Here is a 56,795-nt window from a genome sequence, read left to right as displayed (position 1 = left end):
CCGCAGGGATGTATTCGCGAGGAACGGTACCGCCCTTGATCGCGTCAACGAATTCGAAGCCCTTGCCTGGTTCTTGCGGTTCGATCTTCAGAACCACGTGACCGTATTGACCACGACCACCCGACTGCTTGACGAACTTGCCTTCGGATTCTTCGCAGGTCTTGCGGATCGTTTCGCGGTATGCAACCTGTGGCTTGCCGACGGTCGCTTCCACGCCGAATTCGCGCTTCATACGGTCAACGATAATTTCCAGGTGCAGCTCGCCCATACCACCGATGATGGTCTGGCCCGACTCTTCGTCGGTTTTCACGCGGAACGAAGGATCTTCCTGAGCCAGACGGTTCAGTGCCAGACCCATTTTTTCCTGGTCAGCCTTGGTCTTTGGTTCCACAGCCTGTTGAATCACCGGCTCTGGGAAGACCATGCGCTCCAGCACGATGATCGAGGTCGGATCGCACAGGGTTTCGCCGGTGGTCACGTCTTTCAGACCAACCGCGGCGGCGATGTCGCCGGCGCGCACTTCTTTGATCTCTTCGCGCTGGTTAGCGTGCATCTGCAGAATACGACCCAGACGCTCTTTACGGCCTTTGACCGAGTTGTACACGGTGTCGCCCGAATTGATGGCGCCCGAGTACACGCGGAAGAAGGCCAGCTGGCCGACGAACGGGTCGGTCATGATCTTGAATGCCAGCGCCGAGAACTTCTCTTCGTCCGAAGCTTTACGGGTGGTCGGCTGTTCGTCCTCGTCGGTACCGCCGACGTCGTCGATGTCCAGTGGCGACGGCAGGTATTCGATGACCGCGTCCAGCATGGCCTGTACGCCCTTGTTCTTGAAGGCGGTACCGCACATCATCGGAACGATTTCGGAAGCGATGGTGCGTTCGCGCAGCGCTTTCTTGATCTCGGCTTCCGACAGGTCGCCTTCTTCCAGGTACTTGTTCATCAGTTCTTCGGACGCTTCAGCAGCGACTTCAACCATCTTCTCGCGCCACTCGGCTGCCGACTCGGCCAGCTCTGCAGGGATCTCGACGTAGTCGAACTTCATGCCCTGGGATGCTTCGTCCCACAGGATGGCTTTCATCTTGACCAGATCGATCACGCCCTTGAAGTTTTCTTCAGCGCCGATAGGGATCTGGATCAGGACCGGGTTCGCCTTCAGGCGAGCGCGCATCTGATCGTAGACCTTGAAGAAGTTGGCGCCGGTACGGTCCATCTTGTTGACGAAGGCCAGACGTGGCACTTTGTACTTGTTGGCCTGACGCCATACGGTTTCCGACTGTGGCTGTACACCGCCCACTGCGCAGTAAACCATGCAAGCACCATCCAGCACGCGCATCGAGCGTTCGACTTCAATGGTGAAGTCAACGTGGCCCGGGGTGTCGATGATGTTGATGTGGTGCTCAGGGAAGTTGTTAGCCATACCCTTCCAGAAGCAGGTCGTCGCTGCCGAGGTAATGGTAATGCCGCGCTCTTGTTCCTGTTCCATCCAGTCCATGGTGGCGGCGCCATCGTGAACTTCACCGATCTTGTGGTTCACGCCCGTGTAGAACAGAACGCGTTCGGTGGTGGTGGTCTTACCTGCATCGATGTGAGCGGAGATACCGATATTGCGGTAGCGCTCGATGGGGGTCTTGCGGGCCATAATTATTCCTAAATCTTTTAATGGACAAAACCGAGCGCCATTTTTGCTGACAAAAATGAGCCCGGCCTCGAACAACAGATAACAGCCAGACCACGAAGGGCCCGGCCGATTTGATTAGAAGCGGAAGTGCGAGAACGCCTTGTTCGCTTCTGCCATACGGTGCACTTCATCGCGCTTCTTCATCGCACCGCCGCGGCCTTCAGCCGCTTCCATCAGCTCACCGCCGAGGCGTTGTGGCATGGATTTTTCGCTGCGCTTGTTTGCAGCTTCACGCAGCCAACGCATGGACAGAGCCATACGACGCACTGGGCGCACTTCAACCGGCACCTGGTAGTTTGCACCACCGACGCGACGGGATTTTACTTCAACCAGTGGCTTGGCGTTGTTGATCGCGGTTGCGAACACTTCCAGCGGGTCTTTGCCCGACTTGGCGGCGATGTGCTCGAAGGCACCGTAGATGATGTTTTCTGCGACCGATTTTTTACCGGACAGCATCAGAACGTTCACGAACTTCGCGACATCCGTGTTGCCGAATTTTGGATCCGGCAGAATCTCGCGCTTGGGTACTTCACGACGACGTGGCATATCAATTCCTTTCAATCTTCAGTTGAGGTGCGCAGATATGGGATTCGCACTCTCGCGGAGGGCCATCATAGCCATCCACTTACTCGACCAATTGCGGTCGATTACATTCACTTAGTTAGCTGCCACTGAGCGAAAACTTTTAAAACTATTGCAAACTGCGATTACTTCTTGGCTTGCTTGGCACGCTTGGTACCGTATTTCGAGCGAGCTTGCTTACGGTCTTTAACGCCCTGGGTATCCAGTGCACCGCGAACCATGTGGTAACGCACACCTGGCAAGTCTTTTACACGACCGCCGCGCAGCAGAACAACGCTGTGCTCTTGCAGGTTGTGGCCTTCACCGCCGATGTACGAAATAACTTCGAAACCGTTGGTCAGACGCACTTTGGCCACTTTACGCAGAGCCGAGTTAGGCTTCTTAGGAGTGGTGGTGTACACACGGGTGCAAACACCGCGCTTTTGCGGGCTGTTTTCCAGCGCCGGCGATTTGCTTTTCACGGTCAGAGCGACGCGTGGATTGCGAATCAGTTGATTGATGGTTGGCATCGTTATAAACCCAACAAAATTACAACATTAATAACCCGGACCGGAGTCCGGCGACTAAAACCTAGTCCCGACTTACAGGCACAACGGAGGCGCGAATAGCCACTCGCGAGGAGCGGCCTGAAACAGCGTATACGATGTGCAGAATAAATTGAGAACTCGCGAGTATAGACGTGGTCTGAGCACCAGTCAATCTATTTCGCGGCGGAATGCGGCCCCGCGGGGCAAGCAAACACTAGCTGAAAGGTCAAGAAACACTTGATAATAGCAGACAATATCCAACGCCTCTTCTTTATGCGACCTTTGCTGCGCCCCGCCCCGCTGTTCGTCCTTGCAAGCTATCTGTTGCTGTCGCTGGTCCCCTGCGTGCCCCTGCTGCTGGGACGGCAAGTGCCTGAGCTCAGCCACATCCTGCTGGTCGAGCTGCTGGCCTGGGTGGCGGTCTGGAGCGTGCTGCAGCGGCCGGCCTGGTTCCACTGGCTGCTGATCCCGGCCTTCCTGGCGCTGCCGACCGAGCTCTACCTGTTCCTGTACTACGGCCAGGGCATCTCCACCCACCATCTGGGCATCATCGCCGAGACCAGCCCCAAGGAGGCGCTGGAATTCCTCGGCCGCAAAGTGTGGCTGATGGGCGCCGTGATGCTGCTGGTGCTATTCTGGTGGATCGCGGTGCAGGCCGCCGCCCGCCGCAGTCCGGGGCTGGCCTGGCGCGGCAAGTCGCGCTGGGCCGCGCTGCTGCTCCTGGCGGCTATTGCCGCGCTGTGGAGCTATGGCTGGGAATTCGGCGTGCGCGCCAAGCCGGCGCAAAAGACGGTGGCGGCCGCCAGCGGCGCCAAGCCGGCCGCATCGGCGCTGGGCTCGGCCATCGGCTCCGCGCTGAGTTCGGCGCTCAGCCATGTCGGCATCACCGCCCCGGCCGGCTCGGCCGACAGCGCGTCCGACGCGGCCGAGGAGGAAGAGGATGCCGAAGAGGACAGCTCGCCCGAACACGCCGCCATCGCCGGCGCCGGCCGCAGCGGCTGGCAGTGGTCGCAGCTGCCATGGTGGATGCGCTCGCCGCTGGGCTTCGACAACTTCGCCTCGTCGTGGCCGTTCGGCCTGACCGCGCGCGGCGTCGACTTCTATAAAGAGCGCCAATACCTGGCCGACCTGGGCGAGCGCAGCAGCAGCTTCAGCTTCAAGGCGCACCAGCCGGAACAGAACGACACGCCGGAGATCGTCATCATGGTGATCGGCGAATCGTCGCGCTACGACCGCTGGGGCATCAACGGCTACGCACGCGACACCACCCCGCTGCTCAGGCAGGAGGCCAACCTGGTGACGCTGCCGGACGTCATCACGGCGGTATCGGCGACGCGCTTGTCGGTGCCGGTGATCATCTCGCGCAAGCCGGCGATGCAGAGCCTGAAGGACGGCTTCTCGGAGAAATCCTTCCTCACCGCTTATAAAGAGGCGGGCTTCAAGACCTGGTGGCTGTCGAACCAGATCTCGTTCGGCCAGTTCGACACGCCGGTGTCGGTGTTCGCCAAGGAAGCGAACGTGATCCAGTTCATGAACCTGGGCGGCTTCACCAACAACTCCAACTTCGACCAGATCCTGCTGGAGCCGCTGCAGCACGCCATCGCCGATCCGGCGCCGAAAAAGCTGATCGTGCTGCACACGCTGGGCAACCACTGGAACTACAGCCAGCGCTATCCGAAGGAGTTCGACAAATGGCAGCCGTCGCTGCTGGGCGTCGACAAGCCGGTCTACACCGACACCAAGATCAAGCCGCAGCTCAACAACAGCTACGACAACTCCATCCTGTACACCGACTGGTTCCTGTCGCAGGTGATCCACCAGCTGAAGGATACGCAGCAGCTGACGTCGATGGTCTACGTGGCCGACCACGGCCAGACGCTGTACGACAACAGCTGCAACCTCGCCTTCCACGGCCACAACACGCAGTTTGAATTCCACGTGCCGGCGCTGGTGTGGTACTCGGACGAATACAAGACGCGCTATCCGGAGAAGGTGAAGCAGCTGGTCCGCCACCGCAAGGCGCGGCTGGCGACGGAAAATGTCTTCCACACGCTGCTGGACCTGGGCGATATCCAGTACGAGGACGAGCGGCTGGAATGGAGCTTCATCAGCAAGCAGTTCAAGCAGCACAAGCGCTACGTCGACAGCTACGGCTGGAGCAACTACGACAACGCCAGCTTCAAGGGCGACTGCCGCGAAGTGATCGACAAGGGCAAGCCGCTGAAGCAGGAGAAGTAAGCGGGCGGAGCGCGCGCCGTGGCTGCGATAAATACTCAGGCAGGTTTATGCACCATCAGCCAGTAGACCACCAACAGGCCGGCGAAGGCCGGGAAGCCGAGCGCGGTCCAGATTTTCTCGTAGCGCCAATAGCGCGCAGGCAGCGCTTCGCCGCTGTGCGCGGCAGCCACCGCCATGTCGCGCATCCGCAGTTGCAGCCAGACCACCGGCAGCCAGCAAGCGCCAGCCAAAACGTATAACGCTATCGACCAGACTATCCACGTCGACGTGAACGGGAAGCCGGCCAGGTGGATCATCCACATCCCCGACAGCGGCTGGATGATGACGGCCGGCGTGGTGAACCACCAGTCGGCCTTGGCGACCAGCCGCGTCACCACCGCCATCGCCTGCACATTGCCGCTGCGGTTGACGAAGAACATATAGAACGCCGTACCGAAACCGGTACCGAACATCAGGGTGGCCGACAGGATGTGCAGCCATTTGATCGCAAGGTAGTCCATTATCTACTCACTCTCCACATCAGGAACATCAACGCCAGCAAGGGCAGGTTCTTGCTCAACGGGCCAAACGGATGCAGCCAGAACGAGGGCAGGCAAACGCTCATGATGACGGTGTAGCCGCCCGCCAGCGCCAGCTGAGCCGCCCACAGCCAGCGGCGCGGCCGCAGCAACAGCAGCACGCCGATGCCGGCATCCATGACGCTGGCCGCCAGCAGCATCGGCTCCTGCAAGCCGGCCGGCACGCCGCAGGCCGCCAGCCAGGCCTCGCTGTCCGCATGCGGCCAGCCGAACCATGAGACCCACGCGGTGATCAACCACAGCATGGCGACCACCATCGTCACCAGCGGCTCGGCCCACGACCACGCGGCGGCGATGCGCAGCGCGGGCCGCGTGAACCGCGCCGGATCGCGCAGCGGACGCCCCAGCAGCGCGGCAACGGCAGCCGCGTCGGCGGTATTGCCACCGACGGCGCTTTGCTCCAGCATCCGCAGCGATTCCGGCGTCAGCGCGCTGGATGGGATCAGCGCCGCCACGCGCGCGACCAGCCGCGCTATCGGCATCGGCAAATCCAGCACCAGCGACGGCGCTGCCTGCATGCCGCTGCGCAGCGCGCCAAGATAGCCGGCCATCGTCATCGCCCGCGGACCGACCGCCGCCAGCACACGCGGCGCCTCGCCCTCCGTCGTCACCAGCTTGCGCACCACCGCCGCCAGGTCGTCGACGTGGATCGCCTGCACCTTGGCCTCATGTGCCTTCGGCAGCATCAGCACCGGCAAGGTCGCCAGCATGCGGAACATGACGCTGCTGGCGCCATCTTCGCCATACACCAGCGACGGCCGGACGATGGTGGCGCTGAGCCCGCGCGCCAGCAGATCGGCATCCGCCGCCCCCTTGCTGCGCCAGTAGCCTGTGGCCGCGTCCGGGTGGCTGCCCAGCGCCGATATCTGCACCACGCGCCGCACGCCGAGGCGCTCGCAAGCGGCGAACAGGGCCACCGGCGCCGCGCGGTGCAGGCGATCGAAATCGTCTGCACGCACTTCACGGATGATGCCGACGCAATTGACCACAGCATCCACACCGGCCAGCACTGGCAGCCAGTCGCCTTCATCGGCCATGCTGCCGAAGTCCATCTCGACCCAGTCTTCGGGGCGCTCATCGGCGGGACGGTGACGGCTGGCGCCAATCACGGTACAGCCGTCGGCGCGCAAGGCCCGCAGCACATGGGCGCCAATCAACCCTGTCGCCCCAAGTATCAGTACTCTCATGCCTTCTCCGTCAGTTATTCAAGGCTGCGCAGCGCGCCATCCAGATGCGGATAGCGGAACGCGTAGCCATCCCCCAGCAGGCGTGCCGGTGCAACACGCTGGCCTTCCAGCAGCAAATCGGACTGCTCGCCCAGCATCAGCCGCATCGGCCAGCCCGGCGTGGGGAAGCCATATGGACGACGCAGCACGCCGGCCGCCACGCGGCTGAACCGCGCCTGCGTCAGGCTTTCCGGCGCGGTGAAGTTGTAGGCGCCGGCCCCGCCCGTGCGGCACAGATGCGCGATGCCGCCGATCACGTCGTCAACGTGTATCCACGACAGCCATTGCACACCGCCGCCCAGCGGCCCACCCAGCCCCAGCCTGATGGGCAGCAGCATCATCGGCAGCGCGCCCTGCGTGCCCAGCACCAGTCCGAAACGCGTGCACGCCACACGCACGCCATGGGCTTGCGCGCCTTGCGCCGCCTGCTCCCATTCGCGACACAGGTCGGACATGAACATCGGCTGCGGCGCGTCGCCCTCGGCCAGTACGGCATCGTCGCCTCGCCGCTGTATGCCGTAGTAGCCGATGGCCGATGCCGATACCATCAAGGCCGGCTTGTGTTCGGCGGAAGCAATCCAGGCCACCAGCTTGTTCGTCAGTCCGACGCGGCTGGCGCGCAGCGCCGCCCGCCGTGCCGCCGTCCAGCGCCAGCCCAGGATGCGCGCCCCCGCCAGATTGATCACCACATCGAAACGGCGCGACGGCGGCAACTGCGCCATGCTCTCCACACAATCGACGCGGCCGTCGAACAGCCACGCGGCCTGGCGCGCTTGCCGGGTCAGCACGGTCACGCGCTGGCCGTCGCGCAGCAGCGCATGCACCAGGCGCTGGCCGATAAAACCGGTGGCGCCAGTGATCAGGAAGCTGCGATCCGCCACGCCGAAGCTGGCCACGGCCTGATCGCGCGCCGACAACCTGCCAATGGCCCGCGCGGCAAACGCATCCCGCACGCCGGACACGCCGACGCCGACGCCGCACAGCGCCAGGAACACGCTCAAGCCGCCATGCGGCTGCCACGTCAACGCCGTCGGCATCGCCATCCATTCAGGCGTGTTCAACGCCAGCAGCGCGATAAAGGCGCCGCCGTTCATCGCCAGCACGGTGTGGGTCACGCGCTCGGTCGCCGGCAGCAGGCGCGTGCGGTCCTCGACCACGAAGTCCCACAAGGTCAGCACAATCTCTATCGTGAACACGGCCAGCAGCACCAGCGCCCACGCGCCGTGGAACGCCCAGCCGGCCAGGCCGATGAACAAGGCGCTGTAGATCGTCGCCCGCACCGCGTGGATCGACAGCTCGCGGCGTGCGGTGGCGCGGCCGGGCAAGGCCTCGGTCAGCTCGTGGTGGTAGAGCGTGTCGAAGGCCCCCAGGCAACCCTGGAAAGCCATCAGTTGCAGCGCCAGCAAATGGGTATTCATGCGATCACCTCCCGGAACACGCCCGCCTGCGTGAAGGTCGTGCCGAACAGCGCATGGCGGATCTCGATGCGGATGTCGAATTGATTGGCGTTGTTATTGCGGTGGCAAAGATAGGTCTTGCCCGGCGTGAGCAAGCCCGGCAGCGGAATGCGCACGCCGAGCACCTGCCAAAAGTAACCGTCGCTTTCGAAATGCAGATTGCCGTCGCGGACGTCCAGCACCAGCTTCATGCCCAGGCCCATGCCGACATACTCCAGCACCTCGCCCTTGCGGCTCTCGGCCATGAAGGAAGTGAACATGACCGGCTTGCGGCCGTTGAGCCGGTAGATGCGCTGCTTGAAGATCGACGCGCAATCGGGCTTCGAATAGACCTGGATATCGACCGGGAAATCGGCATCGTTGTACGGCATCAGCGCGCCCTGAATCAGCGGCATGGTCAGGTAGCCCAGCACCCGTCCGATGCCGGAGCAGGTCAGCTCGGCCAGGCGGCCGGTGTAGTTCAGCGGCTTGCCCGGCGCCGGATTCTTGTCGAAGCGGGCCTGGATATCGGGATGCAGCCGGCGCCATTCCGGCCCCAGGATTTTCTTGAACAGCTCACCTTCGGAGGGGATCGTCATGCCATTGTCTTTCCATGTTTGAATGCCAGGTCGAGCTTGCAGAGCCACAGCAGCGGCGGCAGCATGGCCGCCAGCGCCAGCGCATCGATCCACAGATTGATCCAGCAATGCGCGCGCGCCGAGATCAGCATGTCCTGCGGCGCCCACACCAGCAGGCCGAGTATCAACATGAACCAGGCGAAGGCGTTGCGCTGCTTGTCGCCGATGACCGCAAGGCCGGCCATCCAGATCGCCGCCGCCTGCACCGTGGGACCGAACAGCGAGATCCACCACACATGCAGCGCCTTGCCGGCGGCCGGTGCATCGACGCCGAAAAAGAAGTCCTCGATGCCGCGACGGTAGCCAACCGTTATGGCCGCCCCGGCACACAGCGGCAGCAGCACGCCGGCCACCAGGTGCGCCGCCACCGTCATGTAGATCCACCGCACCAGCCAGGCTCTCGTCGTCATGATGTTGTCCGTAGTTTCTGTAAAAACAGAAATATCAAGTGAAAAAATTAGCGCAAAGAATACTTATAAGCGCACACGCCATCGGCACAAGCCGGACGGCCCAGCCAGCCCGAAATGCGGTAGCGGTTGCGGGCGAAGCCGCGATACAAAGCGGCAAGCAGCGGCCGCAACATGCGCACGCGCAGCGGCGCCATCATGCAAAAGCCGCAGTGGCCGTCGTAGTACAACGTCAGCGCGCTCATGTCAGTCCCCGCCCAGCAGCTTCGCCACCTTGCCGCCCATTTTCAGGAAGCGCTGCATGGTGGCTGGCGGCAGGTGTTTGTAGTCGCCGTAGGTGGCGGTCAGCATTTCGAGGAAGTCCAGCACCTGCTCCATCTTGACCTTGGTGGCCTGCTCCAGCGCGGGATCGTTGTCGGCCTCCAGCGCGCATTCGCGCAGCACGGTCAGCGTGGGGTCGATCTCGGCGCTTTTGCGCTTTCTTCGACAATTGACAGCGGAAAATTTGCCCAGATCCAACATCCTCGCAAGGCGACGAAATGGTCGCGGCGGTCGCCGGCGATATGGGTGATCCGCACCAGCCCCCAGCTTTGCAGTTCCTTCAGGCTGTTGCTGACGTTGGAGCGCGCCACGGCCAGCGCATCGGCAATCTCCTCGGCCGGCAGCGGCCGGTTGGACAGGAACAGCAGCGCATGAATCTGCGCCACCGTGCGGTTGACGCCCCAGCGCGCCCCCATCTCCCCCCAGTGCAGGATGTATTTTTGAATGGTCGGTGCGAGCGTCATGGCATTTCTCTTATTTCTGTCATTACAGAAATCATAGGCCAAATTTTTTAGGAAATCAACTCCGCAACCGGATTGCCTGGATCCGGTTGCGGATGGCGGCCCGCTTAGGCGATGGCTGCGTCGTACACTTCGTGCGTCTGCACGCCAACCAGTTGCACAGGCAGGGCGTTCGTGACTTTCTGCATCAGGTGCTGCAGGTCGGCGCCGGTGGCGGCATCGGCGATTTGCATGATGACGTCGGAGGTCGGGGTATGATTGACCAGGGCGTCCATGAATTTATAGCCCCACACGTTCAGCTCTTGCATGCTGGCATGGTGGTCGAACATATTCATGAAAGCATGGTCAACGCTGCTTTCCACCCCGGTGGACCACTGGGTCGTGAAGTTCGCCTTGTACTCGGCCGAGTTTTCCATGGCGTGGGCGACTTGGGTGATGGTCGCCCCGTTGTTGACTGCATTGACGTAAAACTGCAGGCCACCGGCATCGGCAGGGCGATTGAAGAATTCAATGTACAGCTTTTCGATTTCGAAAGTCGTGGACGACATGGGTATTGCCCTCAAAAGTATGGTTAAGTTTCAGGACATTGCATACGCTGGCATCTTTATAAGAAACCAATTTTTACTTATATGCAATTCAAATATACTAACCTTACTTTTTAAATAACTCAACCAAAAAAACCGCCCGCCCGGGCCACGGGACCATGCGCCTGCGTGCTCAGCCAATCGAACACGCGGCCGGCCTTGGCCGAGATCGCGTGATCGAAACCCCGCGCCGCCAACAGCGAGATGCCGTTGGTCTCCTGCAGCACGCCGGGCGCCACGCGCAGGCCCTGGCCTTCGCGGCTGACGCACCACGGCGCCAGGCGGTCCTCCAGCAAGGGCGCCAGCACCAGGTTGTGCGAGGAGACGATCACCGTGCCCTGCTGCGACAGCGTGTGCAGCACGGCCGCCGCCGCCGAGATCGACTCCAGGTGGTTGGTGCCGCGGAAGATCTCGTCGATGATGAACACCGCCGGCGCGCGTTCGGCCAGCGCCAGCAGCTCGCGCGCCCGCCGCAGTTCGGCGATGTACAGGCTCTCGCCGCCGTCCAGCGCATCCTCGCTCTGCATGCTGGAATACACCGGCAGCAGCGGCGTGGCGGCCCGCTCCGCATAGCAGAAGCCGAAGGCGCGGGCGACGATCAGGTTCAGCCCCACCGTGCGCAGCAAGGTGCTCTTGCCGATGCCGTTCTGCCCGGAGATGAAGGCGCCCTGCCCCGCCAGCGCGAACGTCAGCGGCTCGGCCTGCGCCAGCAGCGGATGCACCACCTGCTCCAGCGCCACCGCGCCGCCCTGCTCGGCCCAGCAGTAGCGCGGCGTCTGCGCCAGGTGCCGGGCCAGCGCCAGGTCGGCCTCCAGCGCCGCCACCCGCTCAAAGCTGGAGCGCAGCAGCGCCAGCTCGGCGCGCACCGCGTCGCGGCTGGCGAAGTAGTGGCGCACGTTCATCAGCCACAGCCAGTCGCGGTACTCGCGCACGCCCGGCAGGTTGCCGACCACCGACTGGGCGATGCGGCGATTGAGCTTGCCCGCCCGGGCCGCGTCCGCGCGCAGGCCGGCGGTCAGCGGATCGTCCAGCGCGGCCAGCAGGCTGTGGGCGCGCAGCATCTGCTGCAGCGTGGCCAGGACGCGCCCCCATTCCTCCACCGCCTCGTGGTAGCGCACCTGCACCGCCGACAACAGCAGCCACAGCCCCACCACCACACCCCACAGCGCCACCACGCCGGTGGCCAGCGCCAGCGCCACCGTCAGCAGCAGCGCCGGCGGCAGCCACGACAGCAGCCCGGCCCAGCGCGGCGCCGGCGCCGGCTCGGCGCCGAACAGCGCCACGCTGATCTCGCGGTCGGCGCGGCGCAGGCCGGCGCAGGCGGCGTGCAGCCGTTGCCGCTGTCCGGCGTCCTGCGCCAGTGTCCGCACGCGGACGGCGGCCGCCGCCACGCCGCCGCCATCGGCATACAGGCGACGGTGCAGTTCCTGCTGGCCGAAGATGCTGGTCTCCCGCGCCAGCTGCGCGCTGTACTGCGGCAGCAGCATGTCGTCCCAGGTTTGCTCGTCGAGCACGTCGGCGCCGGGGTGGGCGGTGCGCCGGTACAGCGCGACGTCGCTGGGCACGAAGGGATAGTCGATGACCGGCGCTTCGGCCGGCAACAGGAAACGGGTCAGGCTGGAAAGCAGGCTCATTCGGTACTCGGGTGGGGGCGACAGCGCCACAGATGGTCACGCTTGACACTTTATCAAGCGCGGGCGGACAGGCCGGACGCCCGGACAGGCGCGCGGACAATGGACGAAAATCACAATAATCAATCAAATCAATGCCTTACAAGCTGGCACAGTTTCTGCATAACGTTGCATATCTCTACACATCGATACGACCATGATACGCGACACCTCCAATCAAGATGCAGTCATCGCCACCCCGAAAGGGCATGCCGTCAAGCGCCGCCTCGTTTTCGCCGTCGGAGCCATCGCCCTGGTGGCGGTGGCCTACGCCGTGCTCCACTCGTGGCGCGGCAGCGGCCACTCGGTCAACATCTCGCGCCTGCGCATCGCCGAAGTGGGGCGCGGCACGCTGATACGCGACGCCGCCGTCAACGGCCGCATCGTCGCCGCCATCAGCCCGACGCTGTACTCGGCCTCGCCGGCGACGGTGACGCTGAAGGCCGCCGCCGGCGACACGGTCAAGAAAGGCGACGTGCTGGCGGTGCTGGAATCGCCCGACCTGACCGATGCGCTCAAGCGCGAGCAATCGAGCTATCTGCAGCTGGAGGCCGAAGTGGCGCGCCAGCAGATCCTGGCCCGCAAGCAGAAGCTGCTGGCCCGCCGCGACGCCGACACCGCCGAGATCGACCGCCTGTCCGCGCTGCGCACGCTGGAGCGCTACAACGCCGTCTCCAACGAAGGCATCATCGCCAAGATCGAATTCCAGAAAGCCAAGGATGCTTTGAACTCGGCCGAGATCCGCGCCAAGCACGCCGGCCAGGCGGCCGAGCTGGAAGGCGACAACGTCGCGCTGGAACTGAAGACCAAGATCAACGAGCTGGACCGCCAGCGCCTGTCGCTGGCCAACGCCCAGCGCCGCGTCGACGAGCTGACCGTGCGCGCGCCGGTGGACGGCTTCATCGGCACGCTGTCGGTGGCCAACCGCAGCGTGGTGCCGGCCAACGCGCCGCTGATGACGCTGGTCGACCTGTCGCGCCTGGAAGTCGAGCTGGAAGTGCCGGAGACCTATGTGTCCGACATCGGCCTGGGCATGAACGCCGAAGTCAACTACGGCACCGGCACCGCCGTCGCCAAGCTGTCGGCGCTGTCGCCGGAAGTGGTGAAGAACCAGGTGCTGGCGCGGGTGCGCTTCAGCAACGCCCAGCCGGCCGGCCTGCGCCAGAACCAGCGCGTCACCGCGCGCCTGCTGATCGACGAGAAACCCAACACGCTGATGATACAGCGCGGCCCGTTTGTGGAATCCGAAGGCGGCCGCTTCGCTTATGTAGTCCGGGACGGCATCGCCATCCGCACCCCGATCAAGATGGGCGCCACCAGCGTCTCCGCGGTGGAGATCCTCGGCGGTTTGAAACAGGGCGACAAGGTCGTCATCTCCGGCACCGAAACCTTCGAGAACGCCGAACGCGTCTCGATCAACCAATAACTTTTTTCCCAGAGGCCCTCCATGCTGCGCATGCAAAACCTGAGCAAAGTCTATCGTACCCACATGATCGAAACCCACGCGCTGCGCGGCTTCGAGATCAACGTCAAGCAGGGCGAGTTCGTCACCGTCACCGGCCCGTCCGGCTCCGGCAAGACCAGCTTCCTCAACATCGCCGGCCTGCTGGAAGAATTCACCGACGGCGAGTACATCCTCGACGGCATCAACGTCAAGGGCATGGACGACAACGCCCGCTCGCGCCTGCGCAACGAAAAGCTGGGCTTCATCTTCCAGGGTTTCAACCTGATCCCCGACCTGTCGCTGTTCGACAATGTCGACGTGCCGCTGCGCTACCGCGGCTTCAACGCCGCCGAGCGCAAGGAGCGCATCGAGGACGCGCTGGCCAAGGTCGGCCTGGCTTCGCGCATGAAGCACTACCCGGCCGAGCTGTCGGGCGGCCAGCAGCAGCGCGTGGCGATCGCGCGCGCGCTGGCCGGCTCGCCGAAACTGCTGCTGGCCGACGAACCGACCGGCAACCTGGACACCCAGATGGCGCGCGGCGTGATGGAGCTGCTGGAAGAGATCAACGCCCAGGGCACCACCATCCTGATGGTGACGCACGATCCGGAGCTGGCGGTGCGCTCGCAGCGCAACGTCCACATCATCGACGGCCAGGTGTCGGACCTGGTGCGCAAGGCGCCGTCGCTGTTTGATGCCAACGCCAACGCCAACGCCCATGCCCACGCCGACGGCAAAACCCATGTCGCATAAGGAGCGCCATATGTTCCAATACTATTTCGTCCTGGGCCTGCGCAGCCTGCGCCGCAACCCGGCCCTGACCGCGCTGATGGTGCTGACGCTGGCCGTCGGCGTGGCCGCCAGCGTGGCCACGCTGACCATCCTGCACGTGATGTCGGGCGACCCGATCCCGCACAAGAGCGACCGCCTGTTCGTGCCGCTGGTCGACAACGGCCCGCCGCAAAGCTACAAGCCCGGCGACGAGCCCAACGACAACCAGCTGAGCTACACCGACGCCAGGAACTTCCTCAACAGCAAAGCGGCCGAGCGCGCCACCGCGATCTACGGCGCCAGCGTGGCGGTCGAGCCCGAGCGCAAGGAGATCGGCCTGTTCATCGCGCGCGGCCTGGCCGTGGCCAGCGACTACTTCAATATGTTCGACGCCCCCTTCCGGCACGGCCAGGCCTGGAGCCCGGCCGACGACAAGGCCGCCGCCAACGTCGTGGTGCTGGGCCGCAAGCTGGCAGACAAGCTGTACGGCGATACCGACCCGGTCGGCAAGCGCATCACCCTGAGCGGCAAGCAGTACCAGATCGTCGGCGTGCTCGACAAATGGACCGTGGTGCCGCGCTTCCACCGCATCATCGGCAGCGCCGACGGCGCCTTCAGCGACGAGGACGACATGTTCGTGCCGTTCACCACATCGATCCGCAATGAAATGCAGCGCAACGGCAGCACCAGCTGCACCGACGACATCAGCCCCGGCTACCAGGCCTTCATCGATTCCGAATGCACCTGGATCCAGTTCTGGTTCGAGACCCGCAGCGCCAGCGACCGCGCCAGCCTGCAGAACTACCTCGACAGCTACGCCGCCGAGCAGCGCAAGCTGGGCCGCCTGAAACGCAGCGCCCCCAACCGGCTGTACGACGTGCGCGAATGGCTGGACTTCATGAAGGTGGTCGGCAACGACAACAAGCTGTCGGCCTGGCTGGCGTTCGGCTTCCTGGTGCTGTGCCTGGTGAACACGATAGGCCTGCTGCTGGCCAAGTTCTCGGTGCGCGCCGCCGAGGTCGGCATCCGCCGCGCGCTGGGCGCCTCGCGTCGCGAGATCTTCCAGCAATTCCTGATCGAGACCACGGTGGTCGGCCTGGTCGGCGGCGTGCTCGGCCTGGCGCTGGCCTTCGGCGCGCTGGCGCTGATCGCGATGCAGTCGACGGCGCTGACGGTGGTGGCCCATATGGACTGGATCATGCTGCTGACCACCTTCGCGATGGCGGTGCTGTCGGCCGTGCTGGCCGGCCTGCTGCCGACCTGGCGCGCCTGCCAGGTCACGCCCGCCATGCAACTCAAATCCCAATAAGGAATCATCATGGAAATCCGTCCCATCCTGTCCGCGCTGCTGCGCAACAAGACCGGCCCCATCCTGGTGGCGGTGCAGGTCGCGCTGAGCCTCGGCATCCTGGCCAACGCGCTGCACATCGTGCAGGTGCGCCAGGCCGTGTCGGCGCGCGCCAGCGGCCTCGCCAACGAAGCCGATGTCTTCACCATGCAAGTGCGCCGCCTGCAAAAAGGCAACCACCAGGAACAGCTGGCGGCGCAACACCGCGAAACCGACACCCTGCGCGCCGTGCCGGGCGTGCTCTCGGTGGCGTCCACCTCGCAGATGCCGCTGTCGCGCTCGGGCAACTACACCGGCGTGGCGACCGACCGCAAGCAGTTCAAGTCCACCCTCACCACCAGCACCTACGTCACCGCCGATTCGCTGGTCAAGACCTGGGGCCTGCAACTGGTCGACGGCCGCGACTTCCTGCCCGCCGAGGTGCTGGAGATCGACGAGAACACCAGCAACGAGTTTCCCAAGGTCGCCATCATCACCCGCCAGCAGGGCGAGAAACTGTGGCCGGGCGCGGCCAGCTTCGTCGGCAAGACCTTCTACTTCGGGGTCGGCGACGACGCCAGGAACGCGCGCGTGATCGGCGTGGTCGAGCGGCTGCAATCGCCGAACGCCCAGATCGGCGAGCGCGGCGACTTCTCCACCATCGTGCCGACCCGCCTGACCGGCGACGACGCCAGCGTCTATACGCTGCGCGCCGAGCCGGGCCAGCTGGACCGCGTGATCAAGGAGGCCGAGGCGGCGCTGCGCGCCTCGTCGCCGACGCCGGTCATCGTCAAGGTCAAGACCATGGTGGAACTGCGCCGCGACCGCTACCGCGCCGACAACGCGCTGGCGTGGATGCTGGTGACGGTCAGCGTGCTGCTGCTGCTGATCACCTCCAGCGGCATCGTCGGCATGGCCAGCCTGTGGGTCACGCAGCGCCGCAAGCAGATCGGCGTGCGGCGCGCGCTGGGCGCCCGCCGCCTCGACATCCTGCGCTACTTCATCACCGAGAACGTGATGATCACCAGCGTCGGCGTCGGCGCCGGCGTGCTGCTGGCGCTGGGCCTGAACCAGCTGCTGGTGAGCCAGCTGGAAATGGCGCGGCTGCCGGCCGGCTACCTGATCGCCGGCGCCGGCGTGTTCTGGGCGCTGGGCATCGCCGCCGTGTACGGCCCGGCCTGGCGCGCGGCGTCGATCTCGCCGGCCACCGCCACCCGCAGCGCCTAGCGTTGCACCGATGTTTGCCACACCGGGCATGCCGCGACAATGTTATGCTTACGGCATGCCTACCGTATTGATCATAGATGACAACGCCGCCGTCGCCATCGCGCTTGAAGTGCTGTTTTCGCTGCACGACATCGACGCGCTGCGCGCCGCCTCCCCCGAAGCCGGACTGGACATGCTGGAGCGCCACAGCGTCGACCTGGTGCTGCAGGACATGAACTTCACCGCCGACACCACCTCCGGCGAGGAAGGCACGGCGCTGTTCCGCGCCATCCGCGAGCGCCATCCCGAACTGCCGGTGATCCTGCTGACCGCATGGACCCACCTGGACGCGGCGGTCGACCTGGTCAAGGCCGGCGCCGCCGACTACCTGGCCAAGCCCTGGGACGACAACCGCCTGATCGCCACCGTCCACAATCTGATCGAGCTGGGCCAGACCAAGCGCGCGCTGCAGCAGCGCCTGCAGACCGAGCTGCGCCAGCGGCGCGAACTCGAACGCGGCTACGACCTGCGCGGCATGGTGTGGCAAGACCCGGCCACCGAGCGCGTGGTGCACCTGGCCTGCCAGGTGGCGCGCGCCGACGTGCCGGTGCTGATCAGCGGCCCCAACGGCACCGGCAAGGAACGCATCGCCGACATCATCCAGGCCAATTCCGCCGTCCGCGACGGTCCCTTCGTGGTGCTCAACTGCGGCGCCCTGCCGGCCGAGCTGATCGAGGCCGAACTGTTCGGCGCCGACGCCGGCGCCTACACCGGCGCCTCCAAGGCGCGCGAGGGCAAGTTCGAGGCGGCCGACGGCGGCACCCTGTTCCTCGACGAGATCGGCAACCTGCCGCTGGCCGGCCAGATGAAGCTGCTGCGCGTGCTGGAGACCGGCCGCTTCGAACGGCTCGGCTCCAACCGCGAGCGCCAGGTCAAGGTGCGCGTGGTCAGCGCCACCAACGCCGACCTGCAGGCCATGATACGGGCCGGCAGCTTCCGCGAAGACTTGTTCTACCGCCTCAACGTCATCGAGCTGCGCCTGCCGCCGCTGGCCGGACGCCCGGCCGACATCCTGCCGCTGGCCCAGCACTTCCTCGGCGCCGGCAAGCAGCTGCATCCGTCGGCGCAGGCGGCGCTGCTGGCCCACCCGTGGCCCGGCAATGTGCGCGAGCTGAAGAACGTCATGGCGCGCGCCGGCCTGCTGGCCGCGGGCGACCTCATCAAAGTGGGCGACCTCGGCCTGCCGGCCGCCGCCGGCGCCGTGCTGGAAGACGGCGCGCGCGAACCCGACCGCGACGCCATCGGCCTGGCGCTGAGCCGCGCCGGCGGCGTGGTGGCGCAGGCCGCCGCCGAACTGGGCCTGTCGCGCCAGGCGCTGTACCGCCGCATGGAGCGGCTGGGCATCGCCCGTCCCTGATGGGCGCCACGCCGCCGCCGCGGCCCCCGCGCCCGACAGGCATGCGCCTGTCGCTGCTGACGCGCTGGACGGCGCTGGTCGGCACGCTGCTGACGCTCGGCATCCTGATCGCATTGGCGCTGACCCATTTCTTCCCCGCCCATCCCGGCATGGTGCTGGCGGTCTGCCTGCTGTGCGTGCTGCCGATCTCCATCATCACCATCCGCGCCCAGCTCGAACACATGCTGTCGCTGTTCCGCGCGCTGACCGGCACCGTCACCAGCTACCAGGACGGCGACTTCTCGTTCAGCCTGCACTGGCCGCAGAACGACGAGCTCAGCGACCTGGTGGCGGCCCACAACACGCTGGGCGACGTGCTGCGCCAGCAGCGCCTGGACCTGGTGCAGCGCGAGCTGCTGCTCGACACCATGGTGCAGAACACGCCGGTGGCGATGCTGCTGGTGCGCGAGGCCGGCCCCGTGGTGTACGCCAACATCGCCGCGCGCCAGCTGCTGCACCAGGGCCGCCGGCTCGAAGGCCACCGCCTCGACGAGATCCTGGCGCAAGCCTCGCCGGCGCTGCGCGAAGCGATGGCGCGCGGCGGCGACGGCTTGTTCACCACCCGCGAGGCCGGCGCCGCCGAGGGCCAGGAAGCGCTCGACCAGGAAGAGGTCTACCACCTGGCCCGCCGCAGCTTCAACCTGAACGGCCGCAAGCACGAGCTGCTGCTGCTGCGCCAGCTGACCATGGAGCTGCGCCGGCAGGAAGTGCAGACGTGGAAAAAAGTCATCCGCGTCATCAGCCATGAGCTGAACAATTCGCTGGCGCCGCTGACCTCGCTGGCGCATTCCGGCGCCGAGCTGGTGCGGCGCGGCCAGACCGAGCGCCTGCCGCAAATCCTCGCCACCATCGAAGAGCGCACGCGCCACCTGGAAAGCTTCATCCTCGGCTATGCGCGCTTCGCCAAGCTGCCGGCGCCGCGGCTGGAGTTGCAATCGTGGCCGGCCTTCCTGGCCCAGCTGGCGGCCCAGGTCGACTTCACGATCGCCGGCGAGCCGCCCGCCGAAGCGTGCGCCTTCGATCCCTCGCAGCTGGAGCAGGCGCTGCTGAACCTGCTCAAGAACGCCCACGAATCGGGCTCGCCGGCCGACCAGGTCAGCCTGGAGGTGCGGCGCCTGCACGACGCCGTGCGCATCGACGTGCTCGACCGCGGCCCCGGCATGAGCGACACCGTGCTGACCAACGCGCTGGTGCCGTTCTACTCCACCAAGCGCAGCGGCACCGGCCTGGGCCTGGCGCTGGCGCGCGAAATCGCCGAAGCCCACGGCGGCCGCATCACGCTGGCCAACCGCGACGGCGGCGGCCTGACCGTCACGCTGGTATTGCCGGTGTCGGCAATCAGCAACTAATACGTCATTACTAAATTGAAATTAAGTTGATGTTTTGCACAACGGAAATTGACCATTTGCAATTTCCCATTGCTCAGCCCGGGAGTTAGCCCCGCCCTATGATTCTTGCCCACGCGATAAAAAAATAGCTGATTGACATCGAAAATCCCCAGGCGTAATTTGGTCCGGTAGTCCGGGGGTTTCATGAATCAAGTCTTACATTTCGCGGGGATAATATGAAATTAAAATCAATATTGGCAGCCGGTTTGATGGCGGCCGCGGCAGGGGGGGCGATGGCGAACAACTACGCGCCAGCGGTAGTCGCCATGGCCGGCGGTCCGTCCAACTGGACCGTTCCGTTCGGCACGTCGCATACTGACGGCCTGTCTTTCATCGATACCTACACCTTCTCGTATTCCGGCCTGCCGGGCACGGCGCAGGGCTTCTTCGCCAACTTCGCCAACTTCTCGCCGCCGTCGCCGACCATGCTGAACTTCAGCTGGGCCGACATCAACGGCGTGCCGCTGCCGATCTTCAACGGCTTCGTCTCGGGCAGCGTGTTCTTCGGCATCCCGGTGAACGGCCTGATCACGCTGACCATCATCGGCAACGATATCGGCCACGCCAGCTACGCCGGCACGCTGGACATCACCTCGGCCGTGCCGGAACCCGCCACCTACGGCATGCTGCTGGGCGGCCTGGCGCTGATGGGCCTGGTTGCGCGGCGCCGCAAGTCCTGAACGCCACGCCCCTTAAAAAGACGCTGCGGCGTCTTTTTTTACGCCGCACGCGCGGCCGGGCGGGCTGGTAAACTAGCGCCATGTCACTCGCCAACACCTCCCCCTCCCGCTTCGACGCCCCCGGCCATCCGCCCGCCACCATCACCGAATTCCAGGGCGTGCGCAGCCTGCACCTCGGCACCTCCTGGGTGCAGGGCGCGATGCGCCTGGCCAAGCCGGACCACATCGAGCTGGAATATGTGCAGATGATGATGATGTGGCTGCTGTTCAACGACCAGCCGCGCCACATCGTCCAGCTGGGCCTGGGCAGCGCCGCGCTGACCAAGTTCTGCTACCGCCGCCTGCCGGACGCGCGCGTGACGGCGGTCGAGCTCAACCCCAATGTGATCGCCATCTGCCACGCCAAGTTCGGCCTGCCGCCCAACGACGCGCGCCTGAACGTGCTGGAAATGAACGCCATGGATTTCGTGCTCGACCCGGCCAACCATGGCAGCGTCGACATCCTGCAGGTGGATTTGTACGACGAGGAGGCGCGCGGCCCGGTGCTGGACTCGCCCGAGTTCTACCAGGCCTGCTTCGACACCCTGCGCGACGGCGGCATCATGACCACCAATGTGTTCGGCGACTTCGCCAACTACGACAAGAACCTGCAGGCGATGGAACTGGTGTTCGACGCCGTGGTCTGGCTGCCGGAGGTGCACGACGCCAACATCGTGGTGATCGCCTTCAAGCAGTCGCCGGTGCTCGATTTCAGCGTGCTGTACGAGCGCGCCGGCGCCATCAAGAAGAGCTTGAACCTGCCGGCCAAGTCCTGGGTCAACGGTTTGAAGGGCTGGATGCTGGACCAGCAATAGGGCCGCGCACGGACCGGCCCGCGCGCCGGTTTGATGCGTGCGCACCACAATATCGCACCGTTTTGCAGCAGCCCGTCGGCCAGATTACGCCAAGTCGTCGTATAACGCACGCAATATTGTCAAATGTGCATATTTCGCAACAATGTGGTGCATGCCGCGTTGCAGCGCACTCCGCCGCCAAGCTAGTATTTTTCTCGACGCCGCTATCCGCGTGTGCGTCCACTAAAACGAGAGAGATACATGACAAGAGCACCTCACTTCAAACGCACGCTGGTAGCCAGCGCCATTCTGCTGCTGGCCGCCGGCCAGGCCAGCGCCCAGACCGCCGCCGCAGACGCGCCGGCCCCCGAACAGACCGTGGTCGTGCTGGGCTCGCGCTCGGTGGCCAAGACCGCGCTCGACACCTCGTCCCCGGTCGGCCTGATCAGCCTGAAAGACATGCAGACCGCCGGCCCGCTGGAACTGGGCAAGCTGCTGCAGACGCTGGACCCGTCGTTCAACTTCTCCAGCACCTTCATCAGCGACGGCACCGACTCGATCCGCCCCGCCACGCTGCGCTCGCTGGGACCCGACCAGGTCCTGGTGCTGGTCAACGGCAAGCGCCGCCACCAGCAGGCGCTGGTCAACGTGCAGCAAACCATCGGCCGCGGCTCGGCCGGCACCGACATCAACGCCATCCCGCTGGGCGCCATCCACCACATCGAAGTGCTGCGCGACGGCGCCGCCGCCCAGTACGGCTCGGACGCGATCGCCGGCGTGATCAACATCGTGCTGAAATCGCAGGTCAACGAGACCCAGTTGAGCGGCAGCTACGGCACCACCTCCGAAGGCGACGGCGACCTGTACTCCGGCACCGCCAACACCGGCTTCGCGCTGGGCCAGGACGGCGGCTTCATCAACCTGACCGCCGAAGCGCGCAAGCGCGGCGAGACCAACCGCGCCGGCCCGGATTCGCTGCGCACCCAGCCGGGTCCGCCGCGCGTGACCCAGCACATCGGCGACAGCAACACCAAGGACGGCTACCTGTGGTGGAACGCCGCGCTGCCGATCGACAAGGCCAGCGAGTTCTACGCCTTCGGCGGCATCTCCAAGCGCAAGAGCGACTCGTACGGCTTCTTCCGCTCGGCCGGCGACGACCGCACCATCCCGTCGCTGGCGCCGAACGGCTACCTGCCCTCCATCCACACCGACATCAAGGACGCCTCGTTCGCCTTCGGCTACCGCCGCGACCTGCCGAACGACTGGAAGGCCGACGTCAGCATCAACTACGGCGCCAGCGAGCTGGGCTTCCATGAAGCGGACAGCGTCAACGTCAGCTACTGGTACGAGAAAAAGGCCGACGGCAGCATCTACGGCGAATCGCCGCGCGACGCCAACACCGGCACGCTCAAGTTCAACCAGCTGACCTTCAACGCCGACGTCAAGGGCCCGGTCAAGTTCGGCGACAGCAGCGTGTTCCTGGCCACCGGCTTCGAATACCGCGCCGACCACTACCAGATCGTCGCCGGCGACCCGGTCTCCTACCAGTACGGCCGCACCAACAACCCGGCGATCGCCATCACCACGCCGAGCGGCGCCACCGCCGCCGCCGGCATCCAGGGCTTCCCGGGCTACACGCCGGCCACCGCCGTCGATTCGGGCCGCCACAACATCGCGCTGTTCCTCGACGCCGAAACCAAGCCGGTCGACACCCTGACGCTGGCCGGCGCCGTGCGCTATGAAAAATACTCGGACTTCGGCAGCACCGTCACCGGCAAGCTGAGCGCCCGTTTCGATCCGACCAAGCAGATCGGCTTCCGCGGCAGCCTGTCGACCGGCTTCCGCGCGCCGAGCGTGCAGCAAGAGTTCTACAGCTCGGTCTCGACCAACCTGAACAACGGCGTGCTGACCGAAACCCTGACCGCGCGCCAGGGCAGCGCCGTCACCAAGGCCTTCGGCATCGCGCCGCTGAAAGAGGAAACCTCGACCAGCGGCAGCGTCGGCATGGTGCTGCGTCCGGCGAAGAATATGTCGCTGACCGCCGACCTGTACGAGATCAAGATCAAGGACCGCATCGTGTTCTCCAGCGAGATCGCGCCGGAGGCCGGCGGCGGCCCGATCGCCAACATCCTCAAGCCGTTTGCCGTGGGCCAGGCGCAGTTCTTCACCAACGCGGTCGACACCCGCACGCGCGGCCTGGACATCGTGGCCGAGCATACGTCGAAGTTCGCGGCGTCGACCTTGGTGCTGTCGGGCCAGCTGGGCTTCAATAAAACCGAAGTCACCAAGCGCCACTCGACCTCCTCGGTGCTGACCGGCGAGCAGCTGTTCGACAAGTCGCAGGTGACGCTGATCGAACACGGCCAGCCGCGCAAGCACCACGTGATCGCCGCCGACTACACCGCCGGCCAGTGGAACGTCAACACCCGCGCCAACTACTACGGCGAAGTCGAAGCGGAAAACTTCAGCCCGCTGCAGAAGTGGGACGCCAAGTGGCTGGTCGACGCCTCGGTACGCTATGCCTACACCAAGCGCACCTTCTTCAGCATCGGCGTGAACAATATGTTCAACCAGCTGCCGTCGGAGTGGACCAATGGCGGCAACTTCCCGAAACTGGGCTTCACCCGCTGCTGGGAAACCTGCCCGATCGGCGTCAACGGCCGCTCGATGTACGTGCGCGCCGACACCGCGTTTTAATTTGACGTAGCCTCAATGTCGTCTTGAACGGTTGGCGGCGAAGGCCGCCAGGTGCACCACCGCCGCCAACTGTTTGACCAGTCCCTCCATCCGCTCGGCCGGCACTTGTGCGTAGCCGAGCATCAGCCCCTTCCAGCCCGACACGCCCTGGGTATCCTTGCCGCTCAGCGGCTCGGCGACGATGCCGTGCTCCAGCGCCTGCGCGCTGATCGCGTGGTCGTCCAGTTCCGGCAGCGTGAAGCGCAGCGCCAGGTGCATGCCGGCCGAGCCGCCGTGCACCGTCGCCACCGACCCCAGATGCCTATCCAGCGCCGCCACCAGCGCGTCGCGCCGCTGCCGGTACAGCCGCCGCATGCGGCGCAGGTGCAGCGCGAACTGGCCGCTGCGCAGGAACTCCGCCAGCGCCAGCTGCTCGGCCACGCGCCCGCGCGCCGACGATTGCGCGCGCATCTGCGCGAAGGACTCGGCCAGCCACGGCGGCACCACCACGAAGCCGATCCGCAGCGACGGGAACATGGTCTTGCTGAAGGTGCCCAGGTAGACCACCGGCGCGTCCGGCGCCAGGCCCTGCATGGCCCGGCAACGGCGCGCCGTCGTGGCGGAATTCGCTGTCGTAGTCGTCCTCGATGACCAGCGCGCCGGCCTCGCGCGCGGCGGCGATCAGCGCCAGCCGGCGGCGGCAGGCTGAGCACGCCGCCCACCGGATACTGGTGCGACGGCGTGGTGTAGACCAGGCGCGGCGGGCGCAGCAGCCAGTCGTCGGCGCTGGCGCCATGCCGTCGTCGTCGATGTCGATGCCGGCCGCAGCGTTCATGGCGTGGCCGGCGCGCGCCGCCGCCAGCGCGCCGCCGTCAGCAGGGCTGGTCTCGATCCAGATGGTGTCGCCGACGTCGGCCAGCGCGCGCACGCACAGGTCCAGGCTGCTCTGGGTGCCGTCGGTGATGAACACCTGGGCGGCGTCGCACACCACGCCGCGCGCGGCGCGCAGGTGGTCGGCGATGGCTTCGCGCAGCAGCGGCTCGCCGGCCGGGTCGCCGTAGTTGAGCTGCTCCACCGTCATCGCGCGCCAGGCCCGTTCCAGCATGCGGCGCCACAGCGTCAGCGGAAAATGGTCGAGCGCCGGCACGCCGGGCACGAAGGCGCCCATCATCTCGGCCGGCCCGGGTTGCGGCCGCAGCGCCAGCGCGCGCTGCGACAGGCCGGCCTGCGGCGTGGCCGCGTGCCGCCGTGGCGCCGGCTGGCGGTCCGGCGCCACGGCGGCCACCACGGTGCCGCGGCGGTCGGTGGTGACATAGCCTTCGCTGGCCAGCTGCTCGTAGGCGTACAGCACGGTGTTGCGGGCCAGGCCCAGCTCCTCGGCCAGCGTGCGCGAGGCGGCCAGCCGCGTGCCCGCCGCCAGCGTGCCGCTGCGGATCGCCGCGCGCAGGCATTCGTGCAGCAGGCGCTGGCGCGGCCAGCCGCGATGGCGGTTCTGGTCGGCATAGCCGTCGATCAGCAGGGCGATATCCATTCCTGGTTCCATGAAAAGCTGTTGTTCCGGACCTGTTTCCGGAGCCAGCCCCGCATTATATGGCCATCCCGGTTTTCGACGCCCTGTCCCCCCGAATCGGCATTCCGTCGGAAGCCTCCCGGCTCGCCGCCCGGACTTTTGTAGACTTCTTTGCATCATTTAATTTTGGAGGGAAGACATGCGCAAAGGGACACACTGGATCTTGGGACTGATCGCCACGCTGCCTTTCGCCGCGCAGGCGCAAGGGATGTTGACGGGACTGGACCGCGACATGGCCGGACCGCGCGCGCAAGTGCTGGTGCTGGGCACCGTCCACCTGCGCGAGATGCCGGCCGATTTCAACCCGGCCGCGCTGGACGGCGTGCTCAATCGGCTGGCGGCGTTCAAGCCGGACATCATCACGATTGAAAAGGAGTCCGGCGAAGAATGCGATATGGCGGCGCGCCATCCCGTCAAGTACGGCGCCGGCTACTGCCCCTCGACCGAGGCCGCGAAGGCCGCCACGGGCATGGACATGCCGGCGGCCATCGCCGAAGCCACCAGGACGCTCAAGGCCTGGCCCGCGCAACCGACGCCGGCGCAGCGGCGGCGCCTGGCCGCGCTGTTCATGGCGTCGAACGACACCGCCTCGGCCTACGTGCAGTGGCTGCAGCTGCCCGAGGCCGAACGCCACGCAGGCGACAGCTTGAGCGCAGCGCTGGTGGAGACGCTCGAAAAAGCCGGACGCCGCAACGGCGAAGACTATCAACTGGCCGGCCGCCTGGCCGCGCGCCTCGGCCTGCCGCGCGTCCATGCGGTGGACAACCACACCGGCGACAATCTCGACGTGCAGGACGTCAAGGCCTTCGTCCGCTCGATCGAAGCCGCATGGGCCGCAGGCGGGGCCACGCTGAAAGCAAACGAGAAACGCGAGGATGCGCTGTCGCGCGAGGCCGACCTGCTGCCGCTGTACCGCGTCATCAACGACAGCCAGAACCTGCGCGTGCGCGCCGAAGGCAACGTCGGCCCGGCCATGCGCGCCAAATCGCCCGAAAACTACCCGCAGATCTGGGTCGGCGGCTGGGAAGTCCGCAACCTGCGCATGGTCGCCAACATCCGCGAAACCTTCCGCGAACGTCCGGGCGCCCGCGTCCTGACGATCGTCGGCGCCACCCACAAGCCGTGGTTCGACGCCTGGCTCGGCCAGCTGCAGGGGGTGGACATCGTGGATACGGCGGCGGTGCTGAAATAGCGACGCCGGCTACTTGGCCAGCAACGGCGCCATCGCGGCCTTGACCGCGTCGCGCAGCAGAGAGTTGATCAAGTCGACTTTCTCGGCGCTGTCCATGGTGTCCCAGATCTCCATGCCGCTGGCCTCGCTCGACGGGCGGACCACGATCGACGACTGGTTCGATTTGACCTCGCCCACCGGCGCCAGCGTGCGGGCGTCCAGCAGCCGCGCCTTGACGTAGGCAAAGGGCCCCAGCATGCCGCGCGATGAGATCGACGATTCGGTGCCGCGCAACAGCGTGGTGTCGTCGATGTAGAACCCGAGTCCCTCCAGCTGGCCGGTGCCGGTCGAGCCGTTGGTCAGTTTGAAGTAGGCATTGTCGCGCTGCTTCGTCACCAGCACCAGGTGGCTCACACCGCGATCCTTGAGCAGATCGATCAGGTAATCGCGATTGGCCTGGTTGGCCTCGGGCTTCTCGAACATTGCGCCCCGGCCGGCGCAACATGGAACAGCATGCTGGCGAATGCGGCGACGAGTATCCTGGCATTGAGATTCATATGGCTTCCACGGCGTTGGTGATCGAGTCGCCGCGAACATGCGGCGCGCCCAGTCTACAGGGTTGCCTGCGGCAGAAATGCACAGATAATCACATCGGCGGCTCGCTGGCCCTATAAAAATGGATATTTCTGGACCTGTCGCAGGAGCCATGCAAGCCGTATATTTCGGCCTCAACCTTTTTGGATGGAGATCATGACCGAACCAGCAACCCACGCCGCACCGAGCGAACGCACCCGCGTCCGCCGCATTCCGACCAACGCGCACTACGACACCGCGACGCTGCACGCGATCATCGACGACGCCTACCTGTGCCACATCGCCTTCGCCGACGAGAAGGGCGCGCACTGCATCCCGACCGCCTGCTGGCGCGAGGGTAATCACTTGTACATCCACGGCTCCAACGGCAGCCGCATGCTCAAGCGTTTGACGGAGAGCGAGACCTGCGTGACCATCACGCACCTCGACGGCCTGGTGATGGCGCGTTCCGCGTTCAATCATTCGATGAACTACCGTTCGGCGATGATCTACGGACGCTTCGAAGTGGTGGCGGACGAAGCCGAGCGGCGCAGCACGATGGCGGTCTTCATGGAGAAGCTGGTGCCGGGCCGCCAGGCCGAGATCCGTCCGGGCTCGGACAAGGAGTTCGCGGCCACCACCGTGATGCGCATCGCGCTCGACGAAGCGGCGTGCAAGGTGCGCTCCGGCCCGCCGGAGGACGACGAGGAAGACATGAGCTGGCCGGTGTGGACGGGCGTGCTGCCGTTCGAGCGCGTGCAGATGAAGCCGGTGGTCGACCCGCAATGCACCCAGCCAGCGCCAGCTTATGTGGTGGGCTGGCAGAAGTGGTAGCGGGAGGCTAGCAGCTACCCGGCCGTATTGAACCCCGCGACAGCGTCCACCAGCTGCTGCCTGACCCAGACATGGGCAGGGTCGCGGTGGACGCGTTCGTGCCAGATCATGGCTGGCGACAACGGCGCAAGCTGTAGCGGCACATCCAGCAGCGCGAGCGGCAGCCTTTGCGCCAGCAAGCGCGCCAGACGGCCGGGCAGCGTAAGTATCATATCGCTGTCCGCCACCAGCATCGCACCGGCAAGAAAATGGGGCACCCGCAACGCGACGTGGCGGGTGTGTCCCAGCGCCGACAGCGCAACGTCAACCGCACTCTCCCCCACACCGGAAATGGTCACGGCAATGTGGCGCAAGCTCACATAACGCTCCAGACTGAGTCCGTCCGCCACAACGGGATGGCCGGACCTCAGCACGCACACCAGGCTGTCGGTATAAAGACCGCGCCGATGCAAACTGCCGGGCAGCGCCTCGAAAATTCCCAACGCCAGATCCGCGCCGCCCTGCTCGATCAGCCGCACGTTGTCCCCGGCGGGTTGCGCGATATGGAGGCTGAGCGCAGGCGCATGGCGCTCGAAGCGGGCCATCAGCCCGGCCAGGACCGTCAGGCTCAGGTGGTCGTGCGCGGCGATCGTGACGCGCCCCGTTGCCGAGGCGGGATCGAAGACGGCCGGCGAAACGATGCCTCGCGCATCGTCCAGCAGCTTGGCCACCGGCCCCGCCAGCGCCTCGCCGCGCGGCGTCAGCTCCAGACCAAGCTTGCCGCGCACCACCAGGCGATCGCCCAGCATCGTGCGCAACCGCCCCAATGCGCGACTGGCGGCCGGCTGGCTCAAGCCCAGCCGCAGGCCCGCCTGGGTGACGCTACGCTCCCGAACGAGCGCCTCGAACAGCTTCAACAGATTGAGATCGACTGTAGATAAATCCACTTGGTGCATGTTGACTATGACTTTCATGCCATTTATGTATGTCGAGTAATCATCCACCATTCAGGTTCATCTGAATAGGAGATTTTTGCATGACTACTTCCGCTTCCCTTCCTTACGCAGTATTCGGTGTCACCGGCCGCACCGGCGCCGCCACCGCCGATGCGCTGCTGCGCGCAGGACTAGCCGTGCGCGTCGTGGTGCGCGATCCGGCCCAAGGCCGGCCGTGGGCCGAACGCGGCGCAGAGGTCGCCGTGGCCGACCTGACCGACCTGGCTTCGATGACCAAGGCGCTCAGCCGGGTGCGGGGCGCCTATGTCGTCAGCCCGCAGCAGTACCACCGCGAAGACCTGTTCGGGATCGCAGCGTTGATCGCCGATACCACGGCACGCGCTGCGGTGGCGGCCGGGGCGCCCAGGCTGGTGGCGCTGTCCTCGGTGGGCGCCGACCGCGAAAGCGCAACAGGATGGATAGGAATGAACCGCATCTTCGAACAGCGCCTGGGCGCAACCGGTATCCCCGCTACCTTCCTGCGCGCCGCCTACTTCATGGAGAACTGGTTGCCGATGGTCGGACATGCGATGCGCAGCGGCACGCTGCCGTCCTTCCTGGCGCCGGCGCGGCGTGCGATCCCGATGGTGGCGACGGCCGATGTCGGCAGTGCCGCAGCCGCCTTGCTGCAGGAAGAGAGAACGGGGCCCCGCATCGTCACGCTCTCGGGGCCGAGAGATTACGCCCCGAACGATGTCGCCGCCGCCATCTCCGCCGCGCTTCGGAAGCCTGTCGACGTGGCGGTGCTACCGGAGACAGAATGGCCCAACGCGCTGGCGGATGCCCATTTTTCAAAAGCCGCCCTTGCTGGCTTCACCGAAATGACGCGCAGCCTCAATGACTCGCATATCGACATCAAGAGCGATCCCAGCGCGGTCGAATGGACAGGCACGACGACACTCGAACAAGTCTTTCAACGCTTGACTCTGACGTAACGTGATACCCGAAACTTGGTGCACTCATCACCAAGGAAAGGGACATCATGCGTAAGCTTCAACAGATAGCCAAGGCCGCTGCGGCGGCCGGCGCACTCAGCCTGTCGATCATCGCGCCGGCCGCCGGCGCCGCTCCGCTGCGCGAACAGGATGACACCGTCACCGTCGCCGGCGTGGAGATCGCCTGCCGCCTCACCTTCCCGTCCGGGCCGGCGCAGGGCGCGGTGCTTTTGCTGCCGGGCTCACTCTTCAGCGACGTCGACGGCAACTACCCGACCATGAACATCAAGCCCCACCTGTACGCCGATCTGGCGGCGCAGCTGGGCGAGCGCGGCTTCGCCGTGCTGCGGATGGCGAAGATCGGCCCGGGCACCGGCTCGCGCACGGTGGACGCCCAAGCCGGTGCCCGCCACGCCGTCTTTGCGACCCGCGCCGAAGTGGCGTCCGCCGGCCTGGCATTGCTGCGCAAGGCCGCGCCGGCCCGTCCCCTGATCGTGGCCGGACACAGCGAAGGCGCGCTGGTCGCCTCGCTGCTGGCCAGCGGCCCCGATGCGACGGCCATCGACGGCGTGGTCATGCTGTCCGGCCCGGCCCTGCCCATACTCAGCCTGCTGCGCGAGCAGGTGGCCGCCATGGCGCCGCCGGGCGCCAGCCCCGATCTGACGATGCTCGACCGCGCCATCGCCGCCATCCGCGCCGGCGAGCCTTTGCCTGCGGGCGCGCAAGCCGATCCGCAAACGGCGATGCTGGCAACCATGCCCGCCTTCAGCCTGGCCTACCTGCGCAGCACCGACCTTCACGCCCCCGTGGCCGAACTGGCGCGCGTGCGCCAACCGGTGCTGATCGTTCAAGGCGGACGCGATGGATCGGTGCCGCCGGCGCACGCGGCCCGTCTCCACGAAGGACGGAACAAGCTGCCGACCGAACTGGCACGCTTCCCCGAACTGAACCACTTCTACAAGGTCACGCCGCCCGACATGCCGCCGATGCAATCGATGGCGCTCGACACCACCAGCGATCCGGCGGTCGCCGAGCGCATCGCCCGCTGGGCGCAAGCACTGCTGTGACGCCGGGCCGCTACACCTGGTCCGGGCCGATCTGGCAGGCCGCGCCGCCGGCCGGGCCGCGGAACGGGTCGTCAAGCAGCGCGAACCGCGCGGCCAGGAAGTCCACCAGCAGCCGCGTGGCCGGCAGCATGCCGCGCCGGGTCGGCATCACCGCGTAGATCACTTCGGTCTTCGGCGCCCAGCCGGGCAAGACCTCGATCAGCTGCCGCAGCGCCAGGTCGTCGTGCACCTGCGCGCTCGGCAGCTGCACGATGCCGACCCCGCGCAGCGCGGCCAGGCGCAGCATGCCCATATCGTTGACCGCCAGGCGCGGGCGGTGCCGCACCGTGCTGCTGGCGCCGCCGTGGTGATGCAGCGTCCAGCTGTAGTCGCGCTGCACCTTGCCGTGGTGCGCGCTGGGAAAGCGCTCCAGATCCTCCGGCGACGACGGCATCCCCAGCCGCTGCAACAGGTCCGGACTGGCCACCAGCCGCTGCACGCGCTGCGACAGCTCGCGCGAAATCAGGTCCGAATCCTCGAATGGCGGCACGCGCACCCGCAACGCGATGTCCACGCCTTCCGCCACCACGTCCACGCTGCGGTTGCTGGCCTCCAGCTGCACCTCCACGCGCGGGTACTGCAGCATGAACTGCGTGATCATCAGGCCGACGCACTCCGCCAGCAAGGCGATCGGACAGGTCAGGCGCAGCAGGCCGGCCGGCTCGTTGCTGCTCATCGCCACCGACTCCTCGGCTGCTGCGGCGGCGGACAACATGGCGCGGCAATGCGTGTAGTAGTTCTGGCCCACCTCGGTCGCCTTGAAGCTGCGCGTGTTGCGCACGATCAGGCGCACGCCGAGCCGCTCTTCCAGCAAGGCGATGCGCCGGCTGAGGCTGGATTTGGGGATGCCCAGCGCCCGCGCGGTGGGGTTGAACCCGCCGTGGTCGATCACCATCACAAAATACTGCAGGTCGTTGAGGTCAAGCATAGGCGGGCGGAGTTGTCAGAAACAGTTATCAAAAAACGGGCGGGACTATAGCACGCAGGCAGGGGCGCCACTGTCCCATGCACGGGAAGGTGCTGACAGTTTCCACGGACTACCGGGACTTGTCTATACAAATCTAGAATGAGCTCGCTTTTCCCTACCACCCACCGCAAGGAGCTTCACCATGACCGCCCCACTGTCGACCATCGACCGCTTCGAAATCTTCGAACAGCTCCATCTGCACCAGCGCTACATCGACAACGACGCCAGCCGCGCCTCCGCCGAACTGTACGCGTCGCTGTACTGGCCGGAAGCGCGCTTCACCGTGAACGACATCCGCCAGAACGTGTTCGACGGCCCGGCCGGCATGAAGCAGCTCTACGACTACGCCCACAGCGTGTTCCCGATGCAGCGCATGCGCCACTCGCTGGGCACCTTCGTGATCCAGGGCGCGGGCGACGCCGCCACCGTCGAATGGAACTGGGTCGTCACCTGGCGCGAAGGCGGCGAAGGCTTCCTGTCGACCGGCACCTACTTCGACAAGTTCGAAAAACGCGGCGGTATCTGGAAGTGCGTGGACCGCATCTCCCACGTCGATCCGAACTGGCCGGCCGAGAAGTTCCAGCCCTGGGTGGACCGCCAGGACCAGACCTTCAAGGCATCCTGAGGCAGCGCCATGAGCGACCCACACGCAAGCGGCGACGCCTTGCTGGAAGGCCTGCTGGCGGCGCTGCAGGCCACCTTCGGCCGCCATCCCGGCCAGCGCGCCACGCATGCGAAGGGCATCGTGGCGAGCGGCTCCTTCACCGCCACGGCCGCCGCCGGGCGCTTGAGCCGCGCGGCGCGCTTCCAGGGACAGGCGGTGCCGCTCACGTTGAGGTTCAGTAATTTCAGCGGCGTGCCGCAGACGCCGGACGGCGCCCCCATGGCCAGCCCGCGCGGCCTCGGCATCCGCTTCCATCTGGAGGACGGCGCGGAGACGGACATCGTGGCCCACTCCTTCGACGGCTTCCCGGTGGGGACGCCGCAGCAGTTCCTCGAATTCCTGCAAGCCATCGCGGCCTCGCTCTCCGAATCCGCGCCCGATGCCGCGCCGCTGGAGCGCTTCCTCGCGGCCCACGACAGTGCGCGCCATTACCTGGAAACGCCGAAGCCTGCGCCGTGCAGCTACGCATCGCTGCCCTATTTCGGCGTCAACGCCTTCCTGCTGGCCGCCGCCGACGGCGCGCTGAGCATGGGCCGCTACCGCATCGATCCAACGCTGGCCCACGCCTTCGTGCCGGACCACGAATTGCCGGCGCTGGCCGACGGCTATCTGGCCGACGAACTGGCGGCGCGGCTGGCGCAGGGGCCGGTCTCCATGCGGCTGAAGTTCCAGCTGGCCGGCCCCGGCGACGACAGCGCCGACGGCTCCATCGCCTGGCCGCACAGCGGGCCGGAAGCCCGCGCCGAGATCGACCTCGGCGAACTGCGGATCACGGCGCTGGCCGACGACCAGGTCCAGGCCGCGCGCGATCTGGCGCTGGACCCGGGCCGATTGATCGACGGACTGATGCTGTCCGACGACCCCATGGTCCCGGTGCGCAGCGCGGTCTACCGCCTGGCCGCAAGCCGCAGACGTTAAGCACTACCCACAACAACCACCATCGCATCAGGAGAACAAACATGCTACGCAAAGCAATCGCCACGGCCGTACTGGCCACTTCCGCACTGGGCGCGCAAGCCCAGACCTCCGCTGCACCTACCTCGGTCGTACTGGTGCACGGCGCCTTCGCCGACGGCTCCGACTGGGCGCAAGTCATCCCGCTGCTGCAAGCCAAAGGCCTGCACGTACAGGCGGTACAGAACAGCCTCGATTCGCTGGCCGGCGACGCCGCCGCAACCCGCCGCTCCATCGACGCCGCGCCGGGCAAAGTGATCCTGGTTGGCCACTCGTGGGGCGGCAGCGTCATCACCGAAGCCGGCACTCACGCCAAAGTAGCGGCGCTGGTGTACGTCGCCGCATTCGCGCCGGCCAGCGGCCAGACCACCGGCGAGTTGGGCAAGGACTACCCGCCATCGCCAGGCCAGCGCGAATTCGTCAAGGACGCGCAAGACTACCTGTCGCTGTCCGCCAAGGGCATGAGCACCGCCTTCGCGCAAGACCTGCCGGCCGACGTGACCAAAGTGATGGCCGCCACCCAGGGCGCGATCCAGGCCAGGGCTTTCGAAGACCGCATCAGCACCGCCGCCTGGACCACCAAGCCGTCCTACTACATCGTCAGTGAGCAGGACCGCATGATCCCGCCCGAGCTGCAACGCGTGCTGGCCAGCCGCATCAAGGCCAAGACCACCAGCCTGCAATCGAGCCACGTCCCACACCGCTCGCATCCGGCCGAAGTGGCGCAGGTGATCCTGCAAGCGGCCGGCATCTCCCAATAACGTCACACAGGAATTTTCATGGCCAAGGTTTTAGTCCTTTACTACTCGTCCTACGGGCATCTCGAACAGATGGCGCACGCCATCGCCGAAGGCGCCAGCGCGGCCGGCGCCACGGTCGATGTCAAGCGCGTGCCGGAAACGGTGCCGGTGGAAGTGGCGCAGCGCGGCCACTTCAAACTGGACCAGATCGCACCGGTGGCCACCGCCGCCGAGCTGGAACACTACGACGCCATCATCATCGGCACGCCGACCCGCTACGGCCGCATGGCCTCGCAGATGGCGGCCTTCCTCGACCAGACCGGCGGCATGTGGGCGCGCGGCGCCTTCACCGGCAAGGTCGGCGCGGCCTTCACCTCCACCGGCACCCAGCACGGCGGCCATGAGCAGACGCTGTTCTCCGTCATCACCAACCTGCTGCACTTCGGCATGGTCATCGTCGGCATGCCGTACACGCATGCGGGCCAGTCCACGTCGGCGGAAATCGTCGGTGGCTCGCCATACGGCGCCGGCACCATCGCCGGCAACGACGGCTCGCGCCAACCCACCGCCATCGACCTGGCCGGCGCCCGCCACCAGGGCGAAGTCGTCGCCCAGACCGCCGCCAAACTGTTCGGCTAACCACAGACCACCACCACAGCCATGACTTCCCTCTCTTCCCTGAAAATTTTGAACGACATCGTCGACATCCTGGTGGTCGGCGGCGGCTCGGCCGGCGCCGTGCTGGCCTCGCGCCTGAGCGAGCGCGCAGACCGCAGCGTGCTGCTGCTGGAAGCCGGCCCCGCCCACGCGGCCTGGGACTACCCCGCAGTCATCAGCAGCAGCGACCGGCTCGGCGGCGACCAGGATCACGAATGGGGCTACAAGACCGAGCCAGGCTACATCGGCCATCCGGTCGGCGCCCTGCGCGGCAAGGTACTGGGCGGCAGCTCCGGCATCAACGGCGCAGTCGCCATTCGCGCACGCGCCAGCGACTTCCAGAACTGGAACCTGCCCGGCTGGTCCTACGACGAACTGCTGCCATCCTTCAAACGGCTGGAAGACAGCGACGGCGGCGCCACCGACCTGCACGGCCAGGGCGGCCCGCTGCCGGTGCGCCAGCTGACGCGTGCGGACACCACGCCGATGCAGCAAGCCTTCACCGACGCGGCCCTCGCCGCCGGGTACGCGGCCGTCTCCGATTTCGACGGCGCGGACCCGCACGGCGTTGGTCCGTACCGCATGAACGTCGTCAACGGCGTGCGCGTCAACACCGGCATGGCCTACCTTGGCAACAGCGTGCGCGCCCGCGCCAATCTGCGCGTGCAGGGCGGCGTGACGGTCGACCGCGTACTGTTCGAAGGCACGCAAGCGGTCGGCGTGCGCCTGGCCGACGGCCAGGTGATCAAGGCGAAGCAAGTGGTGCTCAGCGCCGGCACCTACGGCAGCGCGGCCATCCTGCTGCGCTCCGGCGTCGGTCCCGCGAAAGAGCTGGAGGCTCTGGACATTCCGTCGGTGGCCGACCTGCCGGTGGGCCAGCGCCTGAAGGACCATCCGTTCTACTACAACGCCTACGCCGCCAAGCCGGAAGCCATCGGCGCACAGTCGCCCGCCATCGGCGCCAAGCTGTGGACCCGCAGCAGCCTGGCCAAGCCTGGCGAACTGGATCTGCACATCACCGCCACCCACCTGTTCCCGCATGAATTCAGCCCGACCAAGGTCGGCTTCGTACTGGCGGTGGCGCTGACGCTGCCGCAATCGGTGGGCAAGTTCCGCATCACCACACGCGATCCGCTGGCCGCACCGTCCATCGACCTGAACTTCCTGGCCGACGCGGGCGACCGCGCTCGCCTGCTGGAAGGCGTGAAGCTGGCGCGCAAGCTGGGCCAGACCGCTCCTCTGTCCGCGCTGGTGCACAGCGAGCTGGCGCCGGGCGCGGACGCCCAGGACGACAGCGCCATCGAGCGCTCCATGCTCGACACGCTGGACACCTACCACCATCCGACATCCACCGTGCCGATGGGCCGCGACGGCGATCCGCACGCGGTGCTGGACCTCGAATGCCGCGTGCGCGGCCTGACGGGCCTGCGCGTGGTGGACGCCTCGATCTTCCCGGACACCGTGTCGGTCGCCACCAACATCACCACCATCGCGATCGCCGAACACGCGGCCGCGCGTTTCTTCTGACCTTACCGAGAACGATCATGAACAAACCCGAACACAACACGCTGGCCCGCCACTGGATCAACGGCGAATGGCTAAGCTCCGACGACATCCGCGAGTCGTACAACCCCGCCACCGGCGGCGTGATCGGCAGCTACGCCGACGGCGGCGCGCACGAGGCGGCGCTGGCCATCGCCGCGGCCCGCCAGGCTTTCGAACAGGGCGACTGGGCGGAGGACGCTATCCTGCGCGCCCGCGTGCTGGAAGAACTGGCGGCATCCTTCGAACGCCACCGCGACACGCTGATCGAGTTGCTGGCAACGGAGAACGGCAAGATCAAGCCGGAAGCCGGTTTTGAAGTCGACATGGTTCCATCCAAGCTGCGCTTCGCGGGCGCGCTGGCGCGTACCGAATTGGGCCGCAGCGGTTCGCCGCGCCGCAACGCGGTCTCCGTGCTGCTGCGCGAGCCGGTCGGCGTGGCCGGCATCATGGTGCCTTGGAATTCGCCGGTGATCCTGATGGTCCGCTCGCTGGCGCCTGCACTGGCAGCCGGCACCACGGTCGTCATCAAAATGCCGAGCCAGACCGCGCAAGTCAACGCACTCGTGGCGCGCATCATGTCGGAAGCGCCATCGCTGCCGCGTGGCGTAATCAATATGTTCACCGAGTCCGGCGCAGAAGGCGCCAAGCTGATGGTGGCGTCGTCCGACGTGCCGGTCATCAGCTTCACCGGTTCCACCCGCACCGGCCAGGCCATATCCGCCGTGGGCGCGCAGCAGCTCAAGCGCTTCGGCCTGGAGCTGGGCGGCAAGACGCCGCACCTGCTGTTCGACGACGCCGACCTGGACGCTGCGCTGCCGGTGATCGAGAAATCGCTGACCGTGTTCGCCGGCCAGTTCTGCATGACCGGCTCCCGCCTGCTGGTGCACCGCGACATCGCGCAACAGGTGCGCGAGCGTCTCGCGGCGCGGCTGGAGGCGGTGCGGGTCGGCCCTGCCGCCGACGCGGACAGCGACATGGGTCCGCTGATCGACAAGGCCAACGTGGCGCGCGTGGATGCGGTGGTGAACCGTGCCATCGCATCCGGCGCCAAGGTGCTGCTGCGCGGTGGTCCGGTCAGCGAAGGTCCGCTGGCCGCAGGCGCCTTCTACCGCCCTACATTGCTGGAAGTGAGCGACGCCAAGCTGCCTATCGTGCAGGAAGAGACCTTCGGCCCGGTGATGACGCTGCAGGTATTCGACAGCGAACAGGAGGCCCTTGCACTGGCCAACGACAGCGAGTACGGCCTGGCCGCAGCCATCTGGACGCGCGACACCAAACGCTCGTTGCGCTTGGCCCGCAAGATCAAGGCCGGCACGATCTGGATCAACGACTGGGCGCAGGTGTTCGATGAGTTCGAGGAAGGCGGCTACAAGCAGTCGGGCCAGGGGCGGCTGAACGGCATGACGTCGATCGACGACTTCCTGGAGTCCAAGCACATCGCCTTCACCAACCTATGAGCCAGGGCGCGGCAGACCAGGCCGCGCTGCTGGTGCAGCACGCGGTGGCGCCGGCGGCCAGGACGCAGTACGAGGCCTGGGTCGCCAACGTCACTTTGGAGTGCCAGCGTTACGCGGGCTTCCAGGGCGTTGCGGTGATGCGGCCGAAGGGCCGCGATACGACCTACACTTTGCTGGTGCATTTCGACACCCACGCGCAGTTGCAGGACTGGGTGGGTTCGGAACGGCGCCGCCAGCTGGTGGAGGAGCTTCGGCCGCTGCTGCTGCGCGAGGAGCGCGTGCGGGCGGGCATGGGCTTGTGGTTCTCGCCGGCCTACACCGGCCCGCAGGCAAAACCGTATAAACAGTTTCTCTTGACGCTATCGGCCATCTACCCACTGACCCAAATGGTTCCGGCCGTCTTGCGCATGCTGACCGGCAGCTGGGGGCTGCCATCGGCCCTGGTGCAGCTGTCCGCGTCCGCGCTGACCGTGTGGCTGATGGTGTATGTGATCATGCCGCGCTACGTCAAGGCGGTCTCCGGCTGGCTCACGCGCTAGACAGTTCAGCGACGCTGCTCGCGCCACCACAGGCCCAGCATGGACAGCGCGAACAATACGGCGAATGGCGCAACCGGCAGCGGGCGGCTTGGCGGCTGGGCGGCTTCGACTTCGGCGTTGGTCGCACGCGCCGCGTAGAGCGTGGTCGCGTCGCGGCGCAGCGCCTTCTGCCAGGCCGGCCAATCGGTGCGGGCGTACACATACTCCATGCCCTGCTCCGCCACGCCGGCCGCTTTGAACGTCATCCATCCGGCCTTCTGCGGCCACAACGCGGCGCATGCCGCCTCCGCCTTGTCCGCACGCGGCTGCAACTGAAGCGGCGCGGCGCCTGCAACGTCCAGCACCGTTCCGGTCTTCACGCCCTGCGCGCAAATCTCGCTGCGCAAGCCGGGTAGCGGCATCGGATCGGCCATCTGCCAGCCGGTCTTCTGCACGCTGGCCAGCGCGATACTGTCCATCGCCCCCTGCCACCACAAGGCCAGTGCCTGCGGTGAGCTGATCGCATAACGGTGCCAGTCCGACACGCCCACCCACACCACGCGTCCCTGCTGCAAATCGCGCTGCCACAGCCACGGCAGCTTCTTGCCATCGCGCGCCACCACGGACCACGGCGCGGCGGCGTTATCGTCCGGATTCAGCCCCGCAGGCGGCATCGCCAGCGCAGCACCGGCGACGGTGAACTGGCGCGTATCTTCCTTCTCCGTGGTCACCGATTGCGGACGCAGTCGCAAACCAAACTCGCGCTGCCACATCCCCGCATCGGCGGCGTTGGAACCCAGTACCACCAATGGCACGCCCTGCCGCGTCTGCGCCAGCAAGGCGCTGCGCGCCGACGGATTCATATGCTCGACATAGGCAGCATCGACAAACATCGCATTCGGCGCAGTCAACGGTGCGCGCGCGGTCTCGCTGCGGGCCACGGCCTTGCCAAGCGTGACGTTCCAGTCCAGTATCGCGCTGCCGTCGGCCAGCAGCTGGTTCAAGGCACGGGCATCGAACGACGGCGCGTCGAAGCGGCCCTGTATCTGCAAGGGCAAAGCATCCTTGACTTGCAATGGCACCGGACCTTGCGCAATCACCTTGCCGGCGCCATCGAGCAAGCGCGCCTGCAACACCATGGCCTCCGCTACAGGCGGCAGCCACTGCACGCTCAGTTGCGACGTGGCCGTGGCGGCGATCTGCGAATCGGCCAGCACCTGCTTGTTCTCGGCCAGCAGCTGCAAGCGCCAGCCGGATTGCGCCTGCCCGCGCCGCACCGTCAGCGTGAAAATGCGGCCGAGCGACATCGAGCGCGGGAAGTCCAGCCACAGCAGATCGGCGGCGGCTGGCTTCCATTGCACGCGGCGTGCCGGAAGATCGCGCCACTCCGCTTCGCGCAGGCCGTCGCCGCTCAAGGCGATCGACTGCGCACGCGAAATCGCCAGCAAGGATGCCTCGCCGATACCGCCGGATGCATCGGTCGCCACGGCCACGATGTTGTCGCCAGCCTGAGGCAAACGGATGTCCGCCAGCGCGACGGCCAGCGATGCCGATGCCGCGACGATCAATGCGGCGTCGATCCATTTGCGCTTGCGGCCATACAGCACGGCGCCGGCCGCGCCGGCTGCCAGCGCGGCGAGTGGCACGACCGCCGGCGCGGTGACGATAGCGGCCGTAAAATCCATGTCCATCATTTCTGTTGCTCCTTGCCGCTCCAGGCCTGACGGAACGGCGTATCCGTCGAAGGCCGCGCCTGCAGCAGCACCGGTGCATCCGTCAGCGTGCCGCGCAACCAGGCCCGCAGTTCGCCACGGCAGGCGGCGCAGCCATCCTGCACATCCTGCACCGCGCGCTGGGCGCTCAGTTTCTGTTCCTGGTCGACGATGCGAGCGACGATGGTGTCGCGCGCCGCCTTGCTCCACAGCGCCGGCAGCGCGCCGTCCTGCGACAGCGCCTGCACCAGTTCGCGCACCTCGGCCGGCACCGTGTTGTCCGCCGCCCCCTGCGCGCGCTTGTAGCTCAACACGCCGACGATGTCGCCGCTCATGCGTTTCTCTTCTTTCAAAGCGGGGGGAACGAAGGCCGTGCGGTGCAGGTAGATGCGCTCCGCCGCCTGCAGTTCCTTGATCGCTTCGAGCGCCTTGTACTCGGGCGGCAGCGCCGGTTTGGGGCTTATCGCACGCAGCGATTTTTCGGCATCCCACATGGCCGACAAGGCGCGCTTCAGCACCGCCTTGGTCTTGGGATCGAAGATGGTGGCGTTGTCTTCCTGGTCGTGCGCGTGGCCGAACTCCTTCAGCACCGACATCTGACTGCCGAAGGCCGCAGGAGCATCGCGGTGTTCCTCGCCCTCGTGGTCGTGCTCGTCGCCGAACAGGCTGGATTCCTCGCCGAGGAACTGGCCGTAGCGCAGCCGCAGCTTGGCCTGGTCCGAGGCAATGGCTTCGCTGCGGGCGCGCACCGTGGCGACGGGCATGTTGGGGTGGGCCTGCATATCGGCCACCAGCTGCTCGGTGTCGATGATGATCTGGCGCTGGCTGCGCAGGTTCTCGGGCTTGGCCATGGACGGCAAGGCGGTCGATTCCAGGCTCTCCGCTTCCGGCGCGGGCAGGCGCAGCGTGTAGGTGGGCGATTGGGTGGTGTGCGGATTGTCCGGCGAGTTGTCGGTGGCGCGCACGAAGAAGTACAACTCGTCGCCGGGTTCCATGCCCAGTTCCGTCAGCGTCCACTGCTTTTTCCAGTTGCGGACTTTGGGGTCCGGCGATTGCGGCAGCGGTACTTCGCGGTCGCTGAAGCGGATGTTCTCACCGCTGCCGCGCGCCAGCGTCATGTGCAGGCTGGCGCGGACGATGGCGTAGTCGTCGCGGGCGGTGACGGCGATCTGCACGGTTTTGGCATCCTTGGACAGGATGTGTATCAACTCGGTCGGCTCGATGATGGTGACTTGCGGCGCCTGGTCGGGCGTGACGCGGATGTTGTAGCGCGTGCCGTTCTTGCCACGCGCGCGCCAGAACAGCGATTCTTCGACGCGCTTCACGGCGCAGGCTTCGGTGACGGGCAGGGTCTGGCCGTCGCCCAGCTCCACCGCCGGCTGCGCGCCGCTCGGATTGCGCACGCACCAGCGCACTTCGGAGAATTGCGGCACCTGAAGGTCGCGGGCGGCGGTTTCGAATGGTTTGACGCCGGTGTAGGCCGGCGGCGTGACGCTCAGGTAGATTTCACCGTCGACGATGGCTTTTGCTGTCTGGGCGTCAGCGATGGATGCAACGGCGGCGGTCTGCTTGCCGTGGTAGCCCCATGCGGCGCCTGCTGCGGCAAGGCTGAGCAGCACAGGCAAAACGCCGACGCGCACGCGGGTGCGGGCGATGCTGCGGTAGTCGTCGTCGGCCAGCACGGAGGCCAGGCGGGCGCGCAGGCGCTCCTGCTGGAGCCTGGCGATGGGCGTGGTGGCGTCGGCGGCCAGCAGCGTGCTGCTGTCTTCCAGTGCGGGGATGGCGGCGTCCAGCCAGGAGGTCCATTCACGCTTGAGGCGTCGGCGCCAGCGGTAGATGTCTGCGGCCACCCAGATGGTCCATGGCAGTATCGCCGCGATGACCAGGGGGCGGGCGGCGTGCAGCAGGATCAGGGCGATGACCAGCGGAGCCAGTGCGGCCAGCCATTGCGGTACGCGCCGGCGCAGCACGGCGGCCCACAGGCGACGGCGCAGGGTGTTAGTTTCGCCGTACATGGGTCAGTATCCGTTCGAGTAAAAACAGCGCGAGCAGGGCTAGCGCGAGCCAGGTGGCGGGCTTGGCGTCGGTGATGGCGGGCAGCGCGCTGCGGGCGGCGGCCAGGGTTTGCGATGGCATCGGGTAGGCAGGCGCGGGAGCGGCTTTGAGCTGCTGCCAGGCTTCGTAGATGGCGCGCGCGGTGTCGGCGTCGCGGGCCGGCCAGGCGTCGGTGAGCCACAGGCGGCCGCGCGGGGAGTCGGCGTATTTCAGCGTGAGGCCGTTGACGGTCAGCGTGGAGCCGTTGGCCAGTTCGGGGAAGGCGGTTTGCGAGGTAAGCCACCAGTGCGGGGCGTGCCAGCCGGCGGGCGGCGTGGCGGCGGAGTCCCATACGATCAATTCGGTCTTGGCGCTTGGCTCGGCAGCGAGTGTGTAGCGGATCGCGCCGTCGCCGGCGCGGTCGAAGGCGGCGAACAGCGAGCGCCATGCAGCCCCCTGCTCCTGTGCGCCCGCCAGCACAACGTGGCGTCCGGCCGGTGTCGGCGCCGACGCTGCGGCGGACGGCGTGGCGGCGGCCGGCAGCCTGGTACGCACTTCCACTTGATGGCTGAATTGCGGCATGCGGGCCGGCATTGCCAGCTGGCCGGCGCGGGCGACGATCAGCAGGCGCGCGCTGGGGCGCCAGTCGCGCTCGTGCTGGCGCAGCCATTGCATGCCCTGCGGCGGCAGCTCGATACGCTGCGCCGCGCCCATGCCGGCGGCGGCGATCTGCTGCTCCGCCCATGCCTTGTCCGCACCGGCGTCCAGCAGCACGGTATCGCCGCGCCACGGGAAGATGGTCGCGGCCAGCCAGGCGATCAACGCCACCAGCATCAGACAGCGCACCAGCAACAGCAAGCGGTCCCGCCACTGCCACACGCGCAACTGCTCCGGCGCGGCCGACGGCAGGAAGCGCGCCGTCGCCAGCGGCTCGGCCTTCAAGCGTTGACGCTTCTGGCGATGCCACCACACCGGCAGCAGCAACACCGGCAACGCAAGCCACCAGAATGGATAAGAACTCAGCATCGACAACCCATCATCATTTTGCGCGCGCTCCCGCCAGCTGCAACCAGCTGCGCAGCACGCCGCCCAAAGGCTGCTCGATACGCGCCTCGTAGTGGACGATATTGTTTTGACGGCAGCTGGTGGCCACCGCATCGAAGTGCGCCCGGCTCTGCTGCCTGTAGCCGTCGCGGTCCGCATTGGTCAAACGATGCAGGCCATCGCTCGACTCCGGATCACGGTACGCGGCGCCGGCGCGGAAGCTGGCATCCACCTCCGCCTGCGTGCGCAAGGTCAGCAGGCGCACGTCATGCCGCAGGCTGCGCAAGCGCAGCAGCGCCTCGCTCAGCGGCGACGGCCAGTCAAGGAAATCGCTGGCAGCAAAAATCAGACTCGGCGACCGCGCGAAATGCAGATTCGCCTTCAGCACCTCAGCGCTTGGCAAAACGCCTTCCGGCTTGGCCTTGGCCAGCTGCGCCAGCACGCGCTGCAACTGGCGCGGCCCGCGCGAAGCCTGCGTGAACTCGACCTTGCCGCCGCTGCACACCACCAGCCCGAACGCGTCGCCCTGCCGCTGCGCGATGGCCGCCACGCAGGCCAGCACGGTGCGCGCGAACCACAGCTTGTCCACGCCGTTGATATCGCGGCTGGGCTCCGCCATCGACGCGCTGGCGTCCAGCCATAGCCAGGTAGCGACATGACTATCGCGCTCCGCCTCGCGGACGAAGTAGCGGTCCGCGCGCGCCAACAGCTTCCAGTCCACGCGGCGCCACTCGTCGCCCGGCGCGTAGGCCCGGTACTCGGAGAACTCCACGCCGGCGCCACGCTCGCGGCCCGCATGCAGGCCGTGGCCCAGCCCCGCCAGCACGTGGCGGATCACCAGCTCCAGGTCCTTGGTCTGCGCCATCATCGCCGTCATGGTGGCGGCGGACGGTTTAAAGGTCGATTGCATCGCGGCCTGTTATTCCGGGCGAATATGCTCGCGCAGCGCCAGCAGGATGTCAGCAATCGCCACACCGTCCGCCTCCGCCTCGAAGTTGCGGATCACACGATGCGCCAGCACCGGCAGCAGCATCTCGGCGATATCCTCGCGCGTGACGGCCAGGCGGTTGTGCATCAGCGCCCGCGCCTTGGAAGCCAGCACCAGCGCCTGTCCCGCGCGCGGACCAGCACCCCAGCCCACGTGCTTCTTCACCGCCGGCACCGTCGTCAGCGCCGGACGCGTGGCGCGCACCAGGCGCGTCGCATAGGCCAGCAGATGATCGCCGATCTCGATGTCGCGCACCAGCTGCTGCAAACGCAGCAGCGTCGCCACGTCCATCACCGGGTCCGCATCCTTCAGGCCCGCGTGGGTGGTGGCGGAGACCATCGCGATCTCCTCTTCCTCGGTCGGGTACACCACGTCGATACGCAGCAGGAAGCGGTCCAGCTGCGCTTCCGGCAGCGGATAGGTGCCCGCCTGCTCGATCGGGTTCTGCGTCGCCAGCACGAAGAAAGGCTTGGGCAGCTTGTGCGTCTGCCCGGCGAAGGTCACGCTGCGTTCCTGCATCGCCTCCAGCAGCGCCGATTGCGTCTTCGGCGGCGCGCGGTTTATCTCGTCCGCCAGCAGCACCTGCGTGAACACCGGCCCTTGCTGGAAGCGGAACTCGCGCTTGCGCGTCGCATGGTCTTCTTCCAGGATCTCGGTGCCGACGATATCCGACGGCATCAGGTCCGGCGTGAACTGCACACGGTGGAAGTCCATATCCGTCGCCTGCGACAGCGATTTGACCAGCAGCGTCTTGCCCAGTCCCGGCACGCCCTCCACCAATGCATGGCCGCCGGCCAGCAAACAGATGATCAGCGAATCGATCACGTTTTCCTGGCCGATGATCACACGGGACATGCTCGCCTTCAGCGCCGCCACCTTGGCGCTCAGCGCGCCGATTTCATTTTCGCTCCAGGCGATTGCACTATCCAAGATCAAGCTCCCAACGCATATTGAATGATATTGACCGCGAAGCGGGTGTTGTCGACCACCAGCCACCGCTTGTTGCGGAAGTCGTAGTCCCACTCGCAGCCGTAGTCCTTGTTGCTGTACAAAAGCCGCACGCGGCCGCCGACTTCCACCGCCTTCAGGTAGTCGTGCACCAGATCGTCGCCCCAGCCGTTGAGCTCCACGCTGGTGTTGGGCGGACCGTCGAAATGGAAGAAGCTCGAATACACCGGATGCGTATTCGGTATCTTGTGCAGCGCCTTCGGCCCGAAGATACGGGCGATTTCGGCCTCGAACGATTTGGCGAACAGGCCGTCGATATCGTGGTTGCAGTCGTCCACGAACAGGAAGCCGCCGCCCTTGATGTAGCGCTCCAGGTTCTTGCGCTCGGCCGGCGTGAACTGCACCAGCTTGTGGCCGGCGAAGTAGCAGAACGGCGCCTCCAGCATCTTCGGATCGGACAGCGCGACGATGCGCTCGACGGGATCAACACGCAAGGTCGTATATTCGACCAGCGAGTTGAGCACGTTGCTCGGCATGCGGATATCGACATCCCAGTCGCCCGACTCGTAAGTCAGGCGGGTGAAGTAAAAATCGTAGTTGGCCACAACCTCGCCTTTAAACCGCGTCCGACAAGGAGGTGAAGTTAAAGTCGCGCACCTTCATCGGCGGGATCAGCATCTGGAAGCGCACCTCGTCGCCGCCGATCACCACCGGCTTGCCCAGCTCCTCGATATTGTTCAGCATCGACACAGGGCTTTCGTTGAAGCGGAAGTTCTTGATCGGATGCTTGATCTTGCCGTTCTCGATGTAGAAGGTGCCGTCGCGCGTCAAGCCGGTCAGCAGCACCGACTGCGGATCGACCATGCGGATGTACCAGGTGCGTGTGACCAGCACGCCCTTCTTGGTCGACGCGATCAGCTCCTCGGTCGACTTGCCGCCGCCCGCCATGATCATATTGCCGTGACGGCCGGCGGCGCGCTTGCCCTGCTTCTCCGCCCAGTAACGGGTGTAGTCCAGCGATTCGATCTTGCCGTTCTTGATGACGTCCGTGCGCTCGCGCGCCAGCATCGACGAACCGTCCCACGCCAGCACCGGCACGTCCTTGTCCCACGGATCGGCCCAGACGTTGACCTGCTCGTCGAACAGCTTCTCGCCCAGGCGGTTGCCGCCGCCCTTCTTCGACAGGAAGCTGCGGCCTTCGTCGGCCTGGCGCGCATCGAAGGCGCCGAACATGCGGCCGATGATTTCCGACGTCGCCGCCGGCTCCAGGATCACCGTGTAGCGGCCCGGCTCCAGCGCCTTGGCCTCCACCGATTTCAGCGCCTTCTCGATCGCGATCTCGGACGCTTCGCGGGCGTCGAACTTCTTCGCATCGTTGGCCGAGCGCGTGGCCCAGCCGGAACCGCGGCCATCCTCGGTGCGGGTGGTGACGGTGAAGCCCAGGTTGCTCAAGGTCTGGTAGCCGAACACGCCGTTCGAGTTGGCCACCGTTTCGAAGCCGGTGGTGTCGCTGAAGAAGCCGGCAGCCACCAAACCCTGCTTGCGGCAGGCGTTGATGCTGGCGGCCGCCACTTCGGCGCGGTATTCGGGATCGATGGCGGCCGTGGCCTCGCTGTAGGTGGCCGAGGTTTTGTATTCCTGCTTCTTGATCGCCGGCTGGAACTCCGGATTCTCCGGCGCCAGGCGCGCCACGTCTTCGGCGCGGCGCACGGCTTTTTCCAGCGACTTGTCGTCGAACTCATTGATCGACGCCGTGCCCTGGCGCTTGCCGAAGGCGACGCTGATGCTCAGCTGCGTATTCTCGGTCAGGCCGGCGGTCGACACCGCGTTGCGCGCGTAGCGGATATTGCCGTTGCGGGCGCCGCTGATCTGCACGCGGCATTCGTCGGCCTTGGACAGCGACATCACCTTGTCGCAAATGCGTTTTGCTTCTTCCTGATTCAGCATCTTCATTGTTTATCCTATCTTGCGAGCGGTGTTGATGACGTTGATGCCGTTGAAGCGCGTGGTCGGCGAACCGTGCGACACGGCGCTGACCTGCGAAGGCTGGCCCTTGCCATCGAAGAAGGAGCCGCCCATGCGCCAGTCGCGTTCATCGCACAGCGCCGAGCAGGCGTTCCAGAATTCCTGCGTGTTGGACTGGTAGGCCACGTCCTCCAGCTGGTTGGTGATCTTGCCGTTCTTGATCTCGAAGTACAGCTGGCCGCCGAACTGGAAGTTGTAGCGCTGCTGGTCGATCGAGTACGAGCCGCGGCCCAGGATGTAGATGCCCTTCTTGACGTCCTTGACCATGTCGTCCGGCGTCAGCGGCTTCTTGCCCGCTTCCAGCGACACGTTGGGCATGCGCTGGAACTGCACGCTGCTCCAGCTGTCCGCGTAGGAGCAGCCGTGCGATTCCTTCTCGCCGATGATGGCCGCCTGGTCGCGCGTGGCCTGGTAGTTGACCAGGATGCCGTTGCGGATCAGGTCCCAGCGCTTGGAGGCCACGCCTTCGTCGTCGTAGCCCACGCAGCCGAGCGAGCCCGGGGTGGTCTTGTCGGCGACGATGTTGACCAGATCCGAACCGTATTTGAAGCTCTTGCTCTTCCACTTGTCCAGCGTGGCGAAGCTGGTGCCGGCGTAGTTGGCCTCGTAGCCCAGCACGCGATCCAGTTCGGTGGCGTGGCCTACCGATTCGTGGATGGTCAGGAACAGGTGTTCCGGCGACAGCACCAGATCGTACTTGCCCGGTTCGACGGTTTTCGCGGTCAGCTTTTCGCGGGCCTGGCGGCCGGCGGCGCGCGCATCCTCGATCAAGTCGTAGGCGCCCTTGTACAGCGTGGTGACGTTGCCGGCGGCCCTGACCTTGTTGGACTCTTTCGCGTCGAAGAATTCATAGCCCATGCTGGCCGGCGACGACAAGCCGTCGCGCGTGCGAAAGCGGTTGGTGGCCTTGTCGACGGCGGTGGCGGTCAGCGGCGACCACAGGCGGTGGATGTCCTGGTCGATGTAGGAGCCGTCGGTGGAGGCGAAGTACTTCTGCTGGTTCACCTGGAACAGGTTGGACGACATGAAGCTGGCGCCCGCGTCCAGGCCGGCCTTGTTGGCGGCGATCAGCATCTCGGCCTTTTCCTTGATGGGCACCGTGCGCCAGTCCTTCTTGAACGGCGTGGCCCACGCCACTTCGCCCACGCCCTTGACGGGGGCCAGCACCACAGGCTCGGTTTGCAGCTTGGCGTTGGCGCGCGCGATGGCGACGGCCTGGCGCGCGGCGGCGGCCACCGAATCCAGCGTCATGACGTTGGTCGAGCAGAAGCCGTAGGCGCCGTTGGCGATCACGCGCACGCCGACGCCGGAGGATTCGGTGTTGACGATGTTTTCCACGTTCAGGTCGCGCGTGGTGAGGAACTGGTTCAGGTAGCGGCCGATGCGCACGTCGCAGTAGCTGGCGCCGGCCTTGGTGGCGGCGTTCATCGCGGCGTCGGCCAGCGACTTCTTGAACTGCACGGCCACGGGGTTGAGCAGCTCTTCGGCCGCGATGGCGTTGCCGAAGACCGGTATCAGCAGGCTGCCGCCGGCGGCGGCACTAACTTTTAGAAATGAACGTCGTTCCACATTAACTCCCTGAAAAATGTAACAGGGCCGGAACTAGTCCGGCCCCTTGATGCTTTAAACCGCGTCGGAAAGCGAGGTAAAGTTGAAGTCGCGCACCCGCATCGCCGGTATCAGCAGCTGGTACTGCGACTCGTCACCCGACAGGATCTCCGGCCGGCCCAGTTCCTCGATGTTGTTCAACATCGTCACCGGGCTTTCATTGAAGCGGAAGTTCTTGATCGGATGCTTGATCTTGCCGTTCTCGATGTAGAAGGTGCCGTCGCGCGTCAGGCCGGTCAGCAGCACCGACTGCGGATCGACCATGCGGATGTACCAGGTGCGCGTGACCAGCACGCCCTTCTTGGTATTGGCGATCAGCTCCTCGGTCGACTTGTTGGTGCCGGCCATGATGATGTTGCCCGGCGAGCCGACGGCGCGCTTGCCCTGCTTCTGCGCCCAGAAGCGCGAGTAGTCCAGGTTGGCGATCTTGCCGCCCTTGATGATGTCCATGCGCTCGCGGGCCAGCATGTTCTGGCCGTCCCACGGCATCACCGCCACGTCCTTGTCCCAAGGGTCGGTCCAGACGTTGACCTGCTCGTCGAACAGCTTCTCGCCCAGGCGGTTGCCGCCGCCCTTCTTCGACAGGAAGCTGCGGCCCTCGTCGGCCTGGCGCGCGTCGAAGCCGTTGAACATATAGCCCAGCAGGTCCGAGGTGGCGGCCGGTTCCAGGATCACCGTGTAGCGGCCCGGCTCCAGCGCCTTGGCGTCCACCGAGCGCAGCGCCTTTTCAATCGCCACGTTGGACGCTTCGCGCGCGTCGAACTTGCTGACATCGCCGACGCTGCGCTTGGCCCAGCCCGAACCGCGGCCGTCTTCCGTGCGCACCGTGACGGTGAAGTCCAGGCCCGTGTCCTGCTGGTAGCCGAACACGCCGTTGGAGTTGGCGATGGCGGTGAAGGACGAGGTGTCGCTGAAGAAGCCCGCTGCCACCAGCTTGTTCTTCTTGCTGTTCTCGATGCTGTAGGCCGCGACCTGGGCGCGGAATTCAGGATCGATGTCGGCGGTCTTCTGCGAGAAGGTGTCGCTGGCCTTGTATTGCTGCTTGCCCGGCGTGGCCACGAACTCCGGATTTTCCGGCGCCAGGCGGGCCAGGTCTTCCGCGCGGCGCACGGCTTTTTCCAGCGACTTGTCGTCAAACTCGTTGATGGTGGCGATGCCCTGCTTCTTGCCGAAGGCGACCGACACGATCAGCTGCGTGTCCTCGATCAAACCGGCGGTGGACACGGCGTTGCGCGCGTAGCGGATATTGCCCTTGCGGCTGCCGGTGATGTTCACCTCGCACTGGTCGCCCTTCGACAGCGACAGCACCTTGTCGCAAATACGTTTTGCTTCGTCTTGACTCAAATTCTTCATCTCGTGGTCTCCAGGGCTTAGCCGATTTTGCGTGCGGTGTTGATGACGTTGATGCCGTTGAAGCGCGCCGTGCTGGAGCCATGCGACACCACCGACACCTGCGAAGGCTGGCCTTTGCCGTCAAAGAAGGAACCGCCCATGCGCCAATCGCGCTCGTCGCACAGACCGGCGCAGGCATTCCAGAACTCCTGGGTGTTCGACTGGTACGCCACGTCTTCCAGCATCTCGCCGATCTTGCCGTTCTTGATTTCGTAGAACAGCTGGCCGCCGAACTGGAAGTTGTAGCGCTGCTGGTCGATCGAGAAGGAACCGTCGCCGACGATGTAGATGCCCTTCTTGACGTCCTTGACCATCTCGTCCGGGGTCATCTTCTTCTTGCCCGCTTGCAGCGAGACATTGGGCATGCGCTGGAACTGCACGCTGCTCCAGTTGTCCGCATACGAGCAGCCGTGCGACTCCTTCTCGCCGATGATGTGGGCCTGGTCGCGGGTGGCCTGGTAGTTGACCAGGATGCCGTCCTTGATGATGTCCCAGCGCTTGCACTTGACGCCTTCGTCGTCGTAGCCGACGTTGGCCAGCGAGCCCGGGGTGGTCTTGTCGGCGACGATGTTGACCATGTCCGAACCGTACTTGAATTTCTTCGACTGCCATTTGTCCAGCGTGGCGAAGCTGGTGCCGGCGTAGTTGGCCTCGTAGCCCAGCACGCGATCGAGCTCGGTCGGGTGGCCGACCGATTCGTGGATGGTCAGCCACATGTGCTCGGGCGACAGCACCAGGTCGTACTTGCCCGGCTCGACCGACTTGGCGGTCAGCTTCTGCTTGGCCTGCTTGCCGGCCGCGCGCGCATCTTCGATCAGGTCGTAGGACTTGGTGTACAGCGTGGTCACGCCGCCGGCCGCCTTGATCTTGTGCTCCGGACGCGCATCCAGGTATTCGTAGCCCATGCCGACCGGCGACGACAGGCCCTGGCGCGAGCGGAACTTGTTGGTCTTCTGGTCGACGGCGGTGGCGAACACCGGCATCCACAGGCGGTGCAGGTCCTGGTCGATGTAGGAGCCGTCGGTGGAGGCGAAGTACTTCTGCTGGTTCACCTGGAACAGCAGCGACTGCATGAAGCTGGCGCCGCCTTCCATGCCGGCCTTGTTGGCGGCGATCAGCAGGTCGGCCTTCTCCTTGATGGCGACGGTGCGCCAGTCCTTGACGATGGGGGTGGCCCACGCCACTTCGCCCACGCCCTTGACCGGGGCCAGGATGACGGGCTCGGTCTGCAGCTTGGCGTTGGCCTTGGCGATGGCGACGGCCTGGCGGGCGGCGGCGGCAACGCCGTCCGGCGTCATGTCGTTGGTGGCGGCAAAGCCGTAGGCGCCGCCGGCGATCACGCGCACGCCGACACCGGCCGATTCCGTGTTGACCACGTTCTCGACGTTCAGGTCGCGGGTGGTGATGAACTGGTTCAGGTAGCGGCCCACGCGGACGTCGCAGTAGGAGGCGCCGGCCTGGGTCGCCGCGGTCAGCGCGGTGTCGGCCAGCATTTTCTTGAATTGCAGGGCGACTGGCTTGAGCAGTTCTTCCGCCGCGATTGCGCGACCGAAGGCGGGCAGCAGCATCGTGCCCAGGGCCAGACTACTAACATTGAGGAATGCACGTCGTTCCATCGTATCTCCAAAAACGTAACAGCAAGGATTAGATTGCGGGCCGGTCGCCCGGGGTTCTGCTTTTTATTTGCTCTTCTAGCTGGAACTACTTCTTTACCGCTCGTTGCTTTGCACTACACCTGAATATCCGCCGCCGTTTCCGCCGGTTTAGCAATATTAGCGCCGGATCAAGGAACGAGATAGGCAAATTTTGTGCCACGAGTAATCATGTTGAAAGCCGCTGCTTTTGCGGCGAACGGCATGGTTGGAGTGTCCGTTTAAGTGTCCGCCGGACTGTCCGCGAGTGTCCGCGAGTGTCCGCTTGCGCAGGGCGATGGAAATGCTGCGCCGCAGCGGTGCGCGATGCTCCGTCACGGTGCGGCGGAGCGCCATCCCAATTCGCTTGACCTGCCCGCCGCCCTGGACCATGATCGCGCAGGGCGAGCAAGCGCGCATCGTCCAACCATACGAACCCTCAGGAGACTCTGCATGAAACGAACCGTCCTTGCCGCCCTGGCCACCACCGCCATGCTGTTCAGCGCCGCCGGCGCCATCGCCGCCGAAGACGCTGCGCTGAAGGCCGCCATCGCCGCGCCATCGCGCACCCCGGCCAACGTCGAGCGCGACGTCTACCGCCATCCGTACGAGACGCTGAGCTTCTTCGGCATCAAGCCGACGATGACGGTGGTGGAGCTGGCGCCGGGCGGCGGCTGGTACACCGAGATCCTGGCGCCCTACCTGCGCGACCACGGCAAGCTGATCGCCGCCGGCAACGACCTGGCCTCGCCGGACGCCAACGAGCGCAAGGCCGCGGAGCGCTACATGGCGCGCCTGAACGCCAAGCCGGAGGTGTACAACAAGGTGGCGCTGGGCGTGTTCTCGCCGCCGCGCAAGTATGAGTTCGCGCCGGCCGGCAGCGTCGACATGGTGCTCACCTTCCGCAACATCCACAACTGGACGGAGAGCGGCCCGGACAACATGAAGGCGCTGTTCGGCAGCGTCTACACCAGCCTGAAGAAAGGCGGCGTGTTCGGCGTGGTCGAGCACCGCCTGCCGGCCTCCAAGCTGGAGGGCAAAGGCGCCAGCGAAGGTTATGTGCACGAGAAGTATGTGATCGGCCTGGCCGAAGCGGCCGGCTTCAAGCTGGCGGACAAGTCGGAGGTCAACGCCAATCCGAAGGACAAAGCCGAACATAAAGGCGGCGTCTGGGCGCTGCCGCCGACCTACGCCAACAAGGACGCCGACCGCGAGATGTACAAGGCCATCGGCGAGAGCGACCGCATGACGCTGAAGTTCGTCAAGCCTTAACCCGAACCGGCGAGTCGCCAACGGGGTCGGCCCCCGTACGGGGTCCGACCCCTGCGTGGCCCTGCGGGGTTAAAAGCGCGTGAACTTGTTCTCGTCCGGCGCGCCGTCGGCCACGAGATCGAGTTTGCGCGGCGAGCGGGGCGAGCGGGCCGCGCCCGCCTTCAGCACCGCCGCGCGCCGCAGCGGCGACACGCGCGGCGCGTCGTCCAGCGCATACTGCTTGAACACCGCCATCAACTGGCCGAGCTGCTCGGCTTGGGCGCTCATCTCTTCCGACGTGGCCGCCAGTTCCTCCGAACTGGCCGCGTTGACCTGCGTGGTCTGGCTCAGCTGGATCACCGCGCTGTTAATCTGCCGCACGCCGGAAGTCTGCTCTTCCGACGCCGCCGAAATCTCCTGCACCAGGTCCGACGTCTTGCGGATATTGGGCACCAGCGCATCGAACATCTGGCCGGCCTGCTCGGCCAGCTCCACGCTGTCCGACGCCACCTTGCTGATCTCCTGCGCCGCCACCTGGCTGCGCTCGGCCAGCTTGCGCACCTCGGCCGCCACCACCGCGAAACCCTTGCCGTGTTCGTGCGCGCGCGCCGCCTCGATGGCCGCGTTCAGCGCCAGCAGATTGGTCTGGTAGGCGATGTCGTCGATGATGCCGATCTTGCTGGCGATCTGCTTCATCGCCGCCGCCGTGGCCTTGACCACCTCGCCGCCGCGCGCGGCGTCGACCGCCGCCTGCGTGGCGATGCCGTCGGTGACTTTGGCGTTCTCGGTGTTCTGCGCGATCGACGCCGTCATCTGCTCGATGGAGGCGCTGGTTTCCTCCACGCCCGCCGCCTGCTCGCTGGCCGCCTGCGACAGCGACTGCGCCGTCGAGCTGACCTCCTCCGACGCGCCGGCCAGGCTGGCAACCACCTGCTGCACCTCGCGCACGATGCCCGACAGGCTGCGCGCCAGCCACACCGCCAGCACGCAACCGAGCACCGCGATCAGCACGTCCATCGCCAGGATCAGGCGCTTGGCGGAATCGGTCACTTCCGTCATGGCAGCCGATTCGCCCTTGGTTTCGCTATCGTTGACCTTGAGGAGCTTGCGGAAGGCGGTCGAGATGGCCTCGTCGGCGCCCTTGATGGCCTTGTCCATCTCCAGCGCCGTCATGCCCTTCTCCTGCATGGCTTCCAGCTTGCTCATGCTGTCGGCGTAGGCCTTGGTGCCGGCCAGTACATCGTTGAGCAGCGTCTGTTCGTCCGCAGTGAGGCCGCCGCCGCCCTTGTAGCCGGCCATCTCCTTGTCGATGGCCGCCAGGTCGGCGCGGAACTGCACGTTGTTGTCGCCGCCGCGCAGGATGTAGTTCTTGAAGTGGCGCACCGCATGGCCGTGGGCGGTAACGCCCTCCAGCACGGCGTTCTTGCGCGCCAGCGTGACGGTCTCGAAATCGGTCCAGTGCTCGTGAAGCGAACTGAGCTTAGCGAAGGCGATCACGCCCAGCAGCACCACCAGCAACACGATGGCGCCAAAACCGGCATGCAGCCGGGTCTCCATTTTCATCTGCTTGAACATGAGAGATTTCTCCAGTCGACAGGGAGGTCCACGATGCATTGTGAACCAATCCGCCGCTGCAAATCTCACCAATACTCACCTGTGGCGTACTACCCACGATGCCGGTGGCCGCTCCCCGCCAGCTTGAAGAAGGCCATGGTCTGCTGCAGCTGCTCGGCCTGCCCGCTCATCTCTTCGGCGGTGGCGGCCAGCTCCTCGGAACTGGAGGCGTTCTGCTGCGTGGTCTGGCTCAGCTGTGTGACGGCCGCGTTGATCTGGCCGACGCCGGCCGACTGCTCTTCCGACGCCGCCGTGATCTCCTGCACCAGGTTGGAGGTGCGGCGGATATTGGGCACCATCTGGTCGAGCAGGCGGCCGGCCTTCTCCGCCAGCTGCACGCTGCTCGACGCCACCTGTTCGATTTCCTGCGCCGCCACCTGGCTGCGCTCGGCCAGCTTGCGCACCTCGGCCGCCACCACCGCGAAGCCCTTGCCATGCTCGCCGGCGCGCGCCGCCTCGATCGCCGCGTTCAGCGCCAGCAGGTTGGTCTGGTAGGCGATGTCGTCGATGATGCTGATCTTCTTGGCGATCTGCTGCATCGCCGCCACCGTCGACTTGACCGCCTCGCCGCCCTCGGCCGCCTCCAGCGAGGCCTTGCTGGCGATGCCGTCGGTGACTTTGGCGTTTTCCGTGTTCTGCGAAATCGACGCCGTCATCTGCTCCACCGAGGCGCTGGTCTGCTCGGTGCCGGCGGCCTGCTCGCTGGCCGCCTGCGACAGCGACTGCGCCGTCGCGCTCACTTCCTCGGAGGCGCTGGCCAAGGCCTCGGCGCCGTTGTTCACCTCCTGCACCACCTGCGACAGCTTTTCTATCATGCCCTTCATCGCCGCCAGCAGGCTGCGGGTGTCGCCCGGCCTGAGCGCGACGTCGGCGCTCAGGTCGCCGTCCGCCACCTGGCGCACGATCTCCGCCGCATAACCCGGATCGCCGCCCAGCTGGCGCAGGATGCCGTTCAGGATCAACAGGCCCAGCGACACCAGCAAGGCCAGCGCCACGCCGGAGGCCACGTACATGCTGGTCAGCGCGCTGGCCGACGCGGCATCGGCCTCGGCCACGGCATCCTCGCCGTACTTGACGTTCATCGCCACCAGCTTGTCCAGGCTGCTCTCGACATCATGGAAGGCGGGGCGATTCGCGGTCAGCTTGGCGTGCAGCGCGGCGAACAAGTCCTTGCGCTTGGACGCGTCGGCGGCCAGGATCTGCTTGAGCATCTCGCCGAACTCGGCGTCCTTCTGCTTCCACGTGTCCCACTGCTTGACGAAGGTCTTCCACAGCGCGGCCTCTTCGCTGGCCTGCGGCAGCGCGTCGTAGACCTTCCATGCCTTGTCGATCTCGCCGAAGATCTCGGCGCGGCGCTTAATCTCATGGGCGACGCTGTTCACCTCGTCCGGGTAGGCGCCAACCGTATCGATGGCGCGGTTGGAGGAACGGATCGCGGTCTTGCCTTCATTGATGGCCATCAGCGCCTGCACCGATGGCATGCGGTTCTTGCCGATATCGGCCAGCATTGCCCCTTCTTTTTTCAAGCCCTGGAAGGCGATCACCATCACCAGCAGCAGCGCCAGAACGGCGACAGCGATCAGCGTCAGGATCTTGGTCCTGACTGTTATCTTGGCAAACATAGGGAACTCCCGGTTGACTGCGTTAAGATTCCAGCGGCAGCGCGCCGCCGGCCGCCAGCGCGGCAATCTCGCTGGCCGATACCACGTGTTGCACGTTCAGCAGCAGCACAAAGCGCCCCTGCACCTTGCCTATC

General features: G+C 65.9%; 49 protein-coding genes and 2 pseudogenes (2 of these 51 cut by a window edge). 22 read left to right on the top strand and 29 right to left on the bottom strand.

Features of this window, described 5'->3' with window-relative positions; all coding sequences use genetic code 11:
- The 3 genes from fusA to rpsL form a co-directional block, all read right to left on the bottom strand.
- Nucleotides 1-1,642: the 5' portion of an elongation factor G gene (fusA, locus tag DUGA2_RS26585; protein ID WP_070272405.1), read on the bottom strand. Its footprint begins 464 nt before the window's first position; the window shows 1,642 of its 2,106 coding nt (coding positions 1-1,642); its start codon is at nucleotides 1,640-1,642; its stop codon lies off the left edge, out of view.
- A 114-nt stretch (nucleotides 1,643-1,756) separates the two neighbouring features.
- A complete protein-coding gene (gene rpsG, locus DUGA2_RS26580) occupies nucleotides 1,757-2,227 on the bottom strand; it encodes a 30S ribosomal protein S7 (RefSeq protein WP_008444271.1) in 471 nt (156 codons plus the stop codon).
- A gap of 161 nt (nucleotides 2,228-2,388) precedes the next feature.
- Entirely contained in the window at nucleotides 2,389-2,772 is a 384-nt protein-coding gene (gene rpsL, locus DUGA2_RS26575; protein ID WP_008444270.1) for a 30S ribosomal protein S12, read from the bottom strand.
- A gap of 291 nt (nucleotides 2,773-3,063) precedes the next feature.
- Between rpsL and DUGA2_RS26570 the strand changes: the two genes are divergently transcribed.
- Nucleotides 3,064-5,028: a phosphoethanolamine transferase gene (locus DUGA2_RS26570; RefSeq protein ID WP_070272404.1), complete on the top strand. Its 1,965-nt coding sequence runs from the start codon at nucleotides 3,064-3,066 to the stop codon at nucleotides 5,026-5,028.
- A 35-nt stretch (nucleotides 5,029-5,063) separates the two neighbouring features.
- Here the strand turns inward: DUGA2_RS26570 and DUGA2_RS26565 are convergent, their stop codons facing one another.
- From DUGA2_RS26565 to DUGA2_RS26525, 9 genes and pseudogenes are all read right to left on the bottom strand, one after another.
- Nucleotides 5,064-5,528, bottom strand: a complete 465-nt coding sequence (locus DUGA2_RS26565; RefSeq protein ID WP_070272403.1) for a DUF2269 domain-containing protein — start codon at nucleotides 5,526-5,528, stop codon at nucleotides 5,064-5,066.
- On the bottom strand, nucleotides 5,528-6,793 hold the full coding sequence (locus DUGA2_RS26560) for an NAD(P)H-binding protein (protein WP_070272402.1): 1,266 nt from the start codon (nucleotides 6,791-6,793) through the stop codon (nucleotides 5,528-5,530). Before DUGA2_RS26560 ends, DUGA2_RS26565 begins: the two co-directional genes overlap by 1 nt.
- A gap of 14 nt (nucleotides 6,794-6,807) precedes the next feature.
- Nucleotides 6,808-8,250, bottom strand: coding sequence for a TIGR01777 family oxidoreductase (locus DUGA2_RS26555; protein ID WP_070272401.1), 1,443 nt, complete (start codon nucleotides 8,248-8,250; stop codon nucleotides 6,808-6,810).
- Nucleotides 8,247-8,867 (bottom strand): DUF4166 domain-containing protein, encoded by a 621-nt coding sequence (locus tag DUGA2_RS26550; protein ID WP_070272400.1) that lies wholly within the window; start codon nucleotides 8,865-8,867, stop codon nucleotides 8,247-8,249. Before DUGA2_RS26550 ends, DUGA2_RS26555 begins: the two co-directional genes overlap by 4 nt.
- Nucleotides 8,864-9,316, bottom strand: a complete 453-nt coding sequence (locus DUGA2_RS26545) for a cell division protein (protein ID WP_070272399.1) — start codon at nucleotides 9,314-9,316, stop codon at nucleotides 8,864-8,866. The genes DUGA2_RS26550 and DUGA2_RS26545 overlap by 4 nt, the downstream gene beginning before the upstream one ends.
- 47 nt (nucleotides 9,317-9,363) lie before the next feature.
- A complete protein-coding gene (locus DUGA2_RS26540) occupies nucleotides 9,364-9,558 on the bottom strand; it encodes a hypothetical protein (protein ID WP_070272398.1) in 195 nt (64 codons plus the stop codon).
- A 1-nt stretch (nucleotide 9,559) separates the two neighbouring features.
- Nucleotides 9,560-10,098: pseudogene (locus DUGA2_RS26535) on the bottom strand (GbsR/MarR family transcriptional regulator).
- Nucleotides 10,099-10,202: 104 nt separating this feature from the next.
- On the bottom strand, nucleotides 10,203-10,643 hold the full coding sequence (locus DUGA2_RS26530) for a DUF4214 domain-containing protein (protein WP_070272397.1): 441 nt from the start codon (nucleotides 10,641-10,643) through the stop codon (nucleotides 10,203-10,205).
- Between the two features lie 119 nt (nucleotides 10,644-10,762).
- Entirely contained in the window at nucleotides 10,763-12,313 is a 1,551-nt protein-coding gene (locus tag DUGA2_RS26525) for a DNA mismatch repair protein MutS (RefSeq protein ID WP_070272396.1), read from the bottom strand.
- A 193-nt stretch (nucleotides 12,314-12,506) separates the two neighbouring features.
- Between DUGA2_RS26525 and DUGA2_RS26520 the strand changes: the two genes are divergently transcribed.
- The 9 genes from DUGA2_RS26520 to DUGA2_RS26480 all read left to right on the top strand — a co-directional run bounded on the left by DUGA2_RS26520 (nucleotide 12,507) and on the right by DUGA2_RS26480 (nucleotide 24,148).
- Nucleotides 12,507-13,775 carry an efflux RND transporter periplasmic adaptor subunit gene (locus DUGA2_RS26520; RefSeq protein ID WP_070272395.1) on the top strand — a complete coding sequence of 423 codons (1,269 nt, stop codon included), beginning with the start codon at nucleotides 12,507-12,509 and terminating at the stop codon, nucleotides 13,773-13,775.
- Between the two features lie 21 nt (nucleotides 13,776-13,796).
- Nucleotides 13,797-14,543: an ABC transporter ATP-binding protein gene (locus tag DUGA2_RS26515; protein ID WP_070272394.1), complete on the top strand. Its 747-nt coding sequence runs from the start codon at nucleotides 13,797-13,799 to the stop codon at nucleotides 14,541-14,543.
- Nucleotides 14,544-14,553: 10 nt separating this feature from the next.
- Nucleotides 14,554-15,870: an ABC transporter permease gene (locus DUGA2_RS26510; protein WP_070272415.1), complete on the top strand. Its 1,317-nt coding sequence runs from the start codon at nucleotides 14,554-14,556 to the stop codon at nucleotides 15,868-15,870.
- A 9-nt stretch (nucleotides 15,871-15,879) separates the two neighbouring features.
- Nucleotides 15,880-17,115: an ABC transporter permease gene (locus DUGA2_RS26505; protein ID WP_070272393.1), complete on the top strand. Its 1,236-nt coding sequence runs from the start codon at nucleotides 15,880-15,882 to the stop codon at nucleotides 17,113-17,115.
- A 55-nt stretch (nucleotides 17,116-17,170) separates the two neighbouring features.
- Complete coding sequence (locus DUGA2_RS26500; protein ID WP_070272392.1) at nucleotides 17,171-18,511, top strand: sigma-54 dependent transcriptional regulator; 1,341 nt, start codon at nucleotides 17,171-17,173, stop codon at nucleotides 18,509-18,511.
- 41 nt (nucleotides 18,512-18,552) lie between these two features.
- Nucleotides 18,553-19,899 carry a PAS domain-containing sensor histidine kinase gene (locus DUGA2_RS26495; RefSeq protein WP_070272414.1) on the top strand — a complete coding sequence of 449 codons (1,347 nt, stop codon included), beginning with the start codon at nucleotides 18,553-18,555 and terminating at the stop codon, nucleotides 19,897-19,899.
- Nucleotides 19,900-20,114: 215 nt separating this feature from the next.
- Nucleotides 20,115-20,618, top strand: coding sequence for an FxDxF family PEP-CTERM protein (locus DUGA2_RS26490; RefSeq protein WP_307171327.1), 504 nt, complete (start codon nucleotides 20,115-20,117; stop codon nucleotides 20,616-20,618).
- 80 nt (nucleotides 20,619-20,698) lie between these two features.
- Nucleotides 20,699-21,472 (top strand): spermidine synthase, encoded by a 774-nt coding sequence (locus tag DUGA2_RS26485; RefSeq protein ID WP_070272390.1) that lies wholly within the window; start codon nucleotides 20,699-20,701, stop codon nucleotides 21,470-21,472.
- A gap of 240 nt (nucleotides 21,473-21,712) precedes the next feature.
- Entirely contained in the window at nucleotides 21,713-24,148 is a 2,436-nt protein-coding gene (locus DUGA2_RS26480; RefSeq protein WP_070272389.1) for a TonB-dependent siderophore receptor, read from the top strand.
- A gap of 12 nt (nucleotides 24,149-24,160) precedes the next feature.
- On the opposite strand, the pseudogene DUGA2_RS35040 reads toward DUGA2_RS26480, so the two are convergent.
- A pseudogene (locus DUGA2_RS35040) lies at nucleotides 24,161-25,658 on the bottom strand (PLP-dependent aminotransferase family protein).
- 178 nt (nucleotides 25,659-25,836) lie between these two features.
- Between DUGA2_RS35040 and DUGA2_RS26470 the strand changes: the two are divergent.
- Complete coding sequence (locus DUGA2_RS26470; RefSeq protein ID WP_070272388.1) at nucleotides 25,837-26,889, top strand: DUF5694 domain-containing protein; 1,053 nt, start codon at nucleotides 25,837-25,839, stop codon at nucleotides 26,887-26,889.
- 9 nt (nucleotides 26,890-26,898) lie between these two features.
- Here DUGA2_RS26470 and DUGA2_RS26465 read toward each other — a convergent pair whose 3' ends face one another.
- Nucleotides 26,899-27,351: a hypothetical protein gene (locus tag DUGA2_RS26465; protein ID WP_070272387.1), complete on the bottom strand. Its 453-nt coding sequence runs from the start codon at nucleotides 27,349-27,351 to the stop codon at nucleotides 26,899-26,901.
- Between the two features lie 267 nt (nucleotides 27,352-27,618).
- On the opposite strand from DUGA2_RS26465, the gene DUGA2_RS26460 reads away from it, so the two are divergent.
- Nucleotides 27,619-28,275, top strand: a complete 657-nt coding sequence (locus tag DUGA2_RS26460; RefSeq protein WP_070272412.1) for a pyridoxamine 5'-phosphate oxidase family protein — start codon at nucleotides 27,619-27,621, stop codon at nucleotides 28,273-28,275.
- Nucleotides 28,276-28,289: 14 nt separating this feature from the next.
- On the opposite strand, the gene DUGA2_RS26455 is transcribed toward DUGA2_RS26460, so the two are convergent.
- Complete coding sequence (locus tag DUGA2_RS26455) at nucleotides 28,290-29,228, bottom strand: LysR family transcriptional regulator (RefSeq protein WP_229214778.1); 939 nt, start codon at nucleotides 29,226-29,228, stop codon at nucleotides 28,290-28,292.
- A 62-nt stretch (nucleotides 29,229-29,290) separates the two neighbouring features.
- On the opposite strand from DUGA2_RS26455, the gene DUGA2_RS26450 reads away from it, so the two are divergent.
- Together DUGA2_RS26450 and DUGA2_RS26445 are read left to right on the top strand one after the other, a co-directional pair.
- Nucleotides 29,291-30,184 carry an NmrA family NAD(P)-binding protein gene (locus tag DUGA2_RS26450; protein WP_070272386.1) on the top strand — a complete coding sequence of 298 codons (894 nt, stop codon included), beginning with the start codon at nucleotides 29,291-29,293 and terminating at the stop codon, nucleotides 30,182-30,184.
- A gap of 47 nt (nucleotides 30,185-30,231) precedes the next feature.
- The gene (locus DUGA2_RS26445; protein ID WP_070272385.1) at nucleotides 30,232-31,251 is read left to right on the top strand and encodes an alpha/beta hydrolase; all 1,020 of its coding nucleotides are present in this window, start codon (nucleotides 30,232-30,234) and stop codon (nucleotides 31,249-31,251) included.
- A 10-nt stretch (nucleotides 31,252-31,261) separates the two neighbouring features.
- Here the strand turns inward: DUGA2_RS26445 and DUGA2_RS26440 are convergent, their stop codons facing one another.
- Nucleotides 31,262-32,218, bottom strand: coding sequence for a LysR substrate-binding domain-containing protein (locus DUGA2_RS26440; RefSeq protein ID WP_070272384.1), 957 nt, complete (start codon nucleotides 32,216-32,218; stop codon nucleotides 31,262-31,264).
- Between the two features lie 181 nt (nucleotides 32,219-32,399).
- Between DUGA2_RS26440 and DUGA2_RS26435 the strand changes: the two genes are divergently transcribed.
- Genes DUGA2_RS26435 through DUGA2_RS26405 form a run of 7 tightly spaced genes read left to right on the top strand, consistent with a single transcriptional unit; the run spans nucleotide 32,400 to nucleotide 38,813 of the window.
- Nucleotides 32,400-32,882, top strand: coding sequence for a nuclear transport factor 2 family protein (locus DUGA2_RS26435; RefSeq protein WP_070272383.1), 483 nt, complete (start codon nucleotides 32,400-32,402; stop codon nucleotides 32,880-32,882).
- 9 nt (nucleotides 32,883-32,891) lie between these two features.
- Nucleotides 32,892-33,839 (top strand): catalase family peroxidase, encoded by a 948-nt coding sequence (locus DUGA2_RS26430; protein ID WP_070272382.1) that lies wholly within the window; start codon nucleotides 32,892-32,894, stop codon nucleotides 33,837-33,839.
- A gap of 41 nt (nucleotides 33,840-33,880) precedes the next feature.
- The gene (locus DUGA2_RS26425; RefSeq protein ID WP_070272381.1) at nucleotides 33,881-34,636 is read left to right on the top strand and encodes an alpha/beta fold hydrolase; all 756 of its coding nucleotides are present in this window, start codon (nucleotides 33,881-33,883) and stop codon (nucleotides 34,634-34,636) included.
- Between the two features lie 18 nt (nucleotides 34,637-34,654).
- On the top strand, nucleotides 34,655-35,254 hold the full coding sequence (wrbA, locus tag DUGA2_RS26420) for an NAD(P)H:quinone oxidoreductase (RefSeq protein ID WP_070272380.1): 600 nt from the start codon (nucleotides 34,655-34,657) through the stop codon (nucleotides 35,252-35,254).
- A gap of 21 nt (nucleotides 35,255-35,275) precedes the next feature.
- Nucleotides 35,276-36,799: a GMC family oxidoreductase gene (locus DUGA2_RS26415; RefSeq protein ID WP_070272379.1), complete on the top strand. Its 1,524-nt coding sequence runs from the start codon at nucleotides 35,276-35,278 to the stop codon at nucleotides 36,797-36,799.
- Between the two features lie 17 nt (nucleotides 36,800-36,816).
- Nucleotides 36,817-38,274, top strand: coding sequence for an aldehyde dehydrogenase family protein (locus DUGA2_RS26410; protein WP_070272378.1), 1,458 nt, complete (start codon nucleotides 36,817-36,819; stop codon nucleotides 38,272-38,274).
- Nucleotides 38,271-38,813 carry an antibiotic biosynthesis monooxygenase gene (locus DUGA2_RS26405; RefSeq protein ID WP_083296485.1) on the top strand — a complete coding sequence of 181 codons (543 nt, stop codon included), beginning with the start codon at nucleotides 38,271-38,273 and terminating at the stop codon, nucleotides 38,811-38,813. The genes DUGA2_RS26410 and DUGA2_RS26405 overlap by 4 nt, the downstream gene beginning before the upstream one ends.
- A gap of 5 nt (nucleotides 38,814-38,818) precedes the next feature.
- Here the strand turns inward: DUGA2_RS26405 and DUGA2_RS26400 are convergent, their stop codons facing one another.
- From DUGA2_RS26400 to DUGA2_RS26355, 10 genes are read right to left on the bottom strand one after another with little or no spacing between them, the layout of a single operon-like run.
- Nucleotides 38,819-40,486 (bottom strand): hypothetical protein, encoded by a 1,668-nt coding sequence (locus DUGA2_RS26400; protein WP_070272377.1) that lies wholly within the window; start codon nucleotides 40,484-40,486, stop codon nucleotides 38,819-38,821.
- Nucleotides 40,483-42,519 (bottom strand): DUF4175 family protein, encoded by a 2,037-nt coding sequence (locus tag DUGA2_RS26395; RefSeq protein WP_070272376.1) that lies wholly within the window; start codon nucleotides 42,517-42,519, stop codon nucleotides 40,483-40,485. The genes DUGA2_RS26400 and DUGA2_RS26395 overlap by 4 nt, the downstream gene beginning before the upstream one ends.
- Complete coding sequence (locus DUGA2_RS26390) at nucleotides 42,503-43,564, bottom strand: BatA domain-containing protein (protein WP_070272375.1); 1,062 nt, start codon at nucleotides 43,562-43,564, stop codon at nucleotides 42,503-42,505. Before DUGA2_RS26390 ends, DUGA2_RS26395 begins: the two co-directional genes overlap by 17 nt.
- A gap of 13 nt (nucleotides 43,565-43,577) precedes the next feature.
- A complete protein-coding gene (locus DUGA2_RS26385; protein WP_070272374.1) occupies nucleotides 43,578-44,492 on the bottom strand; it encodes a DUF58 domain-containing protein in 915 nt (304 codons plus the stop codon).
- 9 nt (nucleotides 44,493-44,501) lie between these two features.
- Entirely contained in the window at nucleotides 44,502-45,500 is a 999-nt protein-coding gene (locus tag DUGA2_RS26380) for a MoxR family ATPase (protein WP_083296484.1), read from the bottom strand.
- A 2-nt stretch (nucleotides 45,501-45,502) separates the two neighbouring features.
- On the bottom strand, nucleotides 45,503-46,123 hold the full coding sequence (locus tag DUGA2_RS26375) for a DUF4159 domain-containing protein (RefSeq protein WP_008444191.1): 621 nt from the start codon (nucleotides 46,121-46,123) through the stop codon (nucleotides 45,503-45,505).
- Between the two features lie 10 nt (nucleotides 46,124-46,133).
- The gene (locus DUGA2_RS26370; protein ID WP_070272373.1) at nucleotides 46,134-47,471 is read right to left on the bottom strand and encodes a TldD/PmbA family protein; all 1,338 of its coding nucleotides are present in this window, start codon (nucleotides 47,469-47,471) and stop codon (nucleotides 46,134-46,136) included.
- Nucleotides 47,472-47,474: 3 nt separating this feature from the next.
- Nucleotides 47,475-49,112, bottom strand: coding sequence for a TldD/PmbA family protein (locus DUGA2_RS26365; protein WP_070272372.1), 1,638 nt, complete (start codon nucleotides 49,110-49,112; stop codon nucleotides 47,475-47,477).
- A 54-nt stretch (nucleotides 49,113-49,166) separates the two neighbouring features.
- Nucleotides 49,167-50,504, bottom strand: coding sequence for a TldD/PmbA family protein (locus DUGA2_RS26360; RefSeq protein WP_070272371.1), 1,338 nt, complete (start codon nucleotides 50,502-50,504; stop codon nucleotides 49,167-49,169).
- A 17-nt stretch (nucleotides 50,505-50,521) separates the two neighbouring features.
- Nucleotides 50,522-52,159 (bottom strand): TldD/PmbA family protein, encoded by a 1,638-nt coding sequence (locus tag DUGA2_RS26355; protein ID WP_070272370.1) that lies wholly within the window; start codon nucleotides 52,157-52,159, stop codon nucleotides 50,522-50,524.
- 468 nt (nucleotides 52,160-52,627) lie between these two features.
- On the opposite strand from DUGA2_RS26355, the gene DUGA2_RS26350 reads away from it, so the two are divergent.
- On the top strand, nucleotides 52,628-53,446 hold the full coding sequence (locus tag DUGA2_RS26350) for a class I SAM-dependent methyltransferase (protein WP_070272369.1): 819 nt from the start codon (nucleotides 52,628-52,630) through the stop codon (nucleotides 53,444-53,446).
- Between the two features lie 69 nt (nucleotides 53,447-53,515).
- Here the strand turns inward: DUGA2_RS26350 and DUGA2_RS26345 are convergent, their stop codons facing one another.
- From DUGA2_RS26345 to DUGA2_RS26335, 3 genes are all read right to left on the bottom strand, one after another.
- Complete coding sequence (locus DUGA2_RS26345; protein ID WP_070272368.1) at nucleotides 53,516-55,000, bottom strand: methyl-accepting chemotaxis protein; 1,485 nt, start codon at nucleotides 54,998-55,000, stop codon at nucleotides 53,516-53,518.
- 89 nt (nucleotides 55,001-55,089) lie between these two features.
- Nucleotides 55,090-56,661 carry a methyl-accepting chemotaxis protein gene (locus DUGA2_RS26340; RefSeq protein ID WP_070272367.1) on the bottom strand — a complete coding sequence of 524 codons (1,572 nt, stop codon included), beginning with the start codon at nucleotides 56,659-56,661 and terminating at the stop codon, nucleotides 55,090-55,092.
- Nucleotides 56,662-56,683: 22 nt separating this feature from the next.
- On the bottom strand, nucleotides 56,684-56,795 hold the 3' end of the coding sequence (locus tag DUGA2_RS26335; RefSeq protein ID WP_070272366.1) for a chemotaxis protein CheW. 425 nt of this gene lie beyond the right edge of the window; the window shows 112 of its 537 coding nt (coding positions 426-537); the start codon falls outside the window, past its right edge; the stop codon is at nucleotides 56,684-56,686.

The sequence above is a fragment of the Duganella sp. HH101 genome (assembly GCF_001758795.1).
Classification (GTDB): domain Bacteria; phylum Pseudomonadota; class Gammaproteobacteria; order Burkholderiales; family Burkholderiaceae_D; genus Rugamonas; species Rugamonas rivuli.
This window is presented reverse-complemented; position numbering and strand designations above follow the sequence as displayed.

Excerpts from the sequence above, each read along its gene's own strand:
- wrbA (WP_070272380.1), top strand. The coding sequence starts at position 34,655 with ATGGCCAAGGTTTTAGTCCTTTACTACTCGTCCTACGGGCATCTCGAA.
- DUGA2_RS26405 (WP_083296485.1), top strand. The coding sequence starts at position 38,271 with ATGAGCCAGGGCGCGGCAGACCAGGCCGCGCTGCTGGTGCAGCACGCG.
- DUGA2_RS26360 (WP_070272371.1), bottom strand. The coding sequence starts at position 50,504 with ATGAAGAATTTGAGTCAAGACGAAGCAAAACGTATTTGCGACAAGGTG.
- DUGA2_RS26435 (WP_070272383.1), top strand. The coding sequence starts at position 32,400 with ATGACCGCCCCACTGTCGACCATCGACCGCTTCGAAATCTTCGAACAG.
- DUGA2_RS26455 (WP_229214778.1), bottom strand. The coding sequence starts at position 29,228 with ATGAAAGTCATAGTCAACATGCACCAAGTGGATTTATCTACAGTCGAT.
- DUGA2_RS26525 (WP_070272396.1), bottom strand. The coding sequence starts at position 12,313 with ATGAGCCTGCTTTCCAGCCTGACCCGTTTCCTGTTGCCGGCCGAAGCG.
- DUGA2_RS26450 (WP_070272386.1), top strand. The coding sequence starts at position 29,291 with ATGACTACTTCCGCTTCCCTTCCTTACGCAGTATTCGGTGTCACCGGC.
- DUGA2_RS26430 (WP_070272382.1), top strand. The coding sequence starts at position 32,892 with ATGAGCGACCCACACGCAAGCGGCGACGCCTTGCTGGAAGGCCTGCTG.
- DUGA2_RS26550 (WP_070272400.1), bottom strand. The coding sequence starts at position 8,867 with ATGACGATCCCCTCCGAAGGTGAGCTGTTCAAGAAAATCCTGGGGCCG.
- DUGA2_RS26445 (WP_070272385.1), top strand. The coding sequence starts at position 30,232 with ATGCGTAAGCTTCAACAGATAGCCAAGGCCGCTGCGGCGGCCGGCGCA.
- DUGA2_RS26495 (WP_070272414.1), top strand. The coding sequence starts at position 18,553 with ATGCGCCTGTCGCTGCTGACGCGCTGGACGGCGCTGGTCGGCACGCTG.
- DUGA2_RS26345 (WP_070272368.1), bottom strand. The coding sequence starts at position 55,000 with ATGTTCAAGCAGATGAAAATGGAGACCCGGCTGCATGCCGGTTTTGGC.
- DUGA2_RS26440 (WP_070272384.1), bottom strand. The coding sequence starts at position 32,218 with ATGCTTGACCTCAACGACCTGCAGTATTTTGTGATGGTGATCGACCAC.
- DUGA2_RS26465 (WP_070272387.1), bottom strand. The coding sequence starts at position 27,351 with ATGTTCGAGAAGCCCGAGGCCAACCAGGCCAATCGCGATTACCTGATC.
- DUGA2_RS26350 (WP_070272369.1), top strand. The coding sequence starts at position 52,628 with ATGAAACGAACCGTCCTTGCCGCCCTGGCCACCACCGCCATGCTGTTC.
- DUGA2_RS26570 (WP_070272404.1), top strand. The coding sequence starts at position 3,064 with ATGCGACCTTTGCTGCGCCCCGCCCCGCTGTTCGTCCTTGCAAGCTAT.
- DUGA2_RS26560 (WP_070272402.1), bottom strand. The coding sequence starts at position 6,793 with ATGAGAGTACTGATACTTGGGGCGACAGGGTTGATTGGCGCCCATGTG.
- DUGA2_RS26505 (WP_070272393.1), top strand. The coding sequence starts at position 15,880 with ATGGAAATCCGTCCCATCCTGTCCGCGCTGCTGCGCAACAAGACCGGC.
- DUGA2_RS26520 (WP_070272395.1), top strand. The coding sequence starts at position 12,507 with ATGATACGCGACACCTCCAATCAAGATGCAGTCATCGCCACCCCGAAA.
- DUGA2_RS26555 (WP_070272401.1), bottom strand. The coding sequence starts at position 8,250 with ATGAATACCCATTTGCTGGCGCTGCAACTGATGGCTTTCCAGGGTTGC.
- DUGA2_RS26485 (WP_070272390.1), top strand. The coding sequence starts at position 20,699 with ATGTCACTCGCCAACACCTCCCCCTCCCGCTTCGACGCCCCCGGCCAT.
- DUGA2_RS26480 (WP_070272389.1), top strand. The coding sequence starts at position 21,713 with ATGACAAGAGCACCTCACTTCAAACGCACGCTGGTAGCCAGCGCCATT.
- DUGA2_RS26355 (WP_070272370.1), bottom strand. The coding sequence starts at position 52,159 with ATGGAACGACGTGCATTCCTCAATGTTAGTAGTCTGGCCCTGGGCACG.
- DUGA2_RS26515 (WP_070272394.1), top strand. The coding sequence starts at position 13,797 with ATGCTGCGCATGCAAAACCTGAGCAAAGTCTATCGTACCCACATGATC.
- DUGA2_RS26410 (WP_070272378.1), top strand. The coding sequence starts at position 36,817 with ATGAACAAACCCGAACACAACACGCTGGCCCGCCACTGGATCAACGGC.
- DUGA2_RS26390 (WP_070272375.1), bottom strand. The coding sequence starts at position 43,564 with ATGCTGAGTTCTTATCCATTCTGGTGGCTTGCGTTGCCGGTGTTGCTG.
- rpsG (WP_008444271.1), bottom strand. The coding sequence starts at position 2,227 with ATGCCACGTCGTCGTGAAGTACCCAAGCGCGAGATTCTGCCGGATCCA.
- DUGA2_RS26530 (WP_070272397.1), bottom strand. The coding sequence starts at position 10,643 with ATGTCGTCCACGACTTTCGAAATCGAAAAGCTGTACATTGAATTCTTC.
- DUGA2_RS26415 (WP_070272379.1), top strand. The coding sequence starts at position 35,276 with ATGACTTCCCTCTCTTCCCTGAAAATTTTGAACGACATCGTCGACATC.
- DUGA2_RS26385 (WP_070272374.1), bottom strand. The coding sequence starts at position 44,492 with ATGCAATCGACCTTTAAACCGTCCGCCGCCACCATGACGGCGATGATG.
- DUGA2_RS26460 (WP_070272412.1), top strand. The coding sequence starts at position 27,619 with ATGACCGAACCAGCAACCCACGCCGCACCGAGCGAACGCACCCGCGTC.
- DUGA2_RS26490 (WP_307171327.1), top strand. The coding sequence starts at position 20,115 with ATGAAATTAAAATCAATATTGGCAGCCGGTTTGATGGCGGCCGCGGCA.
- DUGA2_RS26395 (WP_070272376.1), bottom strand. The coding sequence starts at position 42,519 with ATGTACGGCGAAACTAACACCCTGCGCCGTCGCCTGTGGGCCGCCGTG.
- DUGA2_RS26565 (WP_070272403.1), bottom strand. The coding sequence starts at position 5,528 with ATGGACTACCTTGCGATCAAATGGCTGCACATCCTGTCGGCCACCCTG.
- DUGA2_RS26500 (WP_070272392.1), top strand. The coding sequence starts at position 17,171 with ATGCCTACCGTATTGATCATAGATGACAACGCCGCCGTCGCCATCGCG.
- DUGA2_RS26340 (WP_070272367.1), bottom strand. The coding sequence starts at position 56,661 with ATGTTTGCCAAGATAACAGTCAGGACCAAGATCCTGACGCTGATCGCT.
- rpsL (WP_008444270.1), bottom strand. The coding sequence starts at position 2,772 with ATGCCAACCATCAATCAACTGATTCGCAATCCACGCGTCGCTCTGACC.
- DUGA2_RS26370 (WP_070272373.1), bottom strand. The coding sequence starts at position 47,471 with ATGAAGATGCTGAATCAGGAAGAAGCAAAACGCATTTGCGACAAGGTG.
- DUGA2_RS26470 (WP_070272388.1), top strand. The coding sequence starts at position 25,837 with ATGCGCAAAGGGACACACTGGATCTTGGGACTGATCGCCACGCTGCCT.
- DUGA2_RS26540 (WP_070272398.1), bottom strand. The coding sequence starts at position 9,558 with ATGAGCGCGCTGACGTTGTACTACGACGGCCACTGCGGCTTTTGCATG.
- DUGA2_RS26545 (WP_070272399.1), bottom strand. The coding sequence starts at position 9,316 with ATGACGACGAGAGCCTGGCTGGTGCGGTGGATCTACATGACGGTGGCG.
- DUGA2_RS26425 (WP_070272381.1), top strand. The coding sequence starts at position 33,881 with ATGCTACGCAAAGCAATCGCCACGGCCGTACTGGCCACTTCCGCACTG.
- DUGA2_RS26400 (WP_070272377.1), bottom strand. The coding sequence starts at position 40,486 with ATGATGGACATGGATTTTACGGCCGCTATCGTCACCGCGCCGGCGGTC.
- DUGA2_RS26510 (WP_070272415.1), top strand. The coding sequence starts at position 14,554 with ATGTTCCAATACTATTTCGTCCTGGGCCTGCGCAGCCTGCGCCGCAAC.